Here is a 56,832-nt window from a genome sequence, read left to right on the forward strand (position 1 = left end):
TCTCTCACGTAGAACGACTACGCTACGTTCGCTACGCCTCGTCTTGCCGCAAAACAGCGCTTGGCGCGGACGCGGACGAAACGGCAACAGGCCCTCGTCGTTTGACCGGCGGCTGTCGCGCGCACTTATGCTGTGCCGGTGCGGTTTAGCGATACCATCCACGTCACCTTCCGGCCGTCGTCGGCGCTTCGGCTCACCAGCCTGGCCGCGCATGGCGCGGCGTTCGTCGTTGTCGCGGCGTTGACGGTATCGCGTCCGGTATTGGGTTTCCCGGCGCTGTTCGTCGTGTTTTCCGCGATTCGTTGCGAACGGGCTCTGGGATTGCGGGGGGGCGGGGTGCCCGTGCGGCTACGCTGGGCCGCCGACCACCGGCTCTACTGGCAGGACCGCGCGGGTCGCGAGCATTACGGCGAATGCATCGAGGCCCGGCATTGGGGCGCGGCCTGGGTTCGGCTGAAGATGCGTATCCCGGGCCGTCGATTCGCCCGCGCGATCATCATCCCGTTCGATGGCGTCGACGCCGACGTGCATCGGCGCCTGCGCGCCCGGTGTCGGGTGATGCCGCCCGCGCGCCGGACGTGACTCGCGGCCGCCGTGCGGCGCGTCGCCTGCTGCGATATGGCGTGCTCTTCGGGGGCGTCATGACGGCCGGCGCCGCGTTCGGCGGCGTTATTCGCTGGCACGCTTGCCCGTCGGGCGCCCGGGGTGGCTATAGCGCCGCCGTCATGCACTGCGGCGATTTCATTTCCGGTGACCGCATCCATGGGCGGCGGGTGCATCTGCGGATAACCCGCCTGCAGGCACGCCCCGAGGGGCCGACGCGACACCCGGTGATCTATGTGCCCGGCGGCCCGGGCGATGCCGGCGGGCAGCGAGCGCCCGTGCTGCGGGCCTGGCGCCGTTTCCAGCAGGCAGCGGGCTGGCCGCGCGATCTGGTCATCTTCGACCCGCGCGGTACCGGTAAGAGTGCGCCGCGCCCGGTCTGTCCGAGCCGGCCGGACGCGACCCCTGCAGGCCGTCTAGCCGCGTGCTTCGCGCGCTTGGGTGCCGGCACCGCGGGCCGGCTTGGCGCCACGGCGCAGGTTGCGGATCTGCATCGGCTGATTACGGCGCTGGCCCCGGGCGGGGCCGTGATCTGGGCCGAGTCCTACGGCGCGTTGATCGCCGGTCGCCTGGCGGCCGGGCACCCCGGCGACGTGCGCCTGTTGATTCTGGATTCGCCGGTGCTGCGCCCGCGCCCGGAACGCGACAGGCAAGCGGCAGCCTTGCGGCGACGCCGACGTCAGCTGCGCCGTGCCTGCGCGCGCACACTGTCTTGCCGGTTGGCAGTGCCTTCGTTGCGCGCGACGATCCCCGGGTTGCTAGCCTCACGGGCGCGGCATCCGGTGACGATCACCGTCGCGCAGCCGCCGGGATCGGCGCGGTCGGTGACCATCGACGGCCGGACATTGGGTGCGCTGCTGCTGCTGTCGGCGTATGGCCGTCCGGAGGATGCGCGCGTCGTCCGGATGCTGCGCCGCGCAGTCGAAAACCCCGGCGCGCTGGGCGCGCTCGCCGGGCCGTTGCTTGCGCTCAGGCAACACAGATCGCGGACCGCGCCGGTGTACTGGAGCACCCGCTGTCAGTTCGCGGCGCGGCCAATGCGTCGGGACGGGCGCACCGCGGCGGCCGCCTGCCGCCAGTGGCCGGTTCCCCGGCTGGCGCCGGTGCGCCATGCCGAGCATGTGCCGACACTGCTGGTCGCCGGTACCCGGGATGTGTTCACGCCCGCCGCGGCGGCGGCACGGGCCGTGCTGGCGCATCCGGGCTGGCAATTCCTGCCGGTGGTCGGGGGCGGTCATGGCGTGATCCGGGGTAACGCCTGCGCACAGCGGGTCGCGGCCCGCTTCATCGCACGTCAAGGGGCCTGGCTGGGCGTGGTGTCCTGCGCCGGACAGGCCAACGGTGGTGCACGATCACCCCGACGGGTCAATGAACGAGGCACGAATGACGCCGAGCCGCTGCGCCGCTAGACTAGGGGGGTTATTGCCGTCAGCTGGATGGACCTCGCCCGCATGGTGATTTGCCAACGTCTTCAAAAAATTGCCGAACTATTCCCGGCCGCCGCGGTCTATGGGAATAATGCAGACACGGTGCTTTGGCAAAGCGAGGCAAATGCACGTCGATCTATCCTGACAATCCGTAGTCCGGGCGCGTGCCGCGTTTAGATGAGCGAAGACGCTTCCGACGATCAGCTCGTTGCGCGGGCACAGGCCGGCGACGATCGCGCATTCGATCTGCTGGTCCGCAAGTATCAGCACAAGGTGATCAAGCTGGCCGCGCGGTACGTCAGTCCGGCCGATGCGCCCGATGTCGCGCAGGAAGCCTTTATCAAGGCTTACCGCGCGCTCGCCGGGTTCAAGGGCAATAGCGCGTTCTATACATGGCTTTATCGTATTTCGATCAATACCGCGAAGAACTACCTGGTGGCCCGGTCGCGACGACCGGCGAGCCAGGACATCGACGTGGCGGACGCCGAGGCGTTCGGGCACATGGACCGGTTTTCCGAGCAGGCGACCCCGGAGGCCGTGCTGGAAAGCGAAGAGATCCGCGATGCGGTGATCACGGCCATACGCGACCTGCCCGAGGATCTGCGGACGGCCATCATGTTGCGCGAATTGGATGGCATGAGTTACGAAGAGATCGCGGAGTCGATGGATTGTCCGGTTGGTACGGTGCGTTCGCGAATATTCCGCGCGCGTGCGGCGATCGAGGAAAAGCTGGTGTCCCTTTCGGACAAGTGAGGTTGTTATGAACGAGCAGTTGTCCGCCTTTCTGGATAACGAGGCCACGCGAGACGAGGCCGATGCGGTGGTCAATGCGTTGCTGCGTGACGAGTCGCTGCGCGACAGCTGGACGCGCCAGCACTGGATTCGGACGACACTGCGTTCCCACAGTGCCGAGCCGGCCGTCCATGTCGATACCGGCTTCGCCAATCGCGTGATGGCGGCAATCGCCGCCGATGAGCATCCCGAATCCGTGGCGCCGCGCGAGAACATCGTGCGCATGGCGCCGCGGCGGCGCACACGTCGCTGGCGCGGCGTGGCCGGCATGGCGGCGGCGGCTTCGGTGGCCGGCGTGGTGCTGCTGGCCGGCAATCCGTTCGTGCGTAGCGGCACCTCGGGTTCGGAAGGTCGCGTGGCGAGCGCCAACGACGGTCCGGCGGCCACACGCACCCGGGATGCGGCCGGCAGCCAGCACCAGGGCTTTGCCAGCGGTGGCTGGAATAGCCGATTGGCCGACTTCAGCTCGGTACCGGCACAGTCGGCGCATGTGCAGACGGTCGCGTCGGCCGGAGCGCGTTCGCGCGGGCTGTCGTCGTCGGACGGCCCGGCCGACCACTGGTCGGTGTCCGACCCTGCGGTGCGCGACGAGCTCAACGGCTATCTGGTCGACCACAACGGCATGGCGCGCGGCTATGGCATGTCGAGCACTACGCCGGCACTGGTGCGGGTGGCCGCTTACGGACAGGATGTGCCGCAGTGACGAGAGCGCTGACCGCGTTCCTTCTTGCATTCGGATTGATCGCTCCGGCCGTCGCGGCGCCGCATAAGGATGACGGTGACAGCGCGAAGGCCATCGACCTCCTTAGTCAGGCTTCCGACGCCGTCCGCCACGAAACCTATCGCGGCGTTATCGTGTACCTGCGCAGCGGCGACGCCGACACGCTCAAGGTGGTGCATCGCTACCACGACCACATGGAAGAGGAGCGGCTGACTTCGCTGAGCGGCGAGGCGCGAGAGGTGATCCGCAAGGGCAACAAGGTGACGTCGATCCTGCCCGATCATCGATTGGTGCTGGTCTCCGAACATCCGCCGAAGAGCCTGCTCGGCAGCGTGTCGCACTTTTCCCCGAAGCAACTCAAGGCGAACTACAAGGTCGTCGACATGGGCACCACGCGCACGGCGGGCCGGGCATGCCGGGTGATCGCCATCCGGCCACGCGACAAGTTTCGCTATGGCTACAAGATGCTGATCGACAGCAGGACGGAGTTGCCGCTCAAGCTCGACCTGCTCGACCACGGCAAGCGGCTCGAGCAGATGATGTTCACCGAAGTCTCCTTCCCCAAGAAGATTTCCGACTCGGAATTCGTGCCGAGCTATGATGTGCACGGCTTTCGCATCGTGCGCCATCAGGCTGTTCACGTGGCCGAGAGCGCCTCGGACGCGCCCGAGGAACAATGGAAGGCGACCGATCTCCCGCCCGGTTTCAGGCTCGCCGAGGATGGCGTGCGGCAATTGACGTCGAAGGCCTCGGTGCGGCAGATGTTGTTCACCGATGGCGTGGCCACGGTTTCTGCCTTCATCGCGCCCGCCGGACTGCGCGCGCCGCTCAAGGGGGCGACCCGCATGGGGGCGGTCCATGCCTACGGCGATATCGTGAATCACACGCAGATCACGGTCGTGGGCGAAGTCCCCGCCATCACCGCGCGCCGTATCGCTGAAAATCTGGTGCAGACAAAAAAGGCTGCAAACAAGGCGGCGTCAAGCCACTGAGGGCCCCCGGACCGTGCCGCGAACGGGCAAACGGCCCAATCGCTCGCTGTCGCGGTAGACTGAGCGAGGACGTCAGGGAGATACGGCGTCCACAACAAACAAGGGGACAATGCAATGCAAATGCTTTGCACACGCGTGGGATGGGTCATCCTTGTCGTGAGCTGCGCGCTGGTACTTGGCGGTTGCGGCCGTGATGATTCGCAATCCAACGACCAGGCCCGGGCCGACCACGCATCCGCGGGCCCGGATGCACAAGCCGGTCACGCGGACAATAAAAACAAGCCGCTGGTGTCCGGGCTTCCGGACTTCACGCGGCTGGTCAAGAACGTCTCGCCGGCGGTGGTCAACATCAGCGCGTTGCCTGCCCAGGCTCGCCAACCGGCCGGCAACTCCGCCGGCTCCGGTTCCGACCACGCCGCGCCGTCGCCGGGGCAGCAGAGCCCGGGGCCGGACGGTGCGCTTGGTGACTGGCTGCATCGTTTCTTCGGCGACGACGGCAATGGACCGCGCGCGCCGCAAATGCCCGATGACAGCCAACATGTCTCTTTGGGTTCCGGCTTCATCATCTCGTCGGACGGCTATATTCTGACCAACCGCCACGTCATCGCCGGCGCCGGCCAGATCGTGGTCAAGCTCAACGATCGCCGTCAGCTTATCGCCCGCGTGGTCGGTGCCGACACGGACAGCGACGTGGCGGTGCTCAAGGTCAAGGCGACGCATCTGCCGACGGTGGTGATCGGTAACCCGGACAAGCTCGATGTCGGCGCCTGGGTGGTCGCGATCGGTTCGCCGTTCGGGTTCGAGACGTCGGTCACCGCCGGCATTGTCTCGGCCAAGGGCCGCAGCCTGGCGGACGACCAGTATGTGCCGTTCCTGCAGACGGATGTCGCGATCAACCCCGGCAATTCCGGGGGGCCGCTGTTCAATATGGCTGGCGAAGTGGTCGGCATCAATTCGCAGATCTACAGTGAGACCGGCGGCTATCAGGGCGTATCGTTCGCGATCCCGATCGATATTGCCATGAAGGTGGCCCGGCAATTACGCACGACCGGCCATGTCACCCGTGGCTGGCTCGGCGTCCAGATCCAGAGTGTCGACCGCAAGCTGGCGCAATCCTTTCAGCTGAGCCGGCCGGAAGGCGCGCTGGTCACGCAGATTCTCAAGGGCAGCCCGGCCTCCAGGGCCGATATCGATGTCGGCGATGTGATCCTCGCCTTCAACGGCCAAACGGTGGATTCGGCGTCCGATCTGCCGCCACTGGTGGCTTCGGTCAAGCCGGGCGACAAGGCCAGGCTAAAAATCCTGCGCAACGGGAAGACGCGTACCGAGCAGGTGACGGTCGCGGCCCTGCCGGCGCGCCTGCAGGGCGGTGCAGGTGGCCCGGGGGGGCCGAAGGACCAACCCAGGCCGAACAAGCCGCCGTTCGGCCTGACGCTCGAATCGCTGAACACCAAGCAACGCCGGGCGCTCGGCCTGGAGCGGGGCGGGGTGCGCGTGACCGGCGTTGCGCCGGGGCCGGCGGCTCGGGCGGGCCTGCACGCGGGTGACGTGATCCTCAGCGTGGGCTCGACCGATGTCGAGGATCGGCGGACGTTGCTGGATGCATTGCGCCAGGCGGACGGGCCGGTCGCGCTACTGGTCCTGCGGGACGGGGTGCGCCTCTATCTGCCCATGGCGACAGGCCAGCCCGGCCAGGGCGGCTAAAAAAACGCTGCCCGTGCGCGTATACTGCGCATCCTAATCCGTATCGCCCCGGCTTTGCCGGGGCGATTGTTTTGTGTCGGCGCTGGCCCACTGAATGCAGTCACATATCCGCAATTTTTCCATCATCGCGCACATCGACCATGGTAAGTCCACCCTGGCCGACCGTTTCATCCGCGCCTGCAACGGGCTGACGGAGCGCGAAATGGCGGACCAGGTGCTCGACTCGATGGATCTGGAGCGCGAGCGCGGCATTACCATCAAGTCGCAGGCCGTCACGCTCGACTACACCGCGGCCAACGGCGAGACCTACACGCTCAACTTCATCGATACGCCCGGGCATGTCGATTTCTCGTATGAGGTGTCGCGCTCGTTGTTCGCCTGCGAGGGCGCGCTGCTGGTCGTGGATGCCTCTCAGGGCGTGGAAGCCCAGAGTGTGGCCAATACCTATACCGCCATCGAGCAGAATCTCGAAGTGCTGCCGGTGTTGAACAAGATCGATCTGCCGGCCGCCGATCCCGAGCGCGTCGCCCAGCAGATCGAGGACGTGATCGGCCTCGAGGCGACGGAGCGGTTGCTGGTGTCGGCCAAGTCCGGCGAGGGGGTCACCGAGGTGCTCGAGGCGATCATTCGCCGCGTGCCGCCGCCGGCGGGCGATGCCGAGGCGCCGTTACAGGCGCTGATCATCGATTCCTGGTTCGACAACTATCTGGGTGTGGTGTCGCTGGTGCGCATCCGTAACGGTCGGCTGGCCAAGGGCGATCGGATGAAGGTCATGTCGACCGGACGGGAGTACGAGGTCGACGACGTGGGCGTGTTCACGCCCAAGAAGAAATCGCGCCCCGCGCTGGAAGTGGGCGAGGTCGGCTACGTTGTGGCCGGTATCAAGAACATCGACGGCGCGCCGGTGGGCGATACGCTTACCCATGCCTACGCCCCCTGCGCCGAGCGCGTGCCCGGCTTCAAGCAGATTCAGCCGCGCGTGTTCGCCGGCGTGTTCACGGTCAATTCCGACGACTACGAGGATTTTCGCGACGCACTGGCCAAGCTGCGCCTGAACGATTCCTCGCTCAACTACGAGCCCGAGACCTCGGCCGCACTCGGCTTCGGTTTTCGTATCGGTTTTCTCGGCATGCTGCACATGGAGATCGTGCAGGAACGCCTGGAGCGCGAATACGGGCTCGAACTGATCACCACCGCGCCGACGGTGGTCTATCAGGTGCTGACCCATGCCGGTGAAGAGCGCGCGATCTCCAATCCGCAGCAGCTGCCGCCCACCGGCGAGATCGACGAAATCCGGGAACCGATCATCAAGGCCTCGATCCTGATGCCGCAGGAGTTCGTCGGCCCGGTCATGCAGTTGTGCATGGAAAAGCGCGGTGTGCAGAAGAACATGGCGTACATGGGCAATTCCGTGCAGATGGATTTCGAGCTGCCCATGTCGGAAGTCGTCCTCGACTTCTTTGATCGCCTGAAATCCGTTTCAAGGGGTTTCGCGTCCTTCGAGTATGATTTTGTGCGTTTCCAGGCCGCCGACCTGGTGCGTCTGGACGTGCTGATCAACGGTGACTCGGTCGATGCGCTCGCTCATATCGTGCACCGCGAACAGGCCTACGATCGCGGCAAGGCGCTGGTCGAGAAGCTAAAGAACATCGTGCCCCGGCAGATGTTCGACGTCGCCATCCAGGCGACCATCGGCACGCGTATCGTGGCGCGCTCGACGGTCAAGGCCATGCGCAAGAACGTCACGGCGAAGTGCTACGGCGGTGACGTGTCCCGCAAGCGCAAGCTGCTGGAAAAACAGAAGGAAGGCAAGAAACGCATGAAGCAACTCGGCAGTGTGGAGATTCCCCAGGAGGCCTTCCTTGCCGTGCTTTCCACGGACGACAAAGACTAGCCAGGAATCCCGACCCCATGAGCCATATCGACATGAACTTCGAAGCCTGGCTGACGCTGGCCTGCCTGATCACCGGCATCGTCTGGCTGGTCGATCGCTTGGTATTGTCCAGGCGCCGGCCGGCGGGCGCCGAAGGCAACTGGGCAATCGAGTTCTGTCGTTCGTTCTTTCCGGTGCTGCTGGCGGTTCTGGTGCTGCGCGCCTTCGTGTTCGAGCCGTTCCGTATCCCCTCCAAATCGATGGTGCCGACGCTGCTCGTGGGGGATTTCGTGCTGGTGTCGAAGTTCTCGTACGGGTTGCGCCTGCCTGTGACGCACACCAAGATTCTGGATACCGGCGAGCCCAAGCGCGGTGACGTGGCCGTGTTCCGCTACCCGCACAATACCAGCGAGGATTACATCAAGCGCATCGTGGGTCTGCCCGGCGACAAGATCACTTATCGCAACGAACAGTTGTACATCAACGGCAAGCCCGTACCCAGGAAGAGTCTTGGCCTGTATCACGGGCCGGACGCGGATGTTTACGACCAGATGCGGTTGTTCATGGAAAAGCTGCCGGGCGCGAAGCCGCACAAGATGCTGCACGTGATCGGGCGGCAGGGCCCGCAGGCGAGCGTGACCGTGCCGCAGGGCGAGTATTTCGCCATGGGCGATAATCGCGACAACAGTTCGGATTCGCGTATCTGGGGCTTCGTGCCGGAACACGATCTTGTCGGCCGGGCCGTCCTGATCTGGCTCAGCGTCGATTTCTCGGACTTCAAGGTACGCTTCTCGCGGATTGGTACATGGCTGGATTGAACGACATGTCGCAGGCCGCCTCGGCGCGGCGCCAGGGTGGTTTCACCCTGTGGTCGGGCCTGTATGTGCTGGTCACGCTCGGGCTCATCGTGTTCATCGCCATCCGCAGCGTGCCGGTGTATCTCAACAACCGTGAGATTCAGCACGCGTTGACCGAAGTGGCCCGCGATCCGTCACTGCAGCATGCCGATGCGATCGCGATCCAGCGCGCCGTGGCGCGTCATTTCGAAGCGGGGTACGCGTCCGGCGTGTCGTCGCATGACGTGACCATCAGCCACGACGGCGCAACCCGCGTGCTGGGCCTGCATTACGAAGTGCGTCGGCCGCTGGCATTCAATATGTCGTTGGTCTACAGCTTCGACGACAAGGCCGTCATGCAGCCCGGCGACGGCTGATCCGGCATGAGCGGAGGTGAGTCGGTCAACCGCGCCCAGGCGCGCGATGCATTCGAACGGCGTATCGGCCACGATTTCAGCGCGCGCGCGCTGCTCGGCCAGGCGCTGACCCATCGCAGCGCCGGCCCCAATCATAACGAGCGGCTGGAATTCCTGGGCGACGGCGTTCTCAATTTTGTCATCGCAGCTGCCCTGTTCGAGCAAAATCCGGCGGCCCCGGAAGGCGATCTGTCGCGTCTGCGCGCGTCACTGGTACGCGAGCGTACGCTGGCCGAGATCTGCGACGAGCTGGGTCTGGCCGAACTGCTGGTGCTGGGCCCGGGCGAAAACCGGGCCGGCAGCCGTCGGCGTGCCTCGATCAAGGCCGATGCGGTAGAAGCCGTGCTCGGTGCGATCTACTGCGACGCCGGCTTCGAGCGAACGCGCGATGTCATCCTGTCGTTGTACCGGCGGCGCCTGGCGGAACTGCCCTCCGCCGACAGTCTCAAGGATGCCAAGACTCGCCTGCAGGAATGGCTGCAGGCCCGCGCCCGGTCCCGACCGGAATACGAAGTGGTCAGCGTCTCCGGCGCGGACCACGCCCAGCATTTCGTGGCGCGCTGTCGCCTGGCCGATAGCGGCGAGGCGGTCGAGGGCGAGGGCGGCGGCCGGCGCAAGGCCGAACAGAACGCCGCCCAGCGGATGCTGCAACGCCTGGAAGGCAAACAGACATGAGCGAATCCTCTTCCCTCAAGAGCGGCATGGTGGCGCTGGTCGGCCGGCCCAATGTGGGCAAGTCCACACTGGTCAATGCGCTGGTCGGCGAGAAGGTATCGATCGTCACGCCCAAGCCGCAGACCACGCGGCATCGCATTATCGGGGTGCTCACGCGCGATGATGTACAGGTCGCGTTGGTCGACACGCCGGGCCTGCATACTGGTGCCAAGACCGCGCTCAACCGGGTGATGAACGAGACCGCCGTGGCCAGCCTGGCCGGAATCGATCTCGTCCTGTTCGTGGTCGAGGCCGGCCAGTGGCGCAATGACGATGCCGCGGCGCTGGCCCGGCTCGAACGCATCCAGGCACCGGTCGGCCTGGTCGTGAACAAGACCGATCGCGTGCCCGACAAGACCGAGCTACTGCCGTTCATGGAACAGATGATCGCGCGCCGTGCGTTCGAGTTCGTGGTGCCGCTGTCGGCCCAGCGCGGCGACAATCTCGACGCGCTCATCGACGAATGCCGCGCCCGCATGCCGGAAGGCCCGTATTTGTTCCCCGAGGACGAATACACCGACCGCAACATGCGTTTTCTCGCCGCCGAGGCGGTGCGCGAGAAATTGATGATGCACCTCCAGCAAGAGCTGCCGTATTCGATCGCGATCGAGATCGAGCGCTTCGACAGCTCGGGTGAGCAGATCGAGATCCATGCCTGTATCTGGGTCGCGCGCGACAACCACAAGGCGATGGTGATCGGTCGCGGCGGCGCCATGCTCAAGAAGATCGGCCGGGCCGCGCGGCTCGATCTGGTGGATCGGCTCGGCCAGCGCGTGGATCTGCGGCTCTGGGTTAAGGTGCGCGACAACTGGATCGATTCCGAGACCAGCGTGCGCGATCTCGGCCACTGATCGGGCGGGGCCGAACGGAAGACGTCCGCAGATGACCGCCGATAGACGCCGAGGGCATGGCAAGGGAGAAACGATAAGGGTTTCCTGTTTTATCGGCGTGTATCTGTGTGCATCCGCGGGCAAAAATATTCTTGCGTGTCGCCCTCGTCGTGAAGCACGCGCCCCGCGTGGCGGGCCATGCGCGTCGACTTGACGCCCGCGCTGGTGCTGCACCGGCGGCCCTGGCGCGACACCAGCCTGATCGTCGAGGCGTTCTCGCGCGAGCACGGGCGCGTCGGTGCCATTGCCAAGGGCGCGCGCCGGGCCAGATCGCGCTGGCGCGGTCTGCTCGAGCCGCTGTCGGCGGTGGCGCTGTCCTGGTCCGGCCGCGGCGAGTTGTATACGCTCACCGGGGTCGAATACATGCGCGGGTATGTCCTGTCCGGGCATGCGCTGATGGGCGGACTGTACGCGGCCGAGCTGGTGATGCGCCTGACCGCGCGGGACGATCCGCATCCGCGTATTCACGATAGCCTGGCGGCGTTGCTCGATGCCATGGGCGAGGGCGCACCGGCGATCGTGGGTCTGCGTTTTTTCGAGCGCGATCTACTGGAAGAGCTGGGCTACGGCCTGAACCTGGTCGCAACCGGGGACGGCGATCCGGTTGTGGCGGAGGCCGATTACGCCTGGCATTCGGAGCAGGGACTGCGCCGCGGTCCGGCGCGTGCGGCCGCGAACGAGATCGCCGTCGGCGGGCGCACATTGATCGGCCTGCTGCATGGCCGGTTGCCCGATCGCGAAGCGGTGCGCCAGGCGCGGCACCTGATGCAGGCGGCGCTGGCCCCGCATATCGGCGCCAAGCCGTTAAAATCCGTGCAGACTCTACAAGCGATGCAACAATTCGCCGCCGGCGGCCGCCGCGGCGAACCCGATGCGGGAGCCTCCTCATGAACGCCAGCACCACCATTCAGCCATCGGACCTGCGCCTCGGCGTGAACGTCGACCATGTCGCCACGTTGCGCCAGGCGCGCGGCACGCGTTATCCGAGTGTGGCCGACGCCGCCCGGCAGGCCATGGCCGCGGGTGCGGACAGCATCACCATTCATCTGCGCGAGGATCGCCGCCACATTCAGGATGCCGACGTCGAATCCCTGTGCGCGGCGGGCGATGTGCCCGTAAACCTGGAAATGGCGCTCACCGACGAGATGGTCGAGATCGCGCTGCGGCACAAGCCGCGCGATTGCTGCCTGGTGCCGGAATCGCGCGAGGAACTGACCACCGAGGGCGGGCTGGACGTCGCCGGCCAGGTCGAGCGCGTGCGCGAGGGGCTGGATGCGCTGAATGGCGCGGGCATCAACGCGGCGTTGTTCATCGATCCCGAGATCGACCAGATCGACGCCGCCGCCCGGGCCGGTGCGCGCTTTATCGAGATTCATACCGGCGCCTATGCCGATGCGCCCGATGAAGGCGTGGTCGCACGCGAACACGAGCGCATCGTCAAGGCCGCCGAGTGGGCCGGCCGGCACGGTATCGAAGTCCATGCCGGGCACGGTCTGCACGTCGACAACGTCGGCCGGATCGCCGGGATTCGGCAAATCGTCGAACTCAATATCGGCCATGCGCTGGTCGCGCGGGCAGTGTTCGTGGGGCTGGCCGAAGCGGTGCGCGAGATGCGCGCGGCGATGGAAACCGCGCGCCGCAACCTGCATTGATATTCGGCCCGGTTAAGCCTCGAACACGCGACTGCTAGACTCGCCTCATGAAAAGTTATCCCACGCTCCAGAACTACGTCGGCAACAGCCCGCTCGCCCGTCTTCAGCGGCTGCCCGGCGACACCTCCAATACGCTGCTGGCCAAGCTCGAGGGCAACAATCCGGCGGGTTCGGTCAAGGACCGGCCGGCGTTCTCGATGATCCGGCGCGCCGCCGAGCGCGGCGAGATCAAGCCGGGCGACACGCTGATCGAGGCCACCAGCGGCAATACCGGCATCGCGCTCGCCATGGTGGCGGCCATGGAAGGCTACCGGATGCGCCTGCTCATGCCCGAGAACATGAGTGAGGAGCGGCGTGCTTCGATGCGGGCTTACGGCGCCGAGATCGTGTCGGTCTCCGAAGCCGAAGGCATGGAAGGCGCACGCGATCGGGCCCGGCAGATGCACGACGACGGTGAAGGCCACCTGCTCAATCAGTTCGCCAACGCGGACAATCCGCGCGCGCACTACGAAACCACCGGCCCGGAGATCTGGCAGGCCACGAACGGGCAGCTCACCCATTTCGTGGCCACCATGGGCACGACCGGCACCATCATGGGCTGCTCGCGTTATCTCAAGGAACAGAATCCGGACATCCAGATCATCGGCGTGCAGCCGGCCGGTGAATCGAAGATCCCCGGCATCCGGCGCTGGCCACAGGCCTATCTGCCCGAGATCTTCGAGCCGGCGCGCGTGGATCGCATTATCGATGTCGAGCAGGCCGACGCCGAGGCGACCATGAAGCGCATGGCGCGTGAGGAAGGCATCTTCGCCGGGCCGTCGTCCGGCGGCAGCGTGTTTGCCGCGCTGACGGTGTCCGCCGAGGTGGAGAACGCCACCATCGCCATGATCGTCTGCGATCGCGGCGACCGCTATCTGTCGACCGGCGTCTACGACAAACCGTGACGACCGCGACGGTCGTACTGGTCGCGCATACCGCGCTGGACGTGGATGCGGCACGCCGGCTGGCCGATTATGGCGCGCTGGACGATGCCGGCGTGGCACGGGCGCTGGAACAGGTCCATATGCAGCGCTGGGGCCGGGCCGATCTGCCGGGACATCTTTGCCGGATCGAGCGGCTGGCGGCAGTCGTCGATGACGGTCACGCCCTGTCCCTGATCGGTCCGGCCGGCGCGCACGAGCGCGACCGGTTGGCGGCGCTGTTCGACGCCTGGCCAACGGGTGCGGTGGCCCTGGTGGACTGGGATGGGGTCGCCCGGGCCCTGCTCGCGGCCCGGGCGCTGGTTCACGACATGCCGCTGCCCGACGGGTTTTCGACAGGCCGTGCCTGCGCCTTGGGCGCGCGCGTCGCACCGGCGCCGGCCGATCACCCGGCGGCGCGGGTCGAGTTGGAATGCCTGCGCTTGATGGCGGGGCTTGGCGCCACGGATGAGCCAGCGCCGGCGGCCCGGGCGATTGCCCGCTATCGGCTCTGGCTGCGTTGGCAGTATGTGACCGGCACGGTCGACGCCGGCGACCGCGCCGCACGCGAGGCGCGGCTGGCCGGGCTCGGGATCGGGGACGGCACATGAGTCGCCGGCGCAAGCGCGGGAAGGCGCCCGAGCACGGCGTGGTCGAGATCACCGATCTGGCCAGCAATGGCCGCGGCGTCGGGCATGTCGACGGCAAGGCGATCTTCGTGGCCGATACGCTGCCCGGGGAACGGGCGTTGTACAAACCGGTCAAGGTCAAGCGCGCTTACGAACAGGCCGAGATGGCGACACTGTTCTCGGCGTCCAGCCAGCGCGCCACCCCGCGCTGCGTGCATTTCGGTGTCTGCGGCGGGTGCGTCCTGCAGCATGCGACGCCGCAAGCGCAGGTAGAATTCAAGCAGCGCCAGCTCATCGATGCCCTGGCGCGCGTGGGCGGGGTGACGCCGGAACGCGTGCTCGAACCGTTGACCGGGGAACACTGGGGCTATCGTCGGCGCGCGCGTCTGGGCGTGAAATACGTGCCCAAGAAGGGCGGTACGCTGGTGGGCTTTCGCGAGCGCGGCGCCCCGTTCATCGCCCAGTTGTCACGCTGCGAGGTACTGGTGCCGGAAGTCGGCGCGCGGCTGGCCGAACTCGGCCGGCTGATCGACGAGCTGTCGATTCGAAGTGCCATTCCGCAGATCGAGGTCGCGGCCGGCGACAATCACGTGGCGCTCGTCTTTCGTGTGCTGGAAGCGCCGACGCCGACGGATCGACAACGTTTAGCGGCCTACGCCGAGGCCACCGGCTTCGTCATTTACCTGCAGCCCGGTAACGAAAGCACGATCGCGCCGCTCGCCGGCGCACCCGAACCGCTGTACTACGATCTGCCGACCTACGATGCGCGGCTGTGTTTCGAGCCGAACGATTTCGTACAGATTCACGGCGATATCAACCGCCGGATGATCGATGCCGCGATCGCGCAGCTGGACGTGCAGCCCGACGACACGGTGCTCGAACTGTTTTCGGGGCTGGGCAATTTCTCCGTACCCTTGTCGCGCAGCGCCGGCGCGGTGATCACGGTCGAAGGCGACGCCGGTCTGGTCGCGCGGGCGCGAGCCAATGCCGCGCGCAACGGCGCAACCAACGTCACGGCCCACGTCGACAATCTGTTCGAGCCGGCGACGCCGCCGGCATGGCGGCCCGAGCGGGCCGACAAGGTACTGCTCGATCCGCCGCGCTCGGGCGCGGCCGAGGTGCTGGATCACGTGGCCGCGACCGGTGCCGCGCGTGTCGTGTACTGCTCATGCCACCCGGCGACGCTGGCGCGCGACGCGGCGGCCCTGGTCGAGCGTCATGGTTATCGTCTGCTCGCCGCCGGCGTGATGGATATGTTTCCGCATACCGCGCACATCGAATCGATGGCGGTATTCGCCCGATAGAATTTCCGATAGAACGATGGATCCTCCATGGCAGTGGAAATCGAACGCAAGTTTCTCGTCGTTGGCGATGCCTGGCGGGATGCCGCACATGCGAGCCAGTTTTTCGCCCAGGGCTACCTGAACCAGGCGGGCCGGGCGTCGGTGCGCGTGCGCATCGAGGGCGAGCAGGCGAACCTCAATCTCAAGGCGGCCCGCGTCGGTTCGTCGCGCGCCGAATATGAATATCCGATACCGCTGGCCGAAGCCCGCGAGATCCTGGATCAGCTGACCCTGACGCCGCCGGTGGAAAAGACGCGCCACTGGCTCGAGCATGCCGGGCATGTCTGGGAAATCGACGAATTCGTGGGCGCCAATGCCCCGCTTGTGGTTGCCGAAATCGAGCTCGACGCCGCCGACGAGGTATTCGTGCGCCCCGACTGGCTCGGGGCCGAGATTACCGACGACGTGCGCTACTACAACCATGCGCTGGCGTTTGCGCCCTACAGCCAGTGGGGCGAGAAACAATGAGTCCACTGCCGCCGCCCGGACCGCTGCTGGTCGATATCGAGGCCACGACGCTCACGGACGCCGATCGCGAACTGCTCGCCGATCCGGCCGTGGGTGGGGCGATCCTGTTCACGCGCAATTTCGCCGGCCGCGAACAGTTGGCCGATTTGACGGCGGACATGCGTGGCGTGCGGCCGAATCTGCTGATCGTGGCCGATTACGAAGGCGGTCGCGTGCAGCGTTTTCGTGACGGCTTTACCCCCATTCCGCCCATGCGCGCACTCGGCCGGGCTTATCAGCAAGACCCGGTCGAGGCGCGTGCCGCAGCCCGTGAACTGGCCTGGCTGGTGGCCACCGAGCTGCAGACCGTGGGCGTGGACATGCCGCTGTCCCCGGTGGCGGATCTCGACTACGGGGTGTCCGAGGTCATCGGCAGCCGCGCGTTCGGCGCGACGCCGCAGAGCGTGAGCGATCTGGCTGGCGCGTTTGCCGCCGCCCTGGCCGATGCCGGCAGTGCGGCGACGGCCAAGCATTTCCCCGGCCACGGCTATGTGCCCGCCGATTCGCACTGCGAATTGCCGGTCGATCATCGCGCGCTTGCAGACCTGGCGCACGACTGGGCGCCCTTTGCGGCCCTGATTCATCAGGGCGTGGCCTCGGTGATGATGGCCCACGTACGCTTCCCCGCGGTCGATGAGGCGCGTCCGGCCAGTCTGTCGGCGCGCTGGATCGAGGATATCCTGCGTGGGCGGCTGGGGTTCGAGGGCTGCGTATTCTGCGACGATCTCAGCATGGGCGGTGCGGCGGCACTGGGTCATTATGCCGATCGCACGCGGCTGGCCCTGGCGGCCGGCTGCGATTATCTGCCCGTGTGCAACGATCGCGATGCCGCGCTGGTCGCACGCCGCACCGTGGCCGATGGCGCCCCCGATCGCGGCCGGGCACGACGCGAAGCACTGGCACGCCGACTGGGCCGGTCCGCGTCGCGGTCCGCACCGGACCCGGCGCGCCTGGACGCCGCGCGTGAAACCGCCGCACGCCTGGTGGGCGCCGCCTGATGGATGTAGTCGGCACTTATCAGGCGTTCATGTCGCGCTACCTGTCGTTGCGTAACGATTGGGGCACGGCGATCGATGTGGCCGGCATCCTGGTTCTCACCGGGCTGCTCGACCTGGTCACGCGCGGCCTGTTCGCCTGGCTGCACCGCAAGGTGCTCAAGACCCGCAACCTCTGGGACGACGCACTTTATCGCAGCGTCAACGGTCCGCTGCAGGTTCTGCTCTGGATCGGTGGCATTTCGATCGCAATCGTGTTGGCGACGTCGTCGAATTATGCCTGGCGGGACTACGTGCCCCCGGCACGCGGCATTCTGATCACGCTGACCATGGTCTGGTTCTTCTTCCGGCTGATCGCCACGATCGAGAAGAACGCCTTGGCCCGCGCGGCACGGCGCAACGACAAGCTCGATGCCACCAGCGCCGATGCCATCGCGAAACTCGTACGCGCCGTGACCCTGATCATTGCCGGGCTGGTGCTGCTGGATCAGTTTGGCGTATCCCCCTCGGGACTGCTGGCGTTCTCGGGCGTCGGCGGGATCGCGGTCGGTTTCGCGGCACGCGACATGCTGGCCAATATCTTCGGCGGCATGACCGTATACATGAATCGGCCGTTTTCCGTCGGCGACTGGATCCGCTCGCCGGATCGCGACATCGAGGGCACGGTGGAAGCCATCGGCTGGCGTGCGACCACGGTGCGTCGTTTCGACATGCGGCCGCTGTACGTGCCCAATGCCGTGTTCTCGAACGTCGCGCTGGAGAATCCGTCGCGAATGAGCCATCGCCTGATCAGCGAGACGATCGGGCTGCGCTATCAGGACGCGGCCATCGTGCCCGATCTGGTCGAGGATATCCGCGCAATGCTGGCGGCGGACGAGAACATCGATTCGGACCAGGTCGTCCTCACCTATCTCGATTCGCTTTCCGACTCATCGCTCGATCTGCTGGTCTACTGCTATACCCACACCACCGACTGGGCCGAGTATCTGGCCGTCAAGCAAGGCGTGCTGCAGCGCGTCCAGGACCGTATCCGTGAACACGGCGGCGCGATCTCGTTCCCGACCCGGACGCTTCATGTGCCGGACGAACTGGTGGTCGCGCGTGCGCGCAAGGCGGGCGGCGCGGATGACGATCAGCAGGAGATCGACGCCGAGAAGGTACAATCCGAGGAAAAAAGAGACGTCGCCCGCGAACGCGCCAGCGATCAGGGCAAGGTAGGGCCGGACGATGCCGGCGAACAATGAACCAGGGATGACGATGAGCGGTTTTGACCGACAGCGCTATGACGAGGCCAGGGCCGTGTACGCCGGGGCCGACTGCCTGATCTCCGAGTCCGAGATCAACGCGGCCTACGACCGCATGGCCACCGAGATCAGCCGCGATCTGGCCGAGCTGGACCCGGTGGTGATGTGCGTGATGCTGGGCGGGCTGCAGGCCACCGCCGAACTCGGCAAGCGCCTGGCGTTTCCATTCGAGCTGGATTACCTGCACGCCACCCGCTATCGCGGTGACACCGCGGGCGGCGAACTGGTGTGGAAGGTCAGCCCGAGCCTGCGCCTGAACGGCCGGCATGTGCTGATCGTGGACGACATCATCGACGAAGGCCATACCCTGGCGGCGATTCTCGACGCCATCCGCGGTCAGGGCGCGGCCTCGGTAAGCACGGCGATGCTGCTGCTGAAAGACCACGATCGCCGGGTCCCCGGACTGAGCGCCGACTATGTCGGCTGCACCGTGGCCGATCGCTATGTCTTCGGCTCCGGGATGGACTACAAGGGCTATTACCGCCAGTTGCCCGGGGTCTGGGCGATCGGCCAGGCGGACGACAGCCGATGAGTGCGCCGATCGGCATCATCGGTGGCACCGCGCTGGCCAACCTCGCCGGTGTTCAGGGCGCGGCGACCGACGCAAACGCGCCAGACACCCCCTTCGGCCGCGCCTCGGGCCCGCGGGTCGCCGGCCGGTTCGCCGGTCGCGAGGTCTGTTTTGTCATGCGTCATGGGCCCGGCCATCGGATCGCGCCCCATGCCATCAACTATCGCGCCAATATCCGCGCACTCGCGGATGCCGGCTGTCGCCAGGTGATCGCCGTCGCGGCCGTGGGCGGCATTGCCCCCGCCATGAGGCCGGGGCGGATCGTGGTGCCGCACCAGATCGTGGACTACAGTTGGGGACGCGCACACACCTTTTACGACGATCCGGCGCGCGGCGAGCTGGATCATGTCGATTTCACCGACCCCTACACCCCCGCGCTGCGTCGGGCATTGATCCGCGCCGCCGAACAACTCGGGTTCGATCCGGCCCGGCAAGCCGTGCACGGTGTGACCCAGGGCCCGCGCCTGGAAACCGCCGCCGAGATCGATCGCATGGAGCGCGACGGCTGCGACATCGTCGGCATGACCGGCATGCCGGAGGCCGGGCTGGCGCGTGAGGCCGGTCTGGACTATGCCTGTGCCGCGGTGGTGGTGAACAAGGCCGCCGGCCGGACCGGCGGGCTGGCGATTCATGCCGAGATCGAGGCGACCCTGGCCCAGGGCATGCACGATGTCGAGCGCCTGCTGGAAACCGTGCTGCCGGCCCTCTAGACGGTTTTGTCGCGGCTGTTTCGGAAGGCAGTCCGCAAATAAACGCAAATGCGCGCGAACTTAAATGATGTACGAAGTTCAGTCAGAGGCTTGACGCCGCGATTGTTCACGCACCCGAAGCAGCCGTGCCTTGATCTTCTTTAATTTGCGCTCATTCGCGTGCATTTGCGGACAAAATGTCGTTGCTTATTCAGCCCGCTGAATATCGTACATAATCAAGCGCACCAATGATGACCGGAGTTCGGTGCTGAATTCGCCTCCGGCGTGTCGGTGTCGTGTTGATCGGCGTCCATTTGCGGATTTTTCCGTTGCACAACGAGCGATCTAGCCGGCGACCGCTTCCTCGGCTTCGTTGACCCGCGGCGCGCCCAGTTTCTCCAGCAGTTCGGCCACGCGCTCGACGCGGGTCGGCATGTCGGGCATGTCGCGGAAGAACACGAGCTTGGCGTCGCCTTCCAGCCGGTAGGCCTTCGGGTCGGCCTGGACCAGCGTGATCAGCGTGGCCGGGTCGACCTTGCTGGCCTTGCCGAAATGCAGGCGCCCCACGTCCGGGCCGGCCTCGAGCTTGGCCAGGGCCAGCGGCGCGGCCTGGAGCTTGAGTTCGGTTGCCGCGAACAGATTCTCCGCCGGCTCCGGCAGCAATCCGAAACGATCGATCAATTCGATCTTGAGCTGGCGCAGGGCGGCGCCGTCCTTGGCCGCGCTGATGCGCTTGTACAACACCAGGCGCATGTGCACGTCCGGAATATAATCCTCGGGCAACAGGGCGGCCGCACTGAACTCCACTTCCGTGGCGCCCATGAGCTCGTCGGCATCGGCATCCGGCACTTCGCCGCGCTTGTAGGCCGCCACCGCGCGGTCGAGCATCTGGCGATACAGATCGAAGCCGATTTCCTGGATCTGGCCGGACTGGCCTTCGCCGAGCAGTTCGCCGGCGCCGCGGATCTCCAGATCGTGGGTCGCGAGCGCGAAACCGGCGCCCAGATCGTGCAGCGAGGCCAGCGCGTCGAGCCGCTTCTGGGCATCGGCGGTCATCGAGACATCGTCGGGCGTGAGCAGATAGGCATAGGCCCGGTGATGCGAGCGTCCGACCCGGCCCCGCAGCTGATGCAGCTGGGCCAGGCCGAAGGTATCGGCGCGGTCGATGATGATGGTGTTCGCGCTCGGTACGTCGATGCCGGATTCCACGATCGTGGTGCACAGCAGAATATCGAAGCGGCGGTGATAGAAATCGAGCATCACCTGTTCGAGTTCGCGCTCGTGCATCTGCCCGTGGGCGATGCGGATGCGCGCCTCGGGCAGCAGCTCGGCCAGATCGCGTGCCTTGCGCTCGATATCGGCGACCTTGTTGTGCACGTAATAGATCTGGCCGCCGCGACGCATCTCGCGGCGCGCGGCTTCCTGCAGCAGCACGCCGTCGTATTTCGACACGAATGTCTCGATCGCCAGCCGCGACTCGGGCGGCGTGGCGATGATCGACAGATCGCGCAGGCCCGACAGGCTCATATTGAGCGTACGGGGAATGGGCGTGGCGGTGAGCGTGAGCAGGTCGACCTGGGCACGCAGGCTCTTGATGCGCTCCTTGTGGCGCACGCCGAAGCGATGCTCCTCGTCGACGATCAACAGCCCCAGCTTCTTGAAGCGGATGTCCTTCGCCAGCAGGCGATGCGTGCCGATCACGATATCGAGCTTGCCGTCGGTCATCTCCTCGAGCAGGGTGTCGCGCTGCTTGGAGGTGCGCATGCGCGACAGCGCGCCGATTCTCACCGGCCAGTCGGCGAAGCGGTCGGCAAAGCTCTGGTAATGCTGCTGGGCGAGCAGGGTGGTCGGCACCAGCACCGCCACCTGGTAGCCGGACGACACGGCCACGAACGCCGAGCGCAGCGCGACCTCGGTCTTGCCGAAGCCGACGTCGCCGCAGACCACCCGGTCCATCGGCGTGGCGCGCGACAGATCGGCCATGACCTCGTCGATGGCGCGCTGCTGGTCCGGCGTTTCCTCGAAAGGGAACTGGGCGGCAAACTTCGCGTAATCGGCCTCGTCCGGCGTCATCGCGACGCCGGGGGCGGATTCGCGCTTGGCCTGGATCTCCAGCAGATCGGCGGCGGTGTCACGGGCCTGCTGGGCCGCTTTCTTGCGCGCCCTGGACCAGCGGTCGTTGCCGAGCCGGTGCAGCGGCGCGGTTTCAGCATCGCCGCCGGTGAAGCGATGCACCAGATGCAACGAGGACACCGGCACGTACAGCAGGTCGCCGCCGGCATATTCGATGGTGACGAATTCATTCTCGACGCCGCCGGCGGCGAGCTTGATCAGGCCCTGATAACGCCCGACGCCGTTGTCCTGATGCACCACCGGCGCGCCGGGGGCGAGATCGGTGAGCTCGCGGATTGCGGTTTCCGGATCGCGCGCCGGCGCCCGGCGGCGTTTCTTGGCCGGCGGTCTGGCGCCCGTGAGCTGGCTTTCGGCAATCACCGCGAGGCCGTCGGTGGCCAGTACGCAACCGGCCTCCAGCGGCGCGGCGGTTACCGCGATGCGCTTGTTGCCGCGGCTGAATTCGTCCCAGTCCTCGACCCGCGCCGGGGCCAGCCCCAGTTGGGTGAGCCAGTCGCGCATGGCTTCGCGGCGGCCGGCGGAATCGCCGGTGATCAGAACGCGGCCTTCGAATGACTCGAAGAATGTCTGCAATGCACGCCCGGTCGCCGCGACGTCGGCACCGGCCAGCCTGGGTACGGGTTGGGCGGCGAAGACGGCATCGCCGTCATCGTCGTCGACGATACGCGCGCCGGTGAGTGCGTCGAACGCCGACTTGAGGGTGGCGGGTTCGATGAATGCTTCGTCGGGCGGCAGAATCGGGCGTTCCGGATTCACCCCGCGTTGTTCGTGACGATCGGCGATCGCGGCCCAGGCCGAGTCCAGTGCGGCCGCGACATCGCCGAGTTCCACCAGGCAGGCGTTGCCCGGCAGGTAATCGGTGAGTGCCGAGACCTGGTCGAAGAACAGCGGCAGATAGGATTCGATGCCGCCCGGCGGGATGCCGCGGGAGATATCGCGATAGATGGCGCTTGCGCCCGGATCGCCGTCGAACCGTTGCCGATAGCGCTGGCGGAATGCCTTGATGGCGTCGTCGTCGAGCGGGAACTCGCGCGCGGGCAGCAGGCGGATCGAGTCGATCTTCTCGGTCGAGCGCTGGGTCTCGGGGTCGAAGGCGCGGATGGTCTCGATTTCGTCGTCGAACAGGTCCAGCCGGTAGGGCTGGTCCGACCCAGTCGGATACAGATCCATCACCGCGCCGCGGATGGCGAATTCGCCGTGCGTGCGGACTTCCGACACCGCGGCATAGCCGGCGGCTTCCAGGCGCTCGCGCAGGGCATGGAAATCCAGCCGTTCGCCGACCGCGAACGCCATGGCGCGGCCATCGACGAAGGCGTGCGGCGGCAGCGGCTGGAGCAGGGTATCCGCGGCCACGATCACGATGCCGCGGCCCATGGACGGCAGCCGGAACAACAGCGACAACCGCTGCGAGACGATGTCGGCGTGCGGCGAGAATACGTCGTAGGCCAGCGTTTCCCAGTCCGGGAAATGATGCACGGGCAGGTCCGCCGCCGCGAAGAACTTCAGTTCGTCTTCCAGCCGATACGCGCGATGTTCGTCGGCGACCACGGCCACGGTCAGCCCCGGTCGCTGGGCGGCGACCGAGGCCAGGGCCAGCGCGCTGGCCGCGCCCGCGAGCCGACTCCAGCGCGCGGCCGCGCCGGGGACGAGCGCCGGCGGCGACAGCGGGCTGGGCGCGGCGATTTGAGGTGTGCTGGCTACCATGAGAGGGCGCGGATTATTGCATAGGGGCGAATGTCGCGGCGAGCCGCGACCCGGTCAGTCACGAAAGCGCCGGGTCAGGTCGCCGAAGGCATCGATGCGGCGGTCACGGAAGAACGGCCAGATACGCCGCAGCGTCTCGGTGTGATGCAGGTCGAGGTCGGCGATCAGTAGTTCGGGCATTTCGCCGGCCTCGGCCCGCGTCTCGCCCTGTGGCCCGAATACGAAACTGTGGCCCCAGAAACGGATCTCGGTGCCGTTATCGCCTTCCACGCCCACCCGGTTGGAGGTCACCACCGGCAGGTGGTTGGCGATGGCATGGCCGCGTTGCACGCCCTGCCAGGCGCCGAGCTGACGCGCCTGCTCGGCGGCGTCGTCGGTGGCGTCATCCCAGCCGATCGCGGAAGGATAGATCAGCAGCTCGGCGCCGGCGAGCGCCATCAGCCGCGCTGCCTCCGGATACCACTGGTCCCAGCAGACGAGAACACCCAGCCGGCCGATCGAGGTGTCGATCGGCGTGAAGCCGAGATCGCCCGGCGTGAAATAGTATTTTTCGTAGTATTCCGGGTCGTCCGGGATATGCATCTTGCGATAGCGCCCGGCCAGCCGGCCGTCGGCGTCGAGCACCACGGCGGTGTTGTGATACAGCCCGGGCGCGCGCCGCTCGAACAGTGAGGCCACCACCACCACGCCCGCCTTTTCCGCCGCCGCCGCCAGACGCTGGCTGGACGGGCCCGGGATGGGCTCGGCGTAATCGAAGATCGCCGGATCCTCGCGCTGACAGAAATACGGCGTGTTGTGCAGCTCGGGCAGCAGCACCAGACGGGCGCCGCCGCGAGCGGCCTCGGCGATGTAGCGCTCGGCCGTGGCGAGATTGGTCTCGACGTCGTCGGTGCAGGCGTACTGGGCCACGGCGACGGTCAGGTTGCGGGCATCAGGCATGGTCGGGCTCGGCGGGGATCTGCATGGCCGCACAGTGCAGCCCGCCATGCTGGCGGATCAATGCACGGCTGTCGATGCGGATGATCTCTCGATCGGGAAAGCAGTGACCGATGATCGCCGCCGCCTCGGCGTCGGCCGGGTCATCGAAAGCCGGCACCAGCACGCAGCCGTTGGCGATCAGGAAGTTGGCGTAGCCGGCGGGTAGTCGATGGCCGTCCTCCGGGTCGTATCGGGGCGCGGGCAGCGGCAACTCGATCAGTTTGTAAGGGGCGCCGTTGGCGTCGCGCAGCGCCGCGAGTTCGCCGGCCATGGCCGCGAGATCGGCGTGGTGTGCGTCGGCCGGATCGGCGCAGCCCTGATGCACGATGGTGTCGGGGGCGACGAAGCGGGCCAGGGTGTCGATGTGGCCGTCGGTGTCGTCGCCGATGAGGTTGCCGTGGGCGAGCCAGTGGATGGTGCGGGCGCCCAGGGTACGCGCGAGCAGCCGTTCGGCGTCGGCCCGCGTGAAGCCGGCGTTGCGCTCACCGGCGAGCAGGCAGCGCTCGGTGGTCAGGATCGTGCCGCGGCCATTGGATTCGATGCTGCCGCCTTCGAGCACGGCGGTGTGGTGTTCGGGGTCGCCGGGCCCGAGCGCGCCATCGGCATACAGCGCAGCCGTGAGCGCATCGTCACGCGCGGCTTCGAACTTGCCGCCCCAGCCGTCGAAGCGGAAATCCACGAATCGGCGCCGGCCGGCCTCGTGCACGGTGACCGGGCCGGTGTCGCGTGCCCAGATATCGTCGGCGGGGCAGGTCGCGATCCGGATGCCGGCGAGCGGCGCGTCGTCATGACGGCTGCGCGCCCGGATATCAGCCGCGCAGTCGTCGTCCGGCGCCACCAGGACCACGGGCTGGAAACGAAGCAGGGCGCTGGCCATCGCCGCAACGGTGTCGCGCGCGGCCGTCACGCCGTCGCCCCAGTCGCCGTTCGCGCGCGGCCAGACCAGCAGGGTGGCGCTTTGCGGCGCCCATTCGGCGGGTAGGTGGCGCGCCGTCACGGCCGGACGGCCTGGAGCTGATCGACGTGGTACAGCGGTTCGGGGTGGTTCGGTATCACGGTATGGATCACGCGGTTGTCTTCGAAGTAGACATGGTAGCGGTGGTAGTTCCAGCGCGTGATCGGCGGACGCCCGACCGGGCCGCGTCGTGAGCGCGGCGGCCCGAATCGGGCGCGGACCGCCGCCATGGTCTGGCCGCGGTGCGGCAGGTCGCCGTAAGCGGGCGCGGCCGAAGCGCGCGGCGCGACGGGACGGCGGGGCTGTGCGCGTCCGGACTGGGTTGTGTTCGTCGTGCCGTCTTCCGGGCTGGCATAGTCTGCGGCGAAGGATGCGCCCGTGGCGGTTGCGGTCAAAACATAGAGAATCGCGATCTGAAGCCATCGGGTGCGAAATGTTCCTCGCGGTATGTCCATGCTTTTCCCACCACCGGAGCACGCGATGCGCGGCTGTGCCGATCGTTGTCTGTGTGATTTAATGCGCGGCCATGTTTAGACCACTCGAACTGGCGCTGGGCCTGCGCTACACGCGCGCCAAGCGGCGCAATCATTTTATATCGTTCATCTCGTCGATATCGATGGGCGGGATCGCGCTCGCCGTGATGCTGCTGATCACCGTGTTGTCGGTGATGAACGGGTTCGAGTCGGAGCTGCGCAATCGCATCCTCGGCATGGCCGCGCACGTCGAGATCCAGGCCAACAACGGCGCGCTGCAGGGCTGGCAGGATCTGCGCAAGCAGGTCGACAAGCGGACGCCGCAGCTGGTGGCCTCGGCGCCGTATGTCTCCGGCCAGGGCATGGTGCGCAGTGGCCGTTCGATCTCCGGCACGCTGATTCGCGGCGTGGTGCCCAAGCGCGAGAAGGATGTCTCGGATGTGGCCAGTCATATGGTGGCGGGATCGTTCGATTCGCTGCAGGGCGGCACTTACAACATCATTCTGGGTGTCGATCTGGCCAATCAGCTCGGTGTGGGTGTGGGCGACAATGTCGATCTGCTCATCCCCGAGGCCAACGTCACGCCGGCCGGCATCGTGCCGCGCTTCCGGCGGTTTCATGTCTCCGGCATTTTTTCCGTCGGCATGTACGAATACGACAGTGGCATGGTCCTGATCTCGATGAAGGACGCCCAGACGCTCTATCACATGGGCGACGGCGTGACCGGGCTGCGGCTGCGGCTCAAGGACATGTTCAAGGCGCCGCAGGTCTCGCATCGGCTGTCGCAAATCCTGCCGTATCGCTATCGCGTGACCGACTGGACCCAGCAGAATGCGAACTTCTTCCACGCCATCGCGACCGAGAAGACGATGATGTTCATCATTCTCTCGCTGATCATCGCGGTGGCGGCGTTCAATATCGTGTCCATGCTGGTGATGGTGGTCACCGACAAGCAGGGTGATATCGCGATCCTGCGCACGCTGGGCATGAAACCGAAATCGGTGATGGCGATCTTCATGGTCCAGGGCATGCTGATCGGGGTGATCGGCACCGCGATCGGCGTCGTCCTCGGCGTGCTGCTGTCGATCTACATGGTCGATATCGTGCCGTTCGTGGAGAAGGTGCTGCACACTAACCTGCTGTCGGCCGATGTCTACTACATCAGCCAGCTCAAGGGCGAGCTGCACGAGGCGGACGTGATCCGCATCTCGTGTCTGTCGCTCGTGCTGTCGTTCCTGTCCACGTTGTATCCGGCCTGGCGGGCGGCGCGCGTGCAGCCGGCGGAGGCGCTGCGCTATGAGTGACAACCCTGCGGATTTCGTGCTCTCGGCGAGCCGCCTGAGCAAGACCTTCACCGAAGTGCGCGAGCCGATCACGGTGCTCGACGGTGTGGATCTGGATGTCGCGCCCGGCGCGCGTATCGCGGTCATCGGCGCCTCGGGCTCGGGCAAGTCCACGTTGCTGCATTTGCTCGGCGGGCTCGACGTGCCCACCACCGGCACTGTGCATATCGCCGGCCAGGACATGACGCGCCTGTCCGATGCCGCTCGTGGCCGCCTGCGCAACGAGAAACTGGGATTCATCTATCAGTTCCATCATCTGCTGCCGGAACTGACCACGGTGGAAAACGTGGCCATGCCGCTGATGCTCCGCCGTGGACCGAATGGCCCGGCGCTGACCCGTGCACGTGAGCTGCTGGAGAAGGTGGGTCTCGGCGCGCGGCTGGAGCACAAGCCGACCGAACTGTCCGGCGGTGAACGCCAGCGCGCGGCCGTGGCGCGGGCGCTGGTGACCCAGCCCGCCTGTATCCTGGCCGATGAGCCGACCGGCAATCTGGATCACCGCACGGCGGCGAGCGTGTTCGATCTGATGCTTGAGCTGAACGCCGATCTCGACACCAGTCTGGTCATGGTGACCCACGATCGGCAGCTGGCCCAGCGCATGGACCAGATCTGGACGCTCACCGATGGTCACCTGGCCCCCGCCGAGCTTTCCGAGTTGGTGTGATCGCCGCGGTCTGACCCACTCGGGCGGCCCGGTCCATGCGCCGTTCGGTGCCGTCCCGGCTGGTACCGACCGCGGCGTCGCGCTAGTCTCGATCCCGGAACGGCCGCGCAGCGGCTAGTGTCCTGTCACGGGTATTTTGTCGCATTCAGCGAGGCGGCGCGCGTTCGTGGCAAGGCGCGCCGCGCCGGCCAGGGCATCCCCCTGGCCAAACGGCGCAACGCCGTCCACGGGCGCGCGCCGCCTCGCCCCGCACCCGATATCCCGAAGGGAACGCCTGTGCGCGCCCATCACCGCGTTGCACTCCTTTGCCATAGGCACGCTATGGCGCAGTCGCGCGCCTTGTGCTGGGCCCGCACAGGCGTTCTGAATACGGCAAAATACCCGTGACAGGACACTAGGGGGAAGTGATGGGCCATGGGCCGACCGGCTCGCTGGCGTGGTTTGCCGTGTTCGACGATGTCCGGCTGATCGCCGTCGCCGGCGTGGCGGCCGTCACGGCCGTGTATCAACTGCCCGAACTGCCCAGCCCGGCCTGGTTGCTGGCCCCGCTGCTGCTTTGTATGGCCCGGTTCCCCGGCCGCGCATTATTGGCCGTCGTCGGCACGATGGCGGCCTGGAGCCTGATTCAGGCGCACCACGCCATGGCCGATCGCCTGCCGGCGGCGGCCGATGGCGAGATCGTGTGGTTGACCGGTCATGTGGTCGGTCTACCGGAGGCCGGGCGTTATCGCACACGCTTCGAGATGGCGACGAGCAACCCGGCCCGGCGGCTGCGCCTGTCGTGGTACGGCAAGCCGCCGGCGCTGGCCCCCGGCGATTGCCTGCATGTCCGGGCCAAGCTGTCGACGCCGCACGGCTCGGCCAACCCGGGCGGTTTCGACTACAGCGCCTGGCTCTGGCGCCAGGGGATCGACGCCACCGGCTATGTCCGCGATTCCGCCGCATGCCATGCGGCACCGGTCTGGAGCATCAATCGACTGCGCCATGCTGCGCTGCAACGCCTCGCGCCCATCCTGCAACAGCGGCCCATGCGCGGCCTGATCGAGGCGTTGTCGCTGGGCGTGCGGCAACACATCACCGATGCCCAGTGGGCGACGCTGCGCGCCACCGGCACCACGCATCTGGTGGCGATATCGGGCCTGCATATCGGCCTGATCGCGGGCCTGTTGTTTGCCGTCGCCCGCTGGCTGACGCTGCGTACGCCCGCGGCGCGGCAGGCGCGGCGTGTGGCCGCCGTGGTGGCAATGGCCGGGGCCGTCGGCTATGCCGCGCTGGCCGGCTGGGCGCTGCCCACCCAGCGCGCGGTGATCATGGCGGCCGTATTGTTGGCTGCGGTGGTGGCCGAACGCGATATCGGCGCCAGCCGGGCGCTGGCCTGGGCGGCGTTGATCGTGGTGCTGTGGCATCCGGCCTCGGTGATCGCGCCCGGGTTCTGGCTGTCGTTTGCGGCGGTCGCATGGTTGATCTGGATCGCGACCCTGGTGGACGGGGCCTGGTGGCGCAAGGCGCTGTACTTCCAGCTCGGTCTGGTGGCCGTGCTGATGCCGCTCACGCTCTGGTTCTTTGGCCAGGCGTCGCTGGTGGCGCCGCTGGTCAACGCGCTCCTGATCCCGGCGGCCAGCCTCGCGGTACCGCTCGTGCTCTTGGGCGGGGTCGCCGCGCTGGTGGCGCCGGCCGGTGCGGGCGGCTGGTTGCTGGCCAAGATCGCCGCGGCGCTGGCCGCGCTGTGGCCGGGTCTGGAATGGGCGGCGCAATGGCCGCTGGCGTCATTCCATCACGTGCTGCCGGGCGGGCTGGCGCTCGTCCTTGCCATCACTGCCCTGTTGCTGGCGGCCGTGCCGGTGCCGTGGCGAATTCGTGCGCTCGGCGCAATGCTCATTCTGCCGGCGGTCATTGGTTGGCGCCCGTCCGGTCAGGCCATCGCGCCCGGCCGTTTTCGCCTGACCGTGCTCGATGTCGGACAGGGGCTGGCGAGTGTGGTTCGCACCGCGCATCACACGCTGGTGTTCGACGCGGGACCGGCGTACCGCACAGGTTTCGATGCCGGCGCCATGATCGTGCTGCCGTATTTGCGCCAGGTCGGGCGGCTTGAAATCGACCGGCTGCTGATCAGCCACGGCGACATGGATCATGTCGGCGGCGCAGCGGCGGTCATGGCGCAGGCTGAGGTATTGCATCGCCAGGGCGCGCACAGCGGGGATCCGTGCCGCGCCGGTCAGCATTGGCGGTGGGACGGTGTGGATTTCGACCTGCGCTATCCCAGCGAGGCCGAAGCCGCCGACGCACATGACAGCAATGAGTATTCCTGTGTGCTGCGGATTCATGCGCCGGGCGCGAGTGTGCTCATGACCGGCGACATCGAGGCCCCGGGCGAGCGGGCGCTGCTGGAACGGGAAGGCGAAGCGATCGCGAGCGATGTCCTGGTGGTGCCGCACCATGGCAGCACGACCTCGTCTTCGCCGGCATTCATCAACGCAGTGGACCCGGCGGTGGCGCTGGTATCCGCCGGCTGGCACAACCGCTGGGGGTTCCCGCGGCCGGCGGTGGTGTCCCGCTATCGAGCGCGCGGCATCGAGCTGTTCAATACCGCGACCGCCGGGGCGCTGGAGGTGGCGTGGCCGGCGCCGCATGCGCCGCGGGTGACGCGTTGGCGCTGGCAGCACCGTCGTTTCTGGCAGCAGCCGCGGCCCGGCGGGTAGCCCCTCGGCAACTGCATGATTATCATGCGCGTTCACGGCAGCGGCCGTGGGAGCGGCCATGGCGAGCCATGCAGCGGCTCGTCCGAGCCAGCCGGCTGCCGCGAGCCGGGGCGACAGGGAGCAGTCCAGTTGGCGCGCAACAGCATCGAAACCGATATGCCGATCGGGGAAATCTATCCTCGTCTGCTGCGCTACACCTGGCGCTACAAGCACTGGCTGGCTTTCGCGGGCGCCGGCATGGCGGTGTACGCCGGTGCCGACACGGCCCTGATCTATATCCTCAAGCCGCTGCTGGACGGCAGCATCGTGCATCGCGATCCGTGGATGATCCGCTGGATCCCGGTCTTCATCCTGGGCCTGTTCGTCGGTCGCGGCATCGCCGGCTTCGTGGCCAGTTATTGCATGGCCTGGGTCGCCAACCACGTGGTCTACAACGTGCGCTCGGACGTGTTCGAGAAGTTCCTGCGCCTGCCGGCGAGTTTCTTCGACCGTCATACCACCGGCCGCACGACGGCGATGCTGACGTATTACACGAGCCAGATCTCCGGGGCGGCCACCAGCGCGATCACCATCGTCATCCAGGACACCCTGCGCATCGTGGGGTTCACGCTGCTGATGTTCTGGGTCAACTGGTCGCTGGCGCTGATCACGCTCCTGGTGGGCCCGATCATTGCGTTGATCGTCAATCATGTGTCGAGGCGATTCCGGCGCTACAGCGCCACCATTCAGCAGTCGATGGGCGACATCACGCACATCAGCGAGGAGGCGCTGACCGGCCAGCGCGTGGTCAAGGTCTTCGGTGGCGAGGACCAGGAGCGCGATGCGTTCGAGCGGGTCAACCGCCGCAATCGGCAGGTGTCGATGCGCAAGGCCACCACGAGCGCGGCGAGCATACCGGTGATTCAGTTCATTGCGGCCATTGCCATTGCGTTCGTGGTCGCGGTGGCGGTGCACAACACCGGCGGCGGCGTGATGACGCCGGGCGATCTGGCCACCTTCTTCGGCGCCATGATGGGGACGATGGGCCCGATCAAGCGCCTCACCGGGGTCAATGCCACGATTCAGGCGGGGATGGCGGCCGCGGGTGCGATTTTCGAATTGATCGACGAGCCGGGCGAGCCCGACCGCGGCACGCGCCGCCTGGCGCGCGCCGCGGGCCGGATCGATGTGGCGAATGTATCATTTCGTTATCCGGGCGGTGATCACGACGTGCTGGACGACATCAGCTTCCATGTGGAACCGGGGCAGACGGTGGCGTTCGTGGGCCGCTCGGGTAGCGGCAAGTCGACGCTGCTGTCGTTGCTGCCGCGCTTCTACGATATCCAGACGGGGCGGATCGCACTCGACGATGTGCCCATTGCGGACTACCGGCTGGCCGACTTGCGGCGCCAGATCAGCCTGGTCGACCAGAACGTGGTGTTGTTCAACGACACGATTGCCGCCAACATCGCCTACGGCGCGCTCGGCGACACCCGGCGCGGGATGATCGAAGACGCCGCGCGTCGCGCCTACGCGGCTGACTTCATCGAATCACTGCCCGCGGGCTACGACACGCTTGTGGGGCAGAACGGCCTGATGCTCTCCGGCGGCCAGCGACAGCGTGTGGCGATCGCGCGCGCGCTGCTCAAGAATGCCCCGATCCTGATCCTCGACGAAGCCACCTCGGCCCTGGACACGGAGTCGGAGAAGGCGATCCAGAAGGGGCTCGACAACCTCATGCGCGATCGCACCACCCTGGTGATCGCGCATCGCCTGTCGACCATCCAGGATGCCGACCGCATCGTGGTGATGCACGATGGCCGGGTGGTCGAGCAGGGCAGCCACGCGGAACTGATGGCGCATGCCGGTCATTATCGGGGCCTGCACGACATCCAGTTCGCACGTCCGGACGGGGCGTGAGCCGATCGCGGTGGTCGGTAGCGATCGAGCGGCGCTGGTATGGTGCGCATGCGCCCTGGGCGCTGGTGCCGCTGGCCGTACTCTACGGCATGATCGTGGCCGGCCGCCGGATGGCGTACCGGCGGGGCTGGCGGGCCGCGCAACGCGTGGCGCGGCCGGTGCTCGTGGTGGGCAACATCAGCGTCGGCGGCAGCGGCAAGACGCCGCTCACACTGGCCGTCATTGCACGCGCGCGCGCGCTCGGGCTGCGCCCCGGGCTGGTCGCGCGCGGCTATGGCGGGCACGCCGCGCATTATCCGCTGACGGTACGCGCCGACACGCGACCCGCCGAGGGCGGCGACGAGCCGGTCCTGATTGCACAGCGCGCCGGCATCCCGGTGGTGGTCGATCCGGACCGGGTGGCCGCGGCGCGGCATCTGATCGCCGGGCACGATGTCGACCTGGTCATTGCCGACGATGGCTTGCAGCACTATCGGCTGGCGCGCGACGCCGAGATCGCCGTGCGGGACGCGCGCCGCGGCTATGGTAACGGCTGGCTGCTGCCGGCCGGGCCCCTGCGCGAGCCGACAAGCCGTCTGGCTCGGGTCGATCTGGAGTGTGTCCAGGGCGCGGGTCGCGATTTCTGGCTCGAGCCGGGCCGGGCGCGTTCGCTGCGCGATGGCCGGATGGCGGCGCTGGAGAGCTTTCGCGGCACGACGGTGCATGCCGTGGCCGGCATCGGCGAGCCGGCGCGATTTTTCGATATGCTCGAAGCCGCCGGTCTCGACGTGATTCGGCATGCCGCACCCGATCACCATCGTTACCGGCGCGCCGATCTCGCGTTCGGCGACGATCGGCCCGTCTTGATGACCGAAAAGGATGCGGTGAAATGCACGCGCTTCGGCGACCGCGACCTCTGGGCCGTGCCGGTCACCACGCGCTTGTCGCCGGATTGTACGAACGACATCGATGCGTTACTGCGGCGCATCGTTCCCATGCAGGAGCACGAATGAATTTTCACGTCGTCATTCCGGCCCGACTGGCCAGTACGCGTCTTCCGGGCAAGGTGCTGCGCGAGATCGCGGGCCGGCCGATGGTCGAGCACGTCTGTCGGGCCGCGTCGGCGAGTTCCGCGGCTTCGGTGATCGTGGCGACCGATTCGGCGGAAATCGCGGCGGCGGTCGAGCGGGCCGGCGCGCGGGCGGTCATGACGCGCCCGGAGCACAGCTGTGGGAGTGATCGCATCGCGGAGGTGGTGGCAGGGGCGCAGTGGGCGGCCGACGCGATCGTGGTCAATGTGCAGGCGGATGAGCCCATGATGCCGCCTGCCTTGATCGATCAGGTGGCACAGGCGCTGCACGACGATCCCGGCGCCGCGATGGCCACGGCCGCGACGCCGATTGCCAGCGCCGAGGATTTTCGCAACCCGAACATCGTGAAGGTGGTGGCCGCGAGAGGACGCGCGCTGTATTTCAGCCGGGCGCCGATTCCCTATCACCGCGACAGCGGCAACACCGCCTTCGAGGGCGCGGCCCAGCGCCATCTCGGCATCTACGCCTACCGGGTCGACGCCCTGCGGACCTTCGCCGCCACCGCGCCCGGTTTTCTCGAGCGCCATGAATCGCTGGAGCAGCTGCGCGCCTTCGATATCGGGCTGCCGATCGCATTGGTTGATGCCGTGGCCCTGCCGGGGCCCGGGGTCGACACCGAAGCCGATCTCGCCCTCGTGACACAGCGGATGCAGGGCGCATGAGCGGGCTCGAGAACAACGCCGAAATGCGTGTCCTGTTCGTGTGCCTCGGCAATATCTGCCGATCGCCCACGGCCGAAGGCATCATGAGACGCCGCCTCGACGCGGCGGGTCTGGCCGGGCGTGTGGTGGTGGATTCCGCCGGCACCGGGCCGTGGCACGTGGGGGAGCCGCCGGATCGGCGCGCCATGGCGGCGGCCGCTGCCCGCGGCTACGATCTCAGCCGCCTGCGCGGGCGGCAGGTATCGCCGGTCGATCTGGCGGCCTTCGATTATGTGATTGCCATGGATGAGAGCAATCGGGCCGATCTTCGGGCCATGGCCGATGGTCGTCGCGAATTGCTGGACAGAATCGCCCTGCTCGGCGACTTCAGCGCCGAATACCGGGGCCAGCCCGTGGGCGACCCGTATTACGGCGGCGCGGGTGGATTCGATCGTGTACTGAACATGATCGAAACCTGTATCGAGGGGCTGATCGTCGATATCAGCGGGCGTCTCGTCGCACGCTGAGCCCGACCGGGCAACCGGCCCGCGCTTGCCGCTATTGAAACAGGCGCTCAAGGGGCCGGCTGCGTGCTATGTCTCGTTACGTCAATTCATCGTCTGGTGTCGGTGCCTTGCCGTGCCGCGCGCGGCACGCGGCACGACAAGGCAGGCCCGATGCCGGGCGCGAACCGATGCAACGGCCATCTGCCCCGCGATCAGCGGGGCTTTTCCGGGCTTTCGTCTGCCTTGTCCGCAGACGCGGCCGGGGTATCGTCCGGCTGGGTTTTCTCGCCGTCCTGCGTCGTGGTCCCGGCTTCGGTATCGGCTCCGTGCGCGGCGTGCGGCGCCTGCTCGGAACGCGTTTCCACCTGCGTCAGTTCGGGCTCGGCGGGGGACGCCGCCTCAACGACCGCCGATGCCGCGACGCGCGTGGCAGCGGCGGCAACCGGTTCGTCGTCGGCCGACGCGGTCGCGGCCTCATCGTGCGCCGCCTCGGTCGATGCGTCGGCGACGCGGTCTTCGGTCTCGGGCTGCGATGTCGCCGCCGCACTGGTTTCGACCTGCTGCAGGCGGGCGCGCTCATCGTTGCCCGGTTGCGTAGCGCCGGTCGGCGACGCGGTGTCGGACGCATGCCCGGCTTCGTCTGCTTTCACCTCGTGGGCGTTCGTGGCCGGCGTCACGTCATCAACGCGTGCCGACGGGGTCTGCGAAGCGCTCGACGCGTCCGGCGTGGCGGCCGTGGCCGGGGTGTCGACCGGTTTGCCGGCGGCCTCGCCCGACTCGGACACGGCGGCCGACTCCTCGGCGCTGGCAGCCGGCGCTTCCTGCGGCGTCTTGTTCGGCTCGGCCGGCGCGGCGGCCTGGCCATCCGTGTCCTCACTGGCGGCCGCCTTGCTGGCGGTCGAACGCCGACGTTTCGGCTTGCTCTTGCGTGGCTTGTCGGCAATCTCGCTCGAATCCGCCGTCGTGCCGTCGTCCTGGCCGGCGGCCGGCGCGCTCGGCGCGTCTTCGCCCGGGGTAGCGTCCGCCGTATCGGCGGCGCTCGAAGCCTTGGCCCGCCGGCGGCGTTTGGGCTTGTCCGGCTTGCCACCCTCGGGTTCGGTTTTCGGTGCCGCGGGGGTGTCGTTGTCATTCTGGCTGGCGCTGCGGGCGTTATCGCTCGCGGTCACGGCCGACCAGGGCTTGTCCTCGACTTCGGGAAGCGTCGCCCTGGGCTGGCGTTTTGTGCCGTTCTGGCCATCGGCACCCCGATCCGGCCTGTCCTCACTGGCCTGGGCATCGCCCCGGTTTCGTTTCGAAGACGTATCCGCCGATCCCTCGGCCTTCCGGTCTGCCGCGGGCGTGTTGTCGTCGTCGCCCCCGGCCATCTCGGCTTCGCCTGCGTCGGAACGGGGCCGGGTCTGCGCGGCCTGCGCGTGCTGATCCGCGCCCGACGCCTCGTCTTCGGTGCTTGCCGCGCCGTTAGCGGTATCGCTCGTCGTGGCCGCCTTCTGTTCGTCGGTGTCGTTGTCCGTGCCGCCACCGCGCTTGCGGCCACCGCGCCGGCCGCGGCCGCCGCGCCGACGGCGCCGGCCGCGCTTGGCTTCGCCCGATCCGGTGTTGTCATCGGCGCCCGATGCGTCGTTGTTCGTCCGGTTCGGCTCGTCGCTGGCCTGATCGGCGTCGTCGGTCTTCGGCTCCGGCTTGCGGCTCGCGCTATTGTCCGCGCGCTTGTTGCCCTGCGCGGACTGTTTGGCCTGCGCTTCGGCGGCCTTGCTGCGTGAATTGTCGGCGTCCTTGCGTGCCGCGGCGGCCTTGTCGCGGTTGCTCTGGGCCGTGTCCTCGGCCGGTTTGTCGGACTTCCCGGCGTCCTGCTTCGGCGCCGCCTTGTCCGCATTCTGGCCCGGACTCTGCTTCGACGACTGGCCGTTGCTGTCCTCGTCGCGACTGCGGTTGCGCCCGCCACGCCGACGATTGCCATTCCGGCTGTTGCCACTCCGGCTGTTGCCGGTGCCGCGGTTGTTGTCGTCATTCCGCGACTTGTCGCCGCGCGCATTTGTCTTCGCGTTGCCGTCGCCGGATTCCGCGCGCCGGCCGGCCGACTCGTCGCCGGACTTCGCGTCCGCGCCGCGGCGGCGCTGGTCGTGTTCGGTTTTCTGCGTGGTTGTCTCGCGGCTGGCCGGGCCCGAGCCTGAGGCGCCGAGATCGGCCTCGCCGCTGAAGATGCGCCGAAGCGCGTCCCAGAGCTGCTGCCATGGGGTCATGGTGGCGGCCGGCTCGGGTGTTGCCGCCGGCGGCGGGGTGCTGGCGCCGGCGGTGGTGCTGGCGGGCTCGCTGCGCTCGATGACCGGCGCATCGGGACGGGCGACGCGCTTGACCGCGGGCTCCTCGCGGGCCTTGCGCGTACTGGCCTGGTGATCGGGCTCCGCCGGTTTTTCGATATCGACCTGGGTGTCGATCTTGTAGCTGGCGGCGTTGTTGTCTTCTTCGGTGAGCTGGTCGCCGCGGACGCGCCGGATCTCGTAGTGCGGCGTTTCGAGTTCGTTGTTGGGAACCAGCGTGATCCGGGTCTTGGCGCGCCGTTCGACGTCCGCCAGATCGCTGCGCTTTTCGTTGAGCAGGAAGCTCGCGACCGGGATCGGCAACTGCACGATCACGCGGCCCGTACCCGGCTTCATCGCCTCCTCTTCCAGCAAGCGGAGGATCGACAGCGACAGCGATTCGACGCTGCGGATCGAGCCGCGGCCGAGGCAGCGCGGGCAGACCTGGCTGGAGTATTCGGACAGCGACGGCTTGAGCCGCTGGCGCGACATCTCCAGCAGGCCGAAGCGCGATATCCGCCCGATCTGGACGCGCGCGCGATCGGCCTTGGCCGCCTGCTTGAGGCGATTCTCGACTTCGCGCTGGTTCTTCGCGCTCTCCATGTCGATGAAATCGATCACCACCAGGCCGCCGAGATCGCGAATGCGCAGCTGACGCGCGACTTCCTCGGCCGCCTCGACGTTGGTGTTGAAGGCCGTTTCCTCGATGCCGGCGCCCTTGGTGGCGCGTGCCGAGTTGATGTCGACCGAGGTCATGGCTTCGGTGTGATCGATTACGATCGAACCGCCGGAGGGCAGGGTGACCTCGCGCTCGAAGGCGGATTCGATCTGCGACTCGACCTGGAAACGCGAGAACAGCGGCGTTTCATCGGTGTATTGCTTGAGCTTGTTCAGGGCGTGCGGCATGACCTGCTGCATGAACTCGCGCCCGGTCTCGTAGACCTCGGGCTGGTCGATGACGACCTCGCCGATATCATCGCGCAGGTAATCGCGCAGCGCGCGGATGATGACGTTGGATTCCTGGTAGATCAGGAACGGCGCCTTGCGCGCGTCCGCCGCATCGTTGATCGCTTTCCAGACGTGCGCGAGATAGTCCAGATCCCACTGCAGTTCCTCGGCGCAGCGGCCGACCCCGGCGGTGCGCACGATCACGCCCATGCCCTCGGGCACCTGGACTTCGTTGAGTGCTTCGCGCAGCTCGTTACGCTCCTCGCCCTCGATGCGACGGGACACGCCGCCCGCCCGCGGGTTGTTCGGCATGAGCACCAGATAGCGCCCGGCGAGGCTGATGTAGGTGGTGAGCGCGGCCCCCTTGTTGCCGCGTTCCTCCTTCTCCACCTGGACAATGACTTCCTGGCCTTCGGATAGCGTCGCCTTGCCGTTGCCGTCCGCTTTCTCGTAGTAGGACTTGGCGACTTCCTTGAGCGGCAGGAACCCGTGGCGATTGCCACCGTAATCGATGAAGGCGGCCTCCAGGCTGGGCTCGACCCGGGTTACGCGTCCCTTGTAGACATTGGCCTTGCGTTGTTCTCTAGAACCGACCTCGATGTCGAGGTCATGCAGTTTCTGTCCATCGACGATGGCCACCCGCAGCTCTTCCGGCTGGGTGGCGTTGACCAAAATACGTTTCATGGATTGGGATCCAGTGGCGCGCTCGACTGGCGACCCGGGCGCGGCGCGTATGGACGCGTTGCCACGCGGCCGACCGCGACGTACCCCGCGCACACTCGCCAAGCATCGCGGCAAGCAGAATGGGGACTACGGCGGTCAGACAGGAGCGCATAAGATGAATGGATAACTCAAGAATCGGGAACCGCTGAGCGAACGTGCCGTGATAGGCTTTCAACCGTTACGCACCAGCGTGTTCGAAATAACTGTCGGTCAGCGCTCGCTGGCTACATCGACTTCCGATGTGCCGCGTATGCGCGACCTTGGGAGTGTAATCTGACAACGCAGCGGCCTCAAGTACGACATGTTCGGGTGCACGCCAACGACGACGGCATGCGGCTGGATAATTTTTTGCTGCGTGAATTCAAAAACGTGCCGAAATCGCGCGTTTACAAAATCATTCGCAGCGGTGAAGTGCGCGTGAACAAGGGCCGGGCCAGGCCCGGGACCCGGCTCGTCGAAGCCGACGATGTGCGTATTCCGCCGGTCCACCAGGCCCCCAAGGCCGACCCGGGGCGGCCGCCCGACGCGCTGATGGACAAGGTCAACGCCGCGGTCGTGGCCGAAACCGCCGATTATCTGGTGTTCGCCAAGCCGGCGGGGCTGGCCGTGCATGCCGGCAGCGGCCTGCGCTTCGGGTTGATCGAAGTGCTGCGGGCCGCACGCCCCGGCCAGTATTTCGAGCTCGTGCATCGCCTCGACCGGCAGACCAGCGGCTGTCTGCTGGTGGCGCGTTCCCGCGCCGCGCTCGACGATCTGCGGGCCGGCCTCAACGACGCGTCGGCGACCAAGCGCTACATCGCTCTGGTCGAGGGGCGGTGGCCCCACGGCACGATCGAGGTCGATGCGCCGCTGTCGCGCGATGTGGAGCGCGCCGGCGAGCGCGTGGTCACGGTCGATCACGACGGCGGACGGGCCAGCCTGTCGCGCTTCGCCCCGGCCGAGTTCTATGCCGACGCCACGCGTATGGACGTCGAGATCCGGACCGGCCGCACGCACCAGATCCGGGTGCACGCGGCGCACTGCGGTCATCCCGTGGCCGCCGACGACAAGTACGGCCCGAACGCGCGGACCAGTCGCTGGCGTGATCGGGGCCTGGCGCGGCTGGCGCTGCACGCGGCCTCGGTACGGCTGCATTTCGATGGGCGGCCGCATGTCTTCGAGGCACCGCTCGCGCCCGATCTGGCAGCGGTCTTCGACCGCCTGGGGCGAGCGTGATGGCGCGCGATTACCAGCTGATCATATTCGACTGGGACGGCACGCTCATGGATTCGGCCGGCGAGCTTGTCGGCACCCTGCAGCAGGCGATTCAGGATACCGGCCTGCCCGAGCGCACGCCGGCCCAGATGCGCGAGCTCGTCGGCCTCGGTATCCAGGAGGTGCTGGGGCGACTGTTTCCGGAGCTGGATCCGGTCCGGGTGCGCGATCGCATCAGCCAGTATCGCCAGCGCTACGGTTGGCCACGCGCGGCACCGCGACTGTTCGAGGGCGCGCGCGAGGCGCTGGTCCATCTCGGCGAGCAGGGGATCGAGCTGGCCGTGGCGACCGGAAAGAACCGGCGCGGGCTGGATCGCGCGATGCACGCAACCGATTCGAAGGGGCTGTTTCGCATCACCCGTTGCGCGGATGAGTCGGTGCCCAAGCCGGCGCCCAACATGATCGACGACATCCTGCTGCGCACGGCAACCGAACCCGAGGCGGCGCTGATGGTCGGCGATACCGAATACGACATGGTGATGGCGCGCGCCGCGGGCGTCGACGGGCTCGCCGTGCGTTGCGGCGTGCACGATGAAATCCGCCTGCGCCGCGCGGGCGCAATCGACGTGATCGCGGATGTACGGGCGTTGCCGGCCTGGTTGGCCGCCGGTAAAACCGGGGCGCCCTGAGTCAGGGCAGGGCAATGCCGGCCTCGGCGAGCAGCCGGCGCAGGCCGATCAGCGGCAACCCCACCAGGGCGCTGGGGTCGCTGGATTCGATCGCCGCCACCAGGGTGATGCCGAGGCCTTCGGACTTGAGGCTGCCGGCCGTGGCGGTGACATCCTCGGCCGCCACATAGCGCGCGATCTCGGCATCGTCCAGCTCGCGAAACCGGGTGGTCACGGTTTCGAGGTGCAGGCGCGGCTCGGCGAACGCCGGCGCGCAGACGCACAGCCCGGTATGAAAGAGCACGCGCTTGCCCGACTGCCACCTTAATTGTTCGCGCGCGCGGGCGGCGGTGCCCGGCTTGCCCAGAATGTATCCATCGACGTCGGCAACCTGGTCGCTGCCGATGACCACCGCTTCGGGCCAGTCGGCGGCCACCTTCTCGGCCTTGGCCCGGGCCAGGCGGCAGGCCAGCGCGTCGCCGGACTCGCCGGCGTGCGCGGTCTCGTCGACATCGGGCGAGGTGGCCTCGAAGGGCAGGCCGATCTGTTGCAGCAGCTGGCGGCGCCAGACCGAGCTGGAGGCCAGAATCACGTGGGGGCGATGCGCGCTCATGAGCGTGTGGGATTGAAAATGACGCAAGCGAGCATAAAGCAAGCGACCGCACGGCCGGATACGACCGGTCGCCCGGGCGAAAAGCTTTGACTTGCGGCGGCTTGCACCCTATTATCGCGCGCCATGTCGTCGGGGCAACAAATGACGCGGCGAATAGACTATCGCCGCCGGGCGGTCGACAAGGCGCGCCTGACCGGCCGTTTGTCGTTGTCGGCGTTGCCTCGGACCCGTGCCGTCGTGGCCGAGGCGTCGGATGCGCCGGTTGAGGCGTCGTTGTTGCTCGACGAGGATAACCAGCGACGGGTGGTGCTGACCGGGCGAGTGCGCACGACACTCATGCTGCCGTGTCAGCGTTGCCTGCAGCCCACCGCCCAGGCGATGGATGTCCACGTGGCGGGCATCGTCGTCGCAAGTGACGAGGCCGCGGCCGCCGTGCCGCGCGAGTGGGAGCCGATTCTGAGCGAAGGCGATATGCTGGATGTGCATGCGCTGATCGACGATGAACTCCTGCTCGCGCTGCCGATGATCGTGCAGTGCGACCGCCCGGTATGCCGGGCGGCCTACGACACCGAACAGAAAGCGCCGGAGAACAGTCCGGCGCCAGACAAACCGAACCCGTTCGCGGCGTTGGCATCGCTCAAGCGCGATGACGATGAGCCGCGGTAGACCCCGATCCGGATAACCCAAAGGCAGTGCTATGGCCGTCCAACAAAACCGTAAATCCCGTTCGAAGCGTGACAAGCGTCGCAACACGCATGCGAGCATGGATCGTCCGACGCTGTCGATCGACCCGACCACGGGCGAGACGCATCGTCGTCACCACGTGACCCGCGACGGTTTCTACCGTGGCCGGCGCGTGGTCGAGACCGGCGACGACGTCTAGAGTTTTCCGCGCGCGTCATCGTATCCAGCCGATAGCGCGGCGTCCGGGTGACGGGCGCTGCGCGGTATCGCGTTGAACATGGGGCGAGGGGATGAAACAAGTGCAGCGACCGCTGGCGATCACGTGTCCGGCATGATTCGTATCGCCGTTGACGCGATGAGTGGCGACCATGGCAGTGCCGTGGCCGTCGAAGCGGCGATCGCCAGCCTGCGTCGGCACGAGGACATCGTGCTGAAACTGGTGGGTGATGCGGCGGCGCTCGAGGCACAGATCGCGGATCGCGGGCGGCGTCAGAAAAGCGATGCCGTGCTCGATCGTCTCGAGGTCGTGCATGCCGGCGAGGTCGTCGACATGTGCGAGTCGCCTGCGCGCGCGTTGCGCCAGAAAAAAGACTCCTCCATGCGCGTGGCGGTCAATCTGGTGCACAGCGGTGAGGCCGATGCCTGCGTATCGGCGGGCAATACCGGCGCGCTGATGGCCACTGCCCGGTTCGTACTCAAGACGCTCTCCGGCATCGATCGGCCGGCGATCATTTCGCCGATTCCCTCGCGCGACGGGCACACCCTGATGCTGGATTTGGGCGCGAGTGCCGAGAGCACGCCCGAGCAGCTGTTCCAGTTCGCGGTCATGGGCGCCGTGCTTGCGAGTGCGGTGCACGGGATCGAGCATCCGCGCGTCGGGTTGCTCAACATCGGCGCCGAGGAAATCAAGGGCAATCAGCAGATCAAGGACGCCGGCCGGCTGCTCGCGGCAAGCGGACTGAACTACATCGGCTTTGTCGAAGGTGACGATATCTATATCGGCGATGTGGATGTGGTGGTCTGTGATGGTTTCGTCGGCAATGTAGCGCTCAAGACCAGCGAGGGCCTGGGCAAGCTGATCGCCCAGTATCTGCGTGAGGAGTTCGCGCGCAACTGGCTGACCAAGGCCTCGGCGGTTCTGGCCATGCCCGTGCTTCGGGCGTTTCGCAGCCGTGTCGACCCGCGCCAGTACAACGGCGCTACGCTGGTGGGGCTGCAGGCGACCGTGGTCAAATCTCATGGCGATGCCGACGCGACGGCATTTGCCAGCGCGATCGGCGTCGCGCGGCTCGAGGTGGCGCAGGGCGTGCCGCGCCGGATTCGTCAGCAGTTGGCGCATAACCTCGGCGAATAGGCCGGATTTCGCGCGATTCGAGGGTGCGGGCCGGATCCTTGATCGAGCGATTGATTCACGGCCTTCCTGCCCCTATATCTGTAGCCGTTGATGGTTGCGGATCGCATAATCGGATCGAAGATGGCCTGCACGGCCGGCGTGAATGCCGCGTGTTCGGTGCCGCCATGCCACCCGTCTTTCTCTATCTTTCAATCGGCGGCGACACCGGCGCGCGTCGCGTTTCACGTCGAATGAAACCCAGGGGTCGACATGACTGATACCGACAAACCGAAAATCGGGCACGAAGACGGCGGTACCGCGGTCGCGCCCGAAAAGCCCAGGACCAAGAAGCCGCCGTTGTATAAGGTGGTCATGCATAACGACGACTACACGCCGATGGAATTCGTGGTCGAAGTGCTGATGACTTATTTCACCCATGACCGGGACAAGGCGGTACAGATCATGCTGACCGTTCATACACGCGGAAAGGCCGTGGCCGGCACCTATACCGCCCAGATCGCGGAGACCAAGGTGCAGCTGGTCAACGACCACGCACGCGCACACCAGCACCCGCTGTTGTGTACTATGGAAGAGGCCTGAAAGGACGGCCGACACGTCGCGCCGCAGGTTTAAATCGAACGCCAAGTTCGGGGACGCAAAATGCTCAGCCAAGAACTGCAGACTGCACTCGACGCCGCCTTCATGGTTGCGCGTCGTCAGCATCACGAAATGCTCACCGTCGAGCATTTGCTGATGTCATTGCTGGACAATCCGGCAGTGATCGAGGTGCTCGAGGCCGTGAACACCGACATTCAACGTCTCGAGCGTGAACTCAAGAATTACATCGACACGCATGTGCCGGTCGTGCCGGCCGGCGAAGACCACGAGGTTCAGCCGACGCTGGGTTTCCAGCGCGTGCTGCAGCGCGCGGTCTATCACGTGCAGTCGTCCGGCAAGAAGGAGGTCACCGCGGTCAATGTGCTGATCGCGATCTTCTCCGAGCAGGAGTCGCACGCGGTATACCTGCTGGGCGAACAGGACGTCACGCGCCTGGACGTGGTCAATTTCGTCTCGCACGGCGTCAACAAGTCGGGCGAGGAATCCGGTGACGCCGGCAGCGCCGGCCAGTCGCAGAGCGACGAGAACGGCGAGTCGAGCGCGTCGCCGCTGGAACAGTACGCCACCAATCTGAACCGCAAGGCCGCCGAGGGCGACGTGGACCCGCTGATCGGCCGCGAGCACGAGATCGAGCGCGTGATCCAGACATTGTGCCGTCGGCGCAAGAACAATCCCTTGCTGGTAGGCGAGGCCGGCGTCGGCAAGACCGCGATCGCCGAAGGGCTGGCGCGGATGGTCGTCGAAGGGCGTGTGCCGGATATTCTGTCCAAGAGCGTGATCTATGCCCTGGATCTTGGCGCACTGATCGCGGGCACCAAGTACCGCGGCGATTTCGAGAAGCGCCTGAAGGGTGTGCTCGCCGAACTCGGCAAGCAAAAAGGTGCGGTGTTGTTCATCGACGAGATCCATACCGTGATCGGCGCCGGCGCGGCCTCGGGCGGCGTGATGGATGCCTCGAACCTGCTCAAGCCGAAGCTGGCCTCGGGCGAACTGCGCTGCATGGGCGCGACCACGTACCAGGAATTCCGCAACATCTTCGAAAAGGATCGCGCCCTGGCGCGCCGGTTCCAGAAGGTGGATGTGCCGGAGCCGAGCGTGGCCGACACCGTGCAGATCCTCAAGGGGCTCAAGACCCGGTTCGAGGAGCACCACCAGGTGCGCTTCACCAACCCGGCGCTGGAGGCGGCGGCCGAGTTGTCGGCGCGTCATATCAACGACCGGCATCTGCCCGACAAGGCGATCGACCTGATCGACGAGGCGGGAGCGCGTCTGCGTCTGCGGCCGTCGACCAAGCGGCGCAAGACGGTGCAGGTTCGGGATATTGAGGAAATGGTCTCGCGGATCGCCCGGATTCCGTCCAAGACCGTGTCCCGCGACGACCGTGCCGTGCTCAGCACGCTCGATCGCGATCTCAAGCTGGTCATCTTCGGCCAGGACGAGGCCGTGGACTCGCTGTCCAGCGCGATCAAGATGTCACGCTCGGGGCTGGATAACCGCGACAAGCCGATCGGCTCGTTCCTGTTCGCCGGGCCTACCGGCGTCGGCAAGACCGAAGTCACACGTCAGCTCGCGCTGCATCTGGGCGTTGAGCTGATCCGGTTTGACATGTCGGAATACATGGAGCGGCATACCGTGTCGCGCCTGATCGGCGCGCCCCCGGGCTATGTCGGCTACGACCAGGGCGGCCTGCTGACCGAGGCGGTCAACAAGCAGCCGCACTCGGTGATTCTGCTGGACGAGATCGAAAAGGCGCATCCGGACATCTACAACCTGCTGCTGCAGGTGATGGACCACGGTACGCTCACCGATAACAATGGCCGGCAGGCGGATTTCCGCAACGTCATCCTGGTGATGACGACCAACGCTGGCGCGGAGCAGATGGCCAGCCGCAGTATCGGCTTCAATCCATCCGATAACAGCACGGATGGCCTGGAGGCGATCCGCCGCGGTTTTTCGCCCGAGTTCCGCAACCGTCTGGACTCCATCATCCAGTTCGCGCCGCTCAAGGGCGATATCATCGAGCGTGTGGTCGACAAGTTCGTGCTGCAGCTCGAGGCCCAGCTCGAAGAGCGCGGTGTGGAGCTGGTGGTCGAGTCCGAGGCAAGGGCCTGGCTGGCCGCGCGCGGCTACGATGAGAAGATGGGCGCACGCCCGATGGGCCGCGTGATTCAGGAGAACATCAAGAAACCGCTGGCCGAGGAGCTGCTGTTCGGTGAACTGGCCCACGGCGGCCGCGTGGTGGTCCGGGTGGTCAACGATGAGCTCGATCTGGATGTCTCGTCAAGCGAGAAGACGCCCGAGCAGGCCTGATAAGGGCGACGTGGGCGACGCGCCGCTTCGGCGGCGCGGCCGGCCGCCCACGTCCGGCGCAGGCCGGGCAGGTGAACCTCGGCGCGGGCGCAGTGCGACAGCTATACCGCTCTTGGGTCAACGAGGGCATGGGCAGGCTCTTTTTTGCAGCGAATTAATTTAAAGACAATGACCTGACGGCAGGTCGGATCAGCGCGCAGCGCGTAATCCGACCTACGCCACTGTCCGCGCCGGCCTGGCCGGCGGCCGGCGCGATTTTGCACCACACGGCGTTGCGGCGTAAATCTTTTGGCCTGCGCGAGTGCGGCCGCTACGCCCCGGTTCGGGCCGATAACGCGGGATGGACGTCGTCCGCCGGGCGATGGTGTGCTACGCCAAGACCGGGCGGTCGCGCCGCTGTATGCGAATGGCACAATTCGACGACGGCGCGGGGGCGCGCAACCGGGCTCTTGATATTTGCAAAGTGCAGTCAAGGCAGGCGGTAGGTCGGATTAGCGCGCAGCGCGTAATCCGGTACTCGGCTGTCGGATTACGGCGCAGGCACCTCATCCGACCTACGTCACTGTCCGCGTCGGCCTGGTCGGCGGCCGGCGCGTTTTTGCATCACACGGCGTTGCGGCGCAAATCCTTCAGTCTACGCACGGTGCGACCGCGATGCCCCGGTTCGGGACCGGTTACGCGGCATGGGCGCCGACCGGTCCGCGATGGCGCGTCATGCCAAGGCTTGGCGGTCGCCCCGGTGTGTTCGAATGGTCCCATTCGGCGAGGGCGCGGGATGCGATCGGGCTTGCCACGCCGCCGTTGGCAGCGACAACGGGCCGTGATCTCTATTCCACCGTAACGCGGTTGAGTTCGGCCAGGCTGATGACCCCGTGGCGCACCTTGTTGAGGCCGGCCTGGCGAAGGTTGAGCACGCCCTCCGAGGCGGCCTGTTTCTCGATGTCGTCGGCATGGCCGCCCGACATGATGATCTGGCCGATGGCATCGGTGACCGGCATCACCTGATAGATCCCCACGCGTCCACGATAGCCGTCGGTACAATGATCGCAACCTTTCAGATTGGCTTCGTAGATCGTGAGATGCTCGATTTCCTCGGCCGAGAAGCCTTCCTCGATCAGCGCATCGGGCGGGATTTCCGCTGCGGTCTTGCACTGGGGGCAGAGCCGGCGGGCCAGGCGTTGGGCGATGATCAGCGTCACCGAGGCGGCGATATTGTAGGCGGGCACGCCCATGTTGATTAGGCGGGTGAGGGTCCGCGGCGCGTCATTCGTGTGCACCGTCGACAACACCATATGTCCGGTCTGGGCCGCCTTGATGGCAATTTCCGCCGTCTCCAGGTCGCGGATCTCGCCGACCATGATGACGTCCGGATCCTGGCGCAGGAAAGCCCGCAGGCAGGCGGCGAAGGTCAGCCCGACGCGCGGCTGTACGTTGACCTGGTTCACGCCCGGCAGGTTGATTTCCGCCGGATCCTCGGCGGTGGAAATGTTGCGGTCCGCCGTGTTGAGGATATTGAGCGCGGTATAGAGCGACACTGTCTTGCCGCTGCCGGTAGGGCCGGTCACCAGCACCATGCCGTACGGCTTATGAATGGTCGACTCGAAGATTTCACGCTGGTAATCCTCGTAACCGAGCGCTTCGATTCCCATCTGCGCGCTGGCCGGATCGAGGATACGCAACACGATCTTTTCGCCGTGCAGCGTCGGGCAGGTCGAGACACGGAAATCAATGGATCGGTTCTTCGACAGGTTGAGCTTGATACGCCCGTCCTGCGGGATGCGTCGTTCGGCCAGATCCAGTCGCGCCATGACCTTCAGCCGTGCCGACAGGCGCATGCCGATGGCGGCCGGGGGCGAGGCCACCTCGCGCAGCACGCCGTCCTGGCGCTGGCGTACCCGGTAGCGTTGCTCGTAGGGCTCGAAGTGGATGTCGGAGGCGCCGCGGTTGATGGCATCCAGCAGCACCTTGTTCACGAAACGCACCACCGGCGCGTCATCGGCGTCGGCCTTGAGCGCATCGGAGCTGGTGCTGTCGCCGCCATCCTGCTCGGCTGAGAGATTGTCGAGCGCGACATCGTCCAGGCCGGCCATCGCGCTGTCGAGCGCGCTGAAGTTCGATTCGATCGCGCGTTCGAGCTTGTCCTGCTCGACCAGTACCGCTTCGATTTGCTGGCCGGTATTGAACCGGAATTCGTCCAGCGCCTGCAGATTCGTGGGGTCCGCCACCGCCAGATACAGCGTCCGGCCGCGCCGGAAAATGGGCAGTGCCCCGTGTTTGCGGATCAGGCTCTCGGGGGCGGCGTCGATCGGGGCATGATCGAGATCCACCGCGCGCAGATCCAGCAGCGGCATGGAGAAGGCGCGCGCCAGGGCCCGTGCCAGAACCGGCGCACTGAGTGCCCGGGTTGTCACCGCCCGTGCGACGAACGACTCTTCGTTGCGCTGGGCTTCCGTCTGGATGCGAAGCGCCGCCTCGTACTCGATGAGGCCGTCTTCGACGAGTTGTCGTGCCAGGCCGCCGAGGGTCGTCTGGCGCGTCGTGCGTTGGGTTGTCGGCATAGTTGCGCCGCGTACCAAAAGCTGTCGATCTGCTGGATCGGGCCGCCGAGTACGTCAGATTACACGGGTAAACCTATAGGTCGATTGTAGGCGGTTTCCTCACGGCGTGCCATGAACTATGGTCGGGCTGTAATTCACAGCGAGAATCCACGTGAAAACGATCTTCGAAGCGCTGCGCGAAAGCCATGACAAGCAACGCCGATTGCTGGCCGCGCTGTGCGAGACGCACGGCGACTCCGACAAGCGGGAAGGCCTGTTTGCCGCGGTGAAGGCGGAGCTTGTGCATCACGAGAACGCGGAGGAGCGGTACTTCTACAATCCGCTGATGGAGCACGATATGACGCAGGAAAAAGCGCGCCACAGCGTGGCCGAGCACCACGAGATCGACGAGCTGGTGGCGGCGATCGAAGCGACCGATTACAGCTCGCCCGCATGGCTGAGTTCCGCCCGGAAGCTCGAGGATCTGGTCACGCATCACCTGGACGAGGAGGAGCGGGAAATCTTTCAGGTCGCCGGTCGCGTGCTCGACGACGACGAGAAGGCGCAACTCGCGCGAGGCTATGATCGGATGATGGCGGAGCAGGCCGACGGTTCGCCTTGAGGCGGTGCGGCGCGGCGTGCAGCGTCGCGTCGTTGTCGTGGCCGCCCGAAACCGCGGGGGCGGGGGGATTACGCTCCGCCAGCGCCCGAGCGTTCACGCGCGATTCGCGGTTGTCGGGGTGTCAGGCGGGAACAAAAAATATGGTCGGAGTAGCAGGATTTGAACCTACGACCTCCACCTCCCGAAGGTGGCGCTCTACCAAGCTGAGCTATACTCCGATGACGGTCAGGACCGACGCTGGACCGAAAATTCGGCCAGCAGAATCAGGGCGTCCTTGAACTGCGTCGACTCGAACGGGGCCAGGCAATCGATCGCTGCGTTGGCTGCCTCGTCGGCGCGGCCGAAAGTGTATGTCATCGCATCGGTGGATTCAATCGCTTTTTTAATCGAATCCAGCGCGCCCAGGTTGGCGTCCCGAATTGCCTGGCGCAGCGGCGCCGCTTCAGCCTCGGGCGTGCGCGCCAGCGCGCAGATCAGCGGCAGTGTCGTCTTGCCTTCTGACAGGTCATCGCCGAGATTCTTGCCGTAGCTGTCGTCGCCATGGCCATAGTCGAGTGCGTCGTCGATCACCTGGAAGGCGATGCCCAGATGGCGCCCGAAATCGGCCATCGCCTGGCATTCGGCCGGCGTGCGCCCCGCGATCAGCGCGCCGAGACGGCAGCCGGCGGCGAACAGGCTGGCGGTCTTGCGGTCCACCACCTCCAGATAATCGGATTCGCTCAGGTTCGGGTCATGCGCATGCATCAACTGCATGACCTCGCCTTCGGCGATGCGGTTGGTGGCGTCGGCCAGTATCTTCATCACCTCGGGCGAGTCGAGCTCCACCATCAACTGGAAGGCGCGCGAGTAGAGGAAGTCGCCGGTGAGCACGCTGGCATCATTGCCCCAGACGCTGTTGGCGGTTTCCCGCCCGCGGCGGAGCGTGGATTCATCCACCACGTCGTCGTGCAACAGGGTGGCGGTGTGAATGAACTCGATGATCACCGCCAACAGGTGATGAGCGCTGCCCTGATACCCGGCGGCACGCGCGGCGAGCACGACCAGCGCCGGGCGGATGCGCTTGCCGCCGCTTGCAATGATGTATTCGCCCAGCGTATTGATGAGCACGACATCGGAGCTCAGCCGTTTACGGATCAGCGCGTCGACTGCGCGCATGTCATTTTCGACCGGCTGAAACAGCGGCTGGATATTCATCTGTCCGGGATCGCAAAAACAGCGGCAAACTTAGGGCTGCGGCTGCTATCTGTCAAGAAAGCGGGCGCCGCACACAAGCGTTGACCGGCGCCGCCCAAAGCCGTATCATTCGCGCTCTTTAAACGGGCCGAACAAGCCCGCAACCTGCGTTTGGAGTGGACATGCACGCGGTAATCCGTACCGGCGGTAAACAGTACAGGGTCGCCGAGGGCGATGTGGTGCGCGTCGAGAAGCTCGATGCCGAGGCCGGCAGCACGATCGAACTGGCCGACGTATTGCTGATCTCCGACGGCGAAAACGTCCAGGTCGGCACGCCAGTGCTCGACGGCAAGGCGGTTTCTGCCGACGTGCAGAGCCATGGCCGCGCCGACAAGGTGGAAGTGATCAAGTTCAAGCGTCGCAAGAAGTATCGTCGCACGCATGGTCATCGCCAGCACTACACGCAGCTCAAGATCACCTCGATTCCGGGCGCTTGAGCGCATCGGCATCGACACCCTCGAACCGGAGGAACTAGCTCATGGCACATAAAAAGGCAGGCGGCAGTACCCGCAATGGCCGGGATTCCGAATCCAAACGCCTCGGCGTGAAGAAATTCGGCGGCCAGCAGGTCAAGGCCGGCAACATCATCGTTCGTCAGCGTGGCAGCAGCTTTCACGCCGGCTCGAATGTCGGCACCGGCAAGGACTACACGCTGTATGCCAGCATCGACGGCACCGTGGATTTTTCCGTGAAAGGCCCGCGTAACCGCAAGTTCATTTCCGTGGTTCCGGCCGCCGACTGACAGGCGATCGGTGCGCGATCGCGAAAGCCTCGCTCCGGCGGGGCTTTTTTATGCTTGCTCGTACTGTTGTGATAAGCCGGTCATCATCCCGCGCTGAGGGCGGACCGCATGAAATTCGTTGATGAAGCCAATCTCCGGGTCGAAGCTGGCGACGGCGGCCATGGCTGCCTGAGTTTTCGGCGTGAGAAATACGTACCGCACGGCGGCCCCGATGGCGGTGATGGCGGTGATGGCGGCAGCGTCTACCTGATCGCCGATCACAACCTCAACACGCTTTACGATTATCGAATCAACCGCGTGTTCAAGGCCGAGCGCGGCGGTAACGGCGCGGGCAAGAACCGGACCGGTGCCAAGGGCGACGATCGTTATCTGCCCGTGCCGGTGGGCACGCTCTGCTACTCGCGCGAGACCGACGAGCTGATCGGCGATCTGACGCACGACGGCGAGACCGTGTGTGTGGCCCAGGGGGGCTACCACGGGCTCGGTAACGCCCGCTTCAAGTCGAGCACGAATCAGGCGCCGCGCAAGACGACCGACGGCACGCCCGGCGAGATCCGCGAGCTGCGCCTCGAGCTGAAGCTGTTGGCGGATGTCGGGCTGGTCGGGCTGCCGAACGCCGGCAAGTCCACGTTGCTGTCGTCCATTTCCGCGGCCCGGCCGCGAATCGCCGACTATCCGTTCACGACCCTGCAGCCGCAGGTGGGTGTGGTCGCCGCCGGGCCGCTGCGGAGTTTTACCCTGGTTGATCTCCCGGGGTTGATCGAGGGGGCGGCCGAGGGGATCGGCCTGGGGCACCGCTTCCTGCGTCATGTCCAGCGGACACGGCTGCTGTTTCATCTGGTCGATGCCGTCGATATCGAAGGGCGCGATCCGGTGGCACAGATCCGCACGATCACCGAGGAACTCGAGCGATTCAACCCGGAACTCGCCAGGCGCCCGCGCTGGCTGTTGCTGAACAAGGTGGACGCCCTGGATGCCGACGCCGTGGCGGCACTGCGTGATCGCGTGGTGACAGCGCTGGACTGGCAGGGGCCGGTCTACACGATTTCCGCAATCAATCCGGATTCGCTGCGCGTGCTGATCGAGCAGGCGATGGACGCACTTGAGGCGGAATCGGCACAACAGGATGCCGACAGCGGCCATGACGATGCCGAGTCGCCGGACGATGAGCACGCGTGACCGCCTGACCGGCGTGCGTCGCTGGGTCGTCAAGATCGGCAGTGCGCTGTTGACGGCAGACGGCCAGGGGCTCGACCGCGACCGGCTCGATGAGTGGGCGCGTCAGATCGCGGCACTGGCAGCCGGCGGCAGTGAGGTGGTGCTGGTCTCCTCGGGGTCGGTGGCGGAGGGGATGGTGCGTCTGGGCTGGCATTTGCGCCCGCAGCGTCTCGACGAATTGCAGGCGGCCGCATCGGTCGGCCAGGCCGGGCTCGTCGAGGCATACGGCCGCGCGTTCACGACCTTCGACCGCCGGGTCGCCCAGGTGTTGCTCACGCATGACGATGTCTCGCATCGCGGACGGTATCTGAACGCGCGGCGCACGTTGATGACGTTGCTGGGTCTGGGCGTGATCCCGATCGTGAACGAGAACGACGCCATCGCGATGGAGGAGATCCGGGTCGGGGACAACGATACGCTGGCCGCATTGGTGGTCAATCTGATCGACGCCGACGGCCTGATTATCCTCACCGATCAGGCGGGGGTGTACGAGGCCGATCCGCGAATTTACCCCGATGCCGGCCTGCTCCATGAGGTCGAGGCCTATGCGCCGGAACTGCTCGGCATGGCCGGTGCCGGCGGCGGTGCACTGGGCCGGGGCGGCATGCAAACCAAGATCCGGGCTGCGCGCCAGGCGGCCGACTCCGGCGCCATGACGGTGATCGTCAATGGCCGTGAGTCGCGCGTGCTGGAGCGGGTGGTGGCGGGCGAGGCGCTGGGCACGCTGTTACTGCCACGCCCGGGCGGGCGGCGCGCGGCGCGCAAGAACTGGCTGGCCGGCCAGCGCCGGGTGCGTGGGCGTTTGCATGTCGACGCGGGGGCGGCCCGTGTCCTGCGTGAGTCGGGCCGCAGCCTGTTGCCGATCGGCGTCACGCGGGTCGAGGGGGATTTCCGGCGCGGTGATCTCGTGGTCTGTGTGGCGCCCGAGGGCGTCGAGGTGGCGCAGGGACTGGTCAATTACGATGCCCGGGAGGCCCGGTTGTTGATGGGCCAGACGAGTGAGCGTATCCCGGCCATCCTCGGCTACGATCGGGAGCCGGAATTCATCCATCGCGATAACCTGGTGACGATATCGCGCTAGCGTGCGTCATGGATGCGGGCGCTTTTGCCGGGCAGGGCGCGGTGACGCGCCGTATCCGGGCATGCGGTGAATGGCGGCAACGCCGCACGGCGCTAAAAGAGTCGAAATAGGACGATGCATCGGCGTGACAGGACATTGGCTCCTGTCGCGGGTGTCGGCCCGGCATTCAATGCCGTCGCGGCCGCCGGGACGGTCGCTGCCGCAAGGCATTCGAGCGCCCGCTGTCCGGCGTTGCCGTGTGCCGGGGCGGCACTACGTACGGCGCGTTCGCGTGCGTGCCGCCGGCTCTCGCGAAAGCCTGCATGTGTGTGGCTGGGCGCGCCGCCCCTTGGTTGTGGGCCGGGACGTTGTGGTGCGGGGCTCGGGCGGATTCACGGCGCGCCGGCAGGCGGCCGCGTCCATGGCGCAATCGCCGACGCGTGCGTCGGACACAAAAAAGCCCGCCGGGGCGGGCTTTCATGCGCGGGGCGCGGCAGCGATCAGGCCTGGGCCATCGCCTTGATCTGCGCATTCAGGCGCGACTTGTGACGCGCGGCCTTGTTGCGATGGATCTGCCCCTTGCCGGCCATGCGGTCGATGACCGGCACGGCGCTCTTGAAAGCTTCCTGCGCGCTCGACAGATCGTTCGCGGCAATGGCTTTCTGCACCTTCTTGATATGCGTACGCACGAGCGAACGCTGCGCCATGTTGCGCTGACGATGTTCGGTCGCCTGGCGGACGCGTTTGCGGGCTTGGGCAGTATTCGCCACGGACAGCTCCTGAAATATGGGTTGGATGCCGGAAAGGCGCGCGATTATGGGTTCTGCGCGCGCCGTTGTCAACTTGCACGCGCGTGTTTCGACTCGCACGCATTAAAGGCTATAGTGCGCAGCGTTTCGGCTTCGTGCATTTGCAATGGCTTCATCTCTGGCCCGATCGACCAGCGTCGTCGGCGCGATGACATTCTGCTCGCGCATTCTGGGTTTTGTGCGCGATGTCACGCTGGCGGTGATGTTCGGGGCCGGCCCGGCGATGGACGCGTTTCTCGTGGCCTTCAAGATCCCCAACTTCCTGCGGCGCCTGTTCGCCGAAGGTGCGTTCGCGCAGTCGTTCGTGCCGGTATTGTCGTCGACGCGCAACCAGGAGAGCGGCGACGATGTCAAGGCGCTGGTGTCGGCGGTGGCGGGTACGCTTGGCGTCATTCTCATCGGTTTGACCGTGATCGGCGTGATTGCAGCGCCGCTACTGATCTATGCCTTTGCGCCCGGATTCGCGGATTCGCCGAGCCAGTTCTCGCTGGCGGTTGACATGCTGCGGATTACCTTCCCTTATCTGTTGTTCATATCGCTGACCGCGCTGGCCGGCGGGGTGCTCAATACCTATGGGCAGTTCGCGGTACCCGCGGTCACGCCGGTGCTGCTCAACATCTGCATGATCGGCGCCGCGCTCGGGCTGTCGCCCCTGTTCGCACGCCCCGAGATCGCGCTGGCCATCGGGGTCTTCATCGCCGGGGCGGCGCAGCTCGCATTCCAGATTCCATTCCTGATCCGCATCGATCGGCTGCCGCGGCCACGCTGGGCGTGGGCGGACGCGAAGGTGCGTCGTATCCTGCGCCTGATGCTGCCGATCATGTTCGGCTCATCGGTCGCACAGCTTACGTTGCTGCTGGATACGATCGTGGCTTCCTGCCTGGCGGCCGGCAGCGTGAGCTGGTTGTACTATGCCGACCGGCTGATGGAATTCCCGCTGGGCATCTTTTCCGTGGCGATCGCGACGGTCATTCTGCCGACGCTGTCGGCGCGCCATGCCAGCGCGTCGACGGCGGCGTTCTCGGCCACGCTCGACTGGGCGCTCAAGCTGCTGGCACTGCTTGGCCTGCCGGCGATGGTGGGTTTGTTCGTGCTTGCGGGGCCCCTGGTAGCCACGCTTTTCACTTATCGCTCGTTCAATGCGCACGATGCGCTCATGAGCCAATACGCATTGATGGCGTACTCGCTGGGGTTCATGGGGTTCTCGCTGGTCAAGGTGCTGGTGACCGGGTTTTATTCGCGCGAGGATTCGCGCACGCCGGTGCGCTGCGGCGTGATCTCGATGATCAGCGGCATGGCGATGAATCTCATCTTCGTCGGTATCTTCCTGTACATGCGTTGGCCGGCGCCGCATGCCGGTCTGGCGCTGGCTGGTTCGCTGGGCGCATTCATCAACGCGGGCCTGTTGTTTCGCCACCTGCGCGCCAGCGGTGCCTATCAGCCGGGTGCCGGCTGGGCGGCGTTGTTGTGGCGTGTTGCGCTGGCGTGCATCGTGATGGCGGTGGCGTTGCACGTGGGCGCCGCCACCACAATGGTCTGGGAATCGCGTAGCGCGCTCATGCGCGCGGCCTGGCTGTCGTTCTGGATCGGCGTCGGCGTCGCGATTTATTTCGTCGTGCTCGGGCTGGTCGGCATCCGGCCGCGCCAGTTTCGCCTGGGCCACGGCTCGAGTCAGTGATCGGGAGTGAGTGGGAAAGCCTGATGCGCATTATCCGTTCCGTACGCGCCGCGCCAGTCCAGCCGCAGGGTTGCGTGCTGACGATCGGCAATTTCGATGGCCTGCATCGAGGGCATCAGGCGGTGATCGAGCGCGTGCACGAATGCGGCGCCGCGCTCGGCCTGCCGGCCGCGCTGATGACGTTCGACCCGACGCCGCGCGCCTTCTTCATGCCGGATGATCCGCCGCCGCGGCTGTCGTCGCTGCGCGAAAAAATGGAGGATGCCGCCGCGCTGGGCATCGATCTGTTCGTGCGGGCGCGTTTCGACCGGGCCTTCGCCCAGCTGTCGCCCGAGTCGTTTCTGGACGATCTGATCCAGCGACGGCTCGGCGCGCGTGCGATCCTGGTGGGGCGCGATTTCCGCTTCGGTCATCGGCGCGCGGGCGATATCCATACGCTCGAACGCTTCGCCGAGGCGCGCGGCGTCGAACTGCTGCCCGTGCCGGATGTCTGTGTGGATGGCGAGCGCGTCAGTTCGACCCGTGTGCGCGAACGCCTGGGCGTGGGCGACGTGGTGGCGGCCTCGCGGCTGCTGGGCCGCGCCTACCGGATCACCGGGCGCGTGGTGCACGGCGAGCAGCTCGGGCGAACGCTCGGCTTTCCCACCGCGAACCTGCGCCTGAAGCGCCCGGCGGCGCTGCGTTACGGCGTTTATGCGGTGCGCGTGCAACGGGCTGACGGGCGTGCGCATGCCGGCGCGGCGAGCTTCGGCGTGCGCCCGACGGTCAACGGCCGCGATGAGCTGCTGGAGATCTATCTGCTCGACTTCTCGGGCGATTTATATAGCCAGCGGATTGACGTATTCTTCGAGCACTTCGTACGG

The 56,832-nt window shown here is 66.5% G+C and carries 51 protein-coding genes and 1 tRNA gene (1 of these 52 only partly in view); 42 read left to right on the forward strand and 10 right to left on the reverse strand.

Translation table 11 applies throughout. The annotated features are described in order from the left end of the window. Positions 1-138: 138 nt before the first annotated feature. From ACS8Y6_RS04435 to ACS8Y6_RS04535, 21 genes are all read left to right on the forward strand, one after another. Entirely contained in the window at positions 139-582 is a 444-nt protein-coding gene (locus ACS8Y6_RS04435) for a protein YgfX (RefSeq protein WP_440855046.1), read from the forward strand. 59 nt (positions 583-641) lie between these two features. Continuing rightward, positions 642-2,012 carry an alpha/beta hydrolase gene (locus tag ACS8Y6_RS04440; protein ID WP_440855047.1) on the forward strand — a complete coding sequence of 457 codons (1,371 nt, stop codon included), beginning with the start codon at positions 642-644 and terminating at the stop codon, positions 2,010-2,012. 195 nt (positions 2,013-2,207) lie between these two features. Beyond that, positions 2,208-2,783, forward strand: coding sequence for an RNA polymerase sigma factor RpoE (gene rpoE / locus ACS8Y6_RS04445; protein WP_440848258.1), 576 nt, complete (start codon positions 2,208-2,210; stop codon positions 2,781-2,783). A gap of 7 nt (positions 2,784-2,790) precedes the next feature. Then, positions 2,791-3,525, forward strand: a complete 735-nt coding sequence (locus tag ACS8Y6_RS04450; RefSeq protein ID WP_440855048.1) for a sigma-E factor negative regulatory protein — start codon at positions 2,791-2,793, stop codon at positions 3,523-3,525. Then, the gene (locus ACS8Y6_RS04455; RefSeq protein ID WP_440848260.1) at positions 3,522-4,535 is read left to right on the forward strand and encodes a MucB/RseB C-terminal domain-containing protein; all 1,014 of its coding nucleotides are present in this window, start codon (positions 3,522-3,524) and stop codon (positions 4,533-4,535) included. Before ACS8Y6_RS04450 ends, ACS8Y6_RS04455 begins: the two co-directional genes overlap by 4 nt. Positions 4,536-4,649: 114 nt before the next feature. Then, positions 4,650-6,239, forward strand: a complete 1,590-nt coding sequence (locus ACS8Y6_RS04460; RefSeq protein WP_440855049.1) for a Do family serine endopeptidase — start codon at positions 4,650-4,652, stop codon at positions 6,237-6,239. Between the two features lie 94 nt (positions 6,240-6,333). Continuing rightward, the gene (gene lepA / locus ACS8Y6_RS04465; RefSeq protein WP_440848262.1) at positions 6,334-8,133 is read left to right on the forward strand and encodes a translation elongation factor 4; all 1,800 of its coding nucleotides are present in this window, start codon (positions 6,334-6,336) and stop codon (positions 8,131-8,133) included. A 17-nt stretch (positions 8,134-8,150) separates the two neighbouring features. Further along, complete coding sequence (gene lepB / locus ACS8Y6_RS04470; RefSeq protein ID WP_440848263.1) at positions 8,151-8,930, forward strand: signal peptidase I; 780 nt, start codon at positions 8,151-8,153, stop codon at positions 8,928-8,930. Continuing rightward, on the forward strand, positions 8,918-9,325 hold the full coding sequence (locus ACS8Y6_RS04475) for a DUF4845 domain-containing protein (RefSeq protein WP_440848264.1): 408 nt from the start codon (positions 8,918-8,920) through the stop codon (positions 9,323-9,325). The genes lepB and ACS8Y6_RS04475 overlap by 13 nt, the downstream gene beginning before the upstream one ends. A 6-nt stretch (positions 9,326-9,331) precedes the next feature. Then, positions 9,332-10,039: a ribonuclease III gene (gene rnc / locus ACS8Y6_RS04480; protein WP_440848265.1), complete on the forward strand. Its 708-nt coding sequence runs from the start codon at positions 9,332-9,334 to the stop codon at positions 10,037-10,039. After that, positions 10,036-10,929, forward strand: coding sequence for a GTPase Era (gene era, locus ACS8Y6_RS04485; RefSeq protein WP_440848266.1), 894 nt, complete (start codon positions 10,036-10,038; stop codon positions 10,927-10,929). The genes rnc and era overlap by 4 nt, the downstream gene beginning before the upstream one ends. A gap of 177 nt (positions 10,930-11,106) precedes the next feature. Then, positions 11,107-11,859, forward strand: coding sequence for a DNA repair protein RecO (recO, locus tag ACS8Y6_RS04490; protein WP_440855050.1), 753 nt, complete (start codon positions 11,107-11,109; stop codon positions 11,857-11,859). After that, on the forward strand, positions 11,856-12,620 hold the full coding sequence (locus ACS8Y6_RS04495; RefSeq protein ID WP_440848268.1) for a pyridoxine 5'-phosphate synthase: 765 nt from the start codon (positions 11,856-11,858) through the stop codon (positions 12,618-12,620). The genes recO and ACS8Y6_RS04495 overlap by 4 nt, the downstream gene beginning before the upstream one ends. A 47-nt stretch (positions 12,621-12,667) precedes the next feature. Next, positions 12,668-13,564, forward strand: a complete 897-nt coding sequence (cysM, locus tag ACS8Y6_RS04500; RefSeq protein WP_440848269.1) for a cysteine synthase CysM — start codon at positions 12,668-12,670, stop codon at positions 13,562-13,564. Next, on the forward strand, positions 13,561-14,190 hold the full coding sequence (locus tag ACS8Y6_RS04505; RefSeq protein WP_440855051.1) for a hypothetical protein: 630 nt from the start codon (positions 13,561-13,563) through the stop codon (positions 14,188-14,190). The genes cysM and ACS8Y6_RS04505 overlap by 4 nt, the downstream gene beginning before the upstream one ends. After that, positions 14,187-15,512: a 23S rRNA (uracil(1939)-C(5))-methyltransferase RlmD gene (gene rlmD, locus ACS8Y6_RS04510; RefSeq protein ID WP_440848271.1), complete on the forward strand. Its 1,326-nt coding sequence runs from the start codon at positions 14,187-14,189 to the stop codon at positions 15,510-15,512. The genes ACS8Y6_RS04505 and rlmD overlap by 4 nt, the downstream gene beginning before the upstream one ends. 27 nt (positions 15,513-15,539) lie before the next feature. Beyond that, a complete protein-coding gene (locus ACS8Y6_RS04515; protein ID WP_440855052.1) occupies positions 15,540-16,019 on the forward strand; it encodes a CYTH domain-containing protein in 480 nt (159 codons plus the stop codon). Next, positions 16,016-17,056 (forward strand): beta-N-acetylhexosaminidase, encoded by a 1,041-nt coding sequence (gene nagZ / locus ACS8Y6_RS04520; RefSeq protein WP_440848273.1) that lies wholly within the window; start codon positions 16,016-16,018, stop codon positions 17,054-17,056. Before ACS8Y6_RS04515 ends, nagZ begins: the two co-directional genes overlap by 4 nt. Next, positions 17,056-18,297 carry a mechanosensitive ion channel family protein gene (locus tag ACS8Y6_RS04525; RefSeq protein ID WP_440855053.1) on the forward strand — a complete coding sequence of 414 codons (1,242 nt, stop codon included), beginning with the start codon at positions 17,056-17,058 and terminating at the stop codon, positions 18,295-18,297. Before nagZ ends, ACS8Y6_RS04525 begins: the two co-directional genes overlap by 1 nt. A 13-nt stretch (positions 18,298-18,310) precedes the next feature. Next, positions 18,311-18,889 carry a hypoxanthine-guanine phosphoribosyltransferase gene (locus tag ACS8Y6_RS04530; protein WP_440855054.1) on the forward strand — a complete coding sequence of 193 codons (579 nt, stop codon included), beginning with the start codon at positions 18,311-18,313 and terminating at the stop codon, positions 18,887-18,889. After that, entirely contained in the window at positions 18,886-19,638 is a 753-nt protein-coding gene (locus ACS8Y6_RS04535; protein WP_440855055.1) for an S-methyl-5'-thioinosine phosphorylase, read from the forward strand. The genes ACS8Y6_RS04530 and ACS8Y6_RS04535 overlap by 4 nt, the downstream gene beginning before the upstream one ends. A 324-nt stretch (positions 19,639-19,962) precedes the next feature. Here the strand turns inward: ACS8Y6_RS04535 and mfd are convergent, their stop codons facing one another. From mfd to ACS8Y6_RS04555, 4 genes are read right to left on the reverse strand one after another with little or no spacing between them, the layout of a single operon-like run. Continuing rightward, entirely contained in the window at positions 19,963-23,454 is a 3,492-nt protein-coding gene (gene mfd / locus ACS8Y6_RS04540; RefSeq protein ID WP_440848277.1) for a transcription-repair coupling factor, read from the reverse strand. 54 nt (positions 23,455-23,508) lie between these two features. After that, positions 23,509-24,393, reverse strand: coding sequence for a carbon-nitrogen hydrolase (locus ACS8Y6_RS04545; RefSeq protein ID WP_440848278.1), 885 nt, complete (start codon positions 24,391-24,393; stop codon positions 23,509-23,511). Then, entirely contained in the window at positions 24,386-25,429 is a 1,044-nt protein-coding gene (locus tag ACS8Y6_RS04550) for an agmatine deiminase family protein (protein ID WP_440855056.1), read from the reverse strand. Before ACS8Y6_RS04550 ends, ACS8Y6_RS04545 begins: the two co-directional genes overlap by 8 nt. Continuing rightward, entirely contained in the window at positions 25,426-25,782 is a 357-nt protein-coding gene (locus tag ACS8Y6_RS04555; RefSeq protein ID WP_440855057.1) for a hypothetical protein, read from the reverse strand. The genes ACS8Y6_RS04550 and ACS8Y6_RS04555 overlap by 4 nt, the downstream gene beginning before the upstream one ends. 131 nt (positions 25,783-25,913) lie before the next feature. On the opposite strand from ACS8Y6_RS04555, the gene ACS8Y6_RS04560 reads away from it, so the two are divergent. The 7 genes from ACS8Y6_RS04560 (at position 25,914) to ACS8Y6_RS04590 (ending at position 34,703) form a co-directional block, all read left to right on the forward strand. Next, positions 25,914-27,164 carry a lipoprotein-releasing ABC transporter permease subunit gene (locus ACS8Y6_RS04560; protein WP_440848281.1) on the forward strand — a complete coding sequence of 417 codons (1,251 nt, stop codon included), beginning with the start codon at positions 25,914-25,916 and terminating at the stop codon, positions 27,162-27,164. After that, positions 27,157-27,867: a lipoprotein-releasing ABC transporter ATP-binding protein LolD gene (lolD, locus tag ACS8Y6_RS04565; protein WP_109994367.1), complete on the forward strand. Its 711-nt coding sequence runs from the start codon at positions 27,157-27,159 to the stop codon at positions 27,865-27,867. Before ACS8Y6_RS04560 ends, lolD begins: the two co-directional genes overlap by 8 nt. A 407-nt stretch (positions 27,868-28,274) precedes the next feature. Further along, complete coding sequence (locus ACS8Y6_RS04570; protein WP_440855058.1) at positions 28,275-30,566, forward strand: DNA internalization-related competence protein ComEC/Rec2; 2,292 nt, start codon at positions 28,275-28,277, stop codon at positions 30,564-30,566. A 156-nt stretch (positions 30,567-30,722) separates the two neighbouring features. Next, positions 30,723-32,465, forward strand: a complete 1,743-nt coding sequence (gene msbA, locus ACS8Y6_RS04575) for a lipid A export permease/ATP-binding protein MsbA (RefSeq protein ID WP_440855059.1) — start codon at positions 30,723-30,725, stop codon at positions 32,463-32,465. After that, positions 32,462-33,457: a tetraacyldisaccharide 4'-kinase gene (gene lpxK / locus ACS8Y6_RS04580; RefSeq protein ID WP_440848284.1), complete on the forward strand. Its 996-nt coding sequence runs from the start codon at positions 32,462-32,464 to the stop codon at positions 33,455-33,457. Before msbA ends, lpxK begins: the two co-directional genes overlap by 4 nt. Beyond that, positions 33,454-34,197: a 3-deoxy-manno-octulosonate cytidylyltransferase gene (kdsB, locus tag ACS8Y6_RS04585; RefSeq protein ID WP_440848285.1), complete on the forward strand. Its 744-nt coding sequence runs from the start codon at positions 33,454-33,456 to the stop codon at positions 34,195-34,197. Before lpxK ends, kdsB begins: the two co-directional genes overlap by 4 nt. Further along, positions 34,194-34,703, forward strand: a complete 510-nt coding sequence (locus ACS8Y6_RS04590; RefSeq protein ID WP_440855060.1) for a low molecular weight protein-tyrosine-phosphatase — start codon at positions 34,194-34,196, stop codon at positions 34,701-34,703. The genes kdsB and ACS8Y6_RS04590 overlap by 4 nt, the downstream gene beginning before the upstream one ends. A gap of 191 nt (positions 34,704-34,894) precedes the next feature. On the opposite strand, the gene ACS8Y6_RS04595 is transcribed toward ACS8Y6_RS04590, so the two are convergent. Beyond that, positions 34,895-38,611 carry an Rne/Rng family ribonuclease gene (locus ACS8Y6_RS04595; RefSeq protein ID WP_440855061.1) on the reverse strand — a complete coding sequence of 1,239 codons (3,717 nt, stop codon included), beginning with the start codon at positions 38,609-38,611 and terminating at the stop codon, positions 34,895-34,897. A 369-nt stretch (positions 38,612-38,980) separates the two neighbouring features. On the opposite strand from ACS8Y6_RS04595, the gene ACS8Y6_RS04600 reads away from it, so the two are divergent. Together ACS8Y6_RS04600 and ACS8Y6_RS04605 are read left to right on the forward strand one after the other, a co-directional pair. Continuing rightward, complete coding sequence (locus tag ACS8Y6_RS04600) at positions 38,981-39,865, forward strand: RluA family pseudouridine synthase (RefSeq protein ID WP_440855176.1); 885 nt, start codon at positions 38,981-38,983, stop codon at positions 39,863-39,865. Further along, on the forward strand, positions 39,865-40,533 hold the full coding sequence (locus ACS8Y6_RS04605; RefSeq protein WP_440855062.1) for an HAD family hydrolase: 669 nt from the start codon (positions 39,865-39,867) through the stop codon (positions 40,531-40,533). The genes ACS8Y6_RS04600 and ACS8Y6_RS04605 overlap by 1 nt, the downstream gene beginning before the upstream one ends. Before the next feature lies 1 nt (position 40,534). Here ACS8Y6_RS04605 and ACS8Y6_RS04610 read toward each other — a convergent pair whose 3' ends face one another. Next, positions 40,535-41,125: a Maf family protein gene (locus ACS8Y6_RS04610; RefSeq protein ID WP_440848287.1), complete on the reverse strand. Its 591-nt coding sequence runs from the start codon at positions 41,123-41,125 to the stop codon at positions 40,535-40,537. Between the two features lie 141 nt (positions 41,126-41,266). Between ACS8Y6_RS04610 and ACS8Y6_RS04615 the strand changes: the two genes are divergently transcribed. The 5 genes from ACS8Y6_RS04615 to clpA all read left to right on the forward strand — a co-directional run bounded on the left by ACS8Y6_RS04615 (position 41,267) and on the right by clpA (position 46,070). Next, positions 41,267-41,791 (forward strand): YceD family protein, encoded by a 525-nt coding sequence (locus ACS8Y6_RS04615; protein WP_440855063.1) that lies wholly within the window; start codon positions 41,267-41,269, stop codon positions 41,789-41,791. A gap of 31 nt (positions 41,792-41,822) precedes the next feature. Further along, complete coding sequence (rpmF, locus tag ACS8Y6_RS04620; RefSeq protein WP_109994374.1) at positions 41,823-42,008, forward strand: 50S ribosomal protein L32; 186 nt, start codon at positions 41,823-41,825, stop codon at positions 42,006-42,008. A gap of 132 nt (positions 42,009-42,140) precedes the next feature. Next, entirely contained in the window at positions 42,141-43,163 is a 1,023-nt protein-coding gene (gene plsX / locus ACS8Y6_RS04625; protein ID WP_440855064.1) for a phosphate acyltransferase PlsX, read from the forward strand. Between the two features lie 249 nt (positions 43,164-43,412). After that, positions 43,413-43,742, forward strand: a complete 330-nt coding sequence (gene clpS / locus ACS8Y6_RS04630; protein WP_109994376.1) for an ATP-dependent Clp protease adapter ClpS — start codon at positions 43,413-43,415, stop codon at positions 43,740-43,742. 60 nt (positions 43,743-43,802) lie between these two features. After that, positions 43,803-46,070: an ATP-dependent Clp protease ATP-binding subunit ClpA gene (clpA, locus tag ACS8Y6_RS04635; RefSeq protein WP_440855065.1), complete on the forward strand. Its 2,268-nt coding sequence runs from the start codon at positions 43,803-43,805 to the stop codon at positions 46,068-46,070. Positions 46,071-46,897: 827 nt separating this feature from the next. Here the strand turns inward: clpA and pilB are convergent. Then, the gene (gene pilB, locus ACS8Y6_RS04640) at positions 46,898-48,628 is read right to left on the reverse strand and encodes a type IV-A pilus assembly ATPase PilB (RefSeq protein ID WP_440855066.1); all 1,731 of its coding nucleotides are present in this window, start codon (positions 48,626-48,628) and stop codon (positions 46,898-46,900) included. A gap of 151 nt (positions 48,629-48,779) precedes the next feature. Between pilB and ACS8Y6_RS04645 the strand changes: the two genes are divergently transcribed. Beyond that, complete coding sequence (locus tag ACS8Y6_RS04645; protein ID WP_440848292.1) at positions 48,780-49,229, forward strand: hemerythrin domain-containing protein; 450 nt, start codon at positions 48,780-48,782, stop codon at positions 49,227-49,229. A 141-nt stretch (positions 49,230-49,370) separates the two neighbouring features. Here ACS8Y6_RS04645 and ACS8Y6_RS04650 read toward each other — a convergent pair. Together ACS8Y6_RS04650 and ACS8Y6_RS04655 are read right to left on the reverse strand one after the other, a co-directional pair. Continuing rightward, positions 49,371-49,447: transfer RNA gene (locus ACS8Y6_RS04650), tRNA-Pro, on the reverse strand. 7 nt (positions 49,448-49,454) lie between these two features. Further along, the gene (locus ACS8Y6_RS04655) at positions 49,455-50,423 is read right to left on the reverse strand and encodes a polyprenyl synthetase family protein (protein WP_440848293.1); all 969 of its coding nucleotides are present in this window, start codon (positions 50,421-50,423) and stop codon (positions 49,455-49,457) included. Positions 50,424-50,584: 161 nt separating this feature from the next. Here ACS8Y6_RS04655 and rplU point away from each other — a divergent pair, with 161 nt between their 5' ends. The 4 genes from rplU (at position 50,585) to proB (ending at position 53,503) form a co-directional block, all read left to right on the forward strand. Beyond that, on the forward strand, positions 50,585-50,899 hold the full coding sequence (gene rplU, locus ACS8Y6_RS04660; protein WP_109995450.1) for a 50S ribosomal protein L21: 315 nt from the start codon (positions 50,585-50,587) through the stop codon (positions 50,897-50,899). Between the two features lie 41 nt (positions 50,900-50,940). After that, a complete protein-coding gene (gene rpmA, locus ACS8Y6_RS04665) occupies positions 50,941-51,204 on the forward strand; it encodes a 50S ribosomal protein L27 (protein WP_440848294.1) in 264 nt (87 codons plus the stop codon). Positions 51,205-51,312: 108 nt separating this feature from the next. Then, a complete protein-coding gene (gene cgtA / locus ACS8Y6_RS04670) occupies positions 51,313-52,383 on the forward strand; it encodes an Obg family GTPase CgtA (protein ID WP_440848295.1) in 1,071 nt (356 codons plus the stop codon). After that, positions 52,370-53,503 (forward strand): glutamate 5-kinase, encoded by a 1,134-nt coding sequence (gene proB / locus ACS8Y6_RS04675; RefSeq protein ID WP_440848296.1) that lies wholly within the window; start codon positions 52,370-52,372, stop codon positions 53,501-53,503. Before cgtA ends, proB begins: the two co-directional genes overlap by 14 nt. Before the next feature lie 479 nt (positions 53,504-53,982). Here the strand turns inward: proB and rpsT are convergent, their stop codons facing one another. Then, positions 53,983-54,252: a 30S ribosomal protein S20 gene (rpsT, locus tag ACS8Y6_RS04680; protein ID WP_440848297.1), complete on the reverse strand. Its 270-nt coding sequence runs from the start codon at positions 54,250-54,252 to the stop codon at positions 53,983-53,985. Between the two features lie 145 nt (positions 54,253-54,397). Between rpsT and murJ the strand changes: the two genes are divergently transcribed. After that, positions 54,398-55,969 carry a murein biosynthesis integral membrane protein MurJ gene (gene murJ, locus ACS8Y6_RS04685; RefSeq protein WP_440848298.1) on the forward strand — a complete coding sequence of 524 codons (1,572 nt, stop codon included), beginning with the start codon at positions 54,398-54,400 and terminating at the stop codon, positions 55,967-55,969. 23 nt (positions 55,970-55,992) lie between these two features. After that, positions 55,993-56,832: the 5' portion of a bifunctional riboflavin kinase/FAD synthetase gene (locus ACS8Y6_RS04690; protein ID WP_440848299.1), read on the forward strand. The gene runs 99 nt beyond the window's last position; the window shows 840 of its 939 coding nt (coding positions 1-840); its start codon is at positions 55,993-55,995; its stop codon lies off the right edge, out of view.

The organism is Salinisphaera sp. RV14 (assembly GCF_052044135.1).
GTDB lineage: Bacteria > Pseudomonadota > Gammaproteobacteria > Nevskiales > Salinisphaeraceae > Salinisphaera.

What these genes read in the sequence shown, in the direction of transcription:
- ACS8Y6_RS04495 (WP_440848268.1), top strand. Translation starts at nt 11,856, where the DNA reads ATGAACGCCAGCACCACCATTCAGCCATCGGACCTGCGCCTCGGCGTG.
- nagZ (WP_440848273.1), top strand. Translation starts at nt 16,016, where the DNA reads ATGAGTCCACTGCCGCCGCCCGGACCGCTGCTGGTCGATATCGAGGCC.
- rpmF (WP_109994374.1), top strand. Translation starts at nt 41,823, where the DNA reads ATGGCCGTCCAACAAAACCGTAAATCCCGTTCGAAGCGTGACAAGCGT.
- mfd (WP_440848277.1), bottom strand. Translation starts at nt 23,454, where the DNA reads ATGGTAGCCAGCACACCTCAAATCGCCGCGCCCAGCCCGCTGTCGCCG.
- ACS8Y6_RS04570 (WP_440855058.1), top strand. Translation starts at nt 28,275, where the DNA reads ATGGGCCATGGGCCGACCGGCTCGCTGGCGTGGTTTGCCGTGTTCGAC.
- lolD (WP_109994367.1), top strand. Translation starts at nt 27,157, where the DNA reads ATGAGTGACAACCCTGCGGATTTCGTGCTCTCGGCGAGCCGCCTGAGC.
- cgtA (WP_440848295.1), top strand. Translation starts at nt 51,313, where the DNA reads ATGAAATTCGTTGATGAAGCCAATCTCCGGGTCGAAGCTGGCGACGGC.
- ACS8Y6_RS04655 (WP_440848293.1), bottom strand. Translation starts at nt 50,423, where the DNA reads ATGAATATCCAGCCGCTGTTTCAGCCGGTCGAAAATGACATGCGCGCA.
- ACS8Y6_RS04450 (WP_440855048.1), top strand. Translation starts at nt 2,791, where the DNA reads ATGAACGAGCAGTTGTCCGCCTTTCTGGATAACGAGGCCACGCGAGAC.
- ACS8Y6_RS04615 (WP_440855063.1), top strand. Translation starts at nt 41,267, where the DNA reads ATGACGCGGCGAATAGACTATCGCCGCCGGGCGGTCGACAAGGCGCGC.
- ACS8Y6_RS04545 (WP_440848278.1), bottom strand. Translation starts at nt 24,393, where the DNA reads ATGCCTGATGCCCGCAACCTGACCGTCGCCGTGGCCCAGTACGCCTGC.
- cysM (WP_440848269.1), top strand. Translation starts at nt 12,668, where the DNA reads ATGAAAAGTTATCCCACGCTCCAGAACTACGTCGGCAACAGCCCGCTC.
- pilB (WP_440855066.1), bottom strand. Translation starts at nt 48,628, where the DNA reads ATGCCGACAACCCAACGCACGACGCGCCAGACGACCCTCGGCGGCCTG.
- era (WP_440848266.1), top strand. Translation starts at nt 10,036, where the DNA reads ATGAGCGAATCCTCTTCCCTCAAGAGCGGCATGGTGGCGCTGGTCGGC.
- murJ (WP_440848298.1), top strand. Translation starts at nt 54,398, where the DNA reads ATGGCTTCATCTCTGGCCCGATCGACCAGCGTCGTCGGCGCGATGACA.
- ACS8Y6_RS04590 (WP_440855060.1), top strand. Translation starts at nt 34,194, where the DNA reads ATGAGCGGGCTCGAGAACAACGCCGAAATGCGTGTCCTGTTCGTGTGC.
- rpoE (WP_440848258.1), top strand. Translation starts at nt 2,208, where the DNA reads ATGAGCGAAGACGCTTCCGACGATCAGCTCGTTGCGCGGGCACAGGCC.
- lepA (WP_440848262.1), top strand. Translation starts at nt 6,334, where the DNA reads ATGCAGTCACATATCCGCAATTTTTCCATCATCGCGCACATCGACCAT.
- ACS8Y6_RS04460 (WP_440855049.1), top strand. Translation starts at nt 4,650, where the DNA reads ATGCAAATGCTTTGCACACGCGTGGGATGGGTCATCCTTGTCGTGAGC.
- lepB (WP_440848263.1), top strand. Translation starts at nt 8,151, where the DNA reads ATGAGCCATATCGACATGAACTTCGAAGCCTGGCTGACGCTGGCCTGC.
- kdsB (WP_440848285.1), top strand. Translation starts at nt 33,454, where the DNA reads ATGAATTTTCACGTCGTCATTCCGGCCCGACTGGCCAGTACGCGTCTT.
- rplU (WP_109995450.1), top strand. Translation starts at nt 50,585, where the DNA reads ATGCACGCGGTAATCCGTACCGGCGGTAAACAGTACAGGGTCGCCGAG.
- ACS8Y6_RS04605 (WP_440855062.1), top strand. Translation starts at nt 39,865, where the DNA reads ATGGCGCGCGATTACCAGCTGATCATATTCGACTGGGACGGCACGCTC.
- ACS8Y6_RS04475 (WP_440848264.1), top strand. Translation starts at nt 8,918, where the DNA reads ATGGCTGGATTGAACGACATGTCGCAGGCCGCCTCGGCGCGGCGCCAG.
- ACS8Y6_RS04600 (WP_440855176.1), top strand. Translation starts at nt 38,981, where the DNA reads ATGCGGCTGGATAATTTTTTGCTGCGTGAATTCAAAAACGTGCCGAAA.
- ACS8Y6_RS04530 (WP_440855054.1), top strand. Translation starts at nt 18,311, where the DNA reads ATGAGCGGTTTTGACCGACAGCGCTATGACGAGGCCAGGGCCGTGTAC.
- ACS8Y6_RS04610 (WP_440848287.1), bottom strand. Translation starts at nt 41,125, where the DNA reads ATGAGCGCGCATCGCCCCCACGTGATTCTGGCCTCCAGCTCGGTCTGG.
- plsX (WP_440855064.1), top strand. Translation starts at nt 42,141, where the DNA reads ATGATTCGTATCGCCGTTGACGCGATGAGTGGCGACCATGGCAGTGCC.
- msbA (WP_440855059.1), top strand. Translation starts at nt 30,723, where the DNA reads ATGCCGATCGGGGAAATCTATCCTCGTCTGCTGCGCTACACCTGGCGC.
- ACS8Y6_RS04560 (WP_440848281.1), top strand. Translation starts at nt 25,914, where the DNA reads ATGTTTAGACCACTCGAACTGGCGCTGGGCCTGCGCTACACGCGCGCC.
- clpS (WP_109994376.1), top strand. Translation starts at nt 43,413, where the DNA reads ATGACTGATACCGACAAACCGAAAATCGGGCACGAAGACGGCGGTACC.
- proB (WP_440848296.1), top strand. Translation starts at nt 52,370, where the DNA reads ATGAGCACGCGTGACCGCCTGACCGGCGTGCGTCGCTGGGTCGTCAAG.
- rlmD (WP_440848271.1), top strand. Translation starts at nt 14,187, where the DNA reads ATGAGTCGCCGGCGCAAGCGCGGGAAGGCGCCCGAGCACGGCGTGGTC.
- ACS8Y6_RS04515 (WP_440855052.1), top strand. Translation starts at nt 15,540, where the DNA reads ATGGCAGTGGAAATCGAACGCAAGTTTCTCGTCGTTGGCGATGCCTGG.
- recO (WP_440855050.1), top strand. Translation starts at nt 11,107, where the DNA reads ATGCGCGTCGACTTGACGCCCGCGCTGGTGCTGCACCGGCGGCCCTGG.
- rnc (WP_440848265.1), top strand. Translation starts at nt 9,332, where the DNA reads ATGAGCGGAGGTGAGTCGGTCAACCGCGCCCAGGCGCGCGATGCATTC.
- ACS8Y6_RS04525 (WP_440855053.1), top strand. Translation starts at nt 17,056, where the DNA reads ATGGATGTAGTCGGCACTTATCAGGCGTTCATGTCGCGCTACCTGTCG.
- ACS8Y6_RS04440 (WP_440855047.1), top strand. Translation starts at nt 642, where the DNA reads ATGACGGCCGGCGCCGCGTTCGGCGGCGTTATTCGCTGGCACGCTTGC.
- ACS8Y6_RS04535 (WP_440855055.1), top strand. Translation starts at nt 18,886, where the DNA reads ATGAGTGCGCCGATCGGCATCATCGGTGGCACCGCGCTGGCCAACCTC.
- ACS8Y6_RS04595 (WP_440855061.1), bottom strand. Translation starts at nt 38,611, where the DNA reads ATGAAACGTATTTTGGTCAACGCCACCCAGCCGGAAGAGCTGCGGGTG.
- clpA (WP_440855065.1), top strand. Translation starts at nt 43,803, where the DNA reads ATGCTCAGCCAAGAACTGCAGACTGCACTCGACGCCGCCTTCATGGTT.
- rpmA (WP_440848294.1), top strand. Translation starts at nt 50,941, where the DNA reads ATGGCACATAAAAAGGCAGGCGGCAGTACCCGCAATGGCCGGGATTCC.